The 57,671-nt window shown below is 40.0% G+C and carries 54 protein-coding genes and 4 pseudogenes (1 of these 58 only partly in view); 46 read left to right on the top strand and 12 right to left on the bottom strand.

The genetic code is table 11. From position 1 onward, the window contains the following. Positions 1–90: 90 nt before the first annotated feature. On the top strand, positions 91–1,797 hold the full coding sequence (gene dld, locus MKL38_RS14945; RefSeq protein WP_270903641.1) for a D-lactate dehydrogenase: 1,707 nt from the start codon (positions 91–93) through the stop codon (positions 1,795–1,797). Positions 1,798–1,847: 50 nt separating this feature from the next. Here dld and MKL38_RS14940 read toward each other — a convergent pair whose 3' ends face one another. After that, on the bottom strand, positions 1,848–3,062 hold the full coding sequence (locus MKL38_RS14940) for an amino acid aminotransferase (RefSeq protein ID WP_003655711.1): 1,215 nt from the start codon (positions 3,060–3,062) through the stop codon (positions 1,848–1,850). Between the two features lie 515 nt (positions 3,063–3,577). On the opposite strand from MKL38_RS14940, the gene MKL38_RS14935 reads away from it, so the two are divergent. The 7 genes from MKL38_RS14935 to MKL38_RS14905 all read left to right on the top strand — a co-directional run bounded on the left by MKL38_RS14935 (position 3,578) and on the right by MKL38_RS14905 (position 10,884). Continuing rightward, a complete protein-coding gene (locus tag MKL38_RS14935; protein ID WP_005037608.1) occupies positions 3,578–4,288 on the top strand; it encodes a GntR family transcriptional regulator in 711 nt (236 codons plus the stop codon). Next, positions 4,281–5,165 carry a methylisocitrate lyase gene (gene prpB, locus MKL38_RS14930; protein ID WP_003655707.1) on the top strand — a complete coding sequence of 295 codons (885 nt, stop codon included), beginning with the start codon at positions 4,281–4,283 and terminating at the stop codon, positions 5,163–5,165. The genes MKL38_RS14935 and prpB overlap by 8 nt, the downstream gene beginning before the upstream one ends. A gap of 66 nt (positions 5,166–5,231) precedes the next feature. Beyond that, positions 5,232–6,389 carry a bifunctional 2-methylcitrate synthase/citrate synthase gene (gene prpC, locus MKL38_RS14925; protein WP_003655705.1) on the top strand — a complete coding sequence of 386 codons (1,158 nt, stop codon included), beginning with the start codon at positions 5,232–5,234 and terminating at the stop codon, positions 6,387–6,389. Further along, positions 6,389–8,995, top strand: coding sequence for a Fe/S-dependent 2-methylisocitrate dehydratase AcnD (gene acnD, locus MKL38_RS14920; protein ID WP_270903640.1), 2,607 nt, complete (start codon positions 6,389–6,391; stop codon positions 8,993–8,995). Before prpC ends, acnD begins: the two co-directional genes overlap by 1 nt. Before the next feature lie 219 nt (positions 8,996–9,214). Beyond that, complete coding sequence (locus tag MKL38_RS14915) at positions 9,215–9,730, top strand: hypothetical protein (protein ID WP_270903639.1); 516 nt, start codon at positions 9,215–9,217, stop codon at positions 9,728–9,730. A 320-nt stretch (positions 9,731–10,050) separates the two neighbouring features. Beyond that, positions 10,051–10,185, top strand: a complete 135-nt coding sequence (locus MKL38_RS14910; protein WP_004640417.1) for a zinc ribbon-containing protein — start codon at positions 10,051–10,053, stop codon at positions 10,183–10,185. A gap of 120 nt (positions 10,186–10,305) precedes the next feature. Next, positions 10,306–10,884, top strand: a complete 579-nt coding sequence (locus MKL38_RS14905; protein WP_270903638.1) for a DUF4126 domain-containing protein — start codon at positions 10,306–10,308, stop codon at positions 10,882–10,884. A 65-nt stretch (positions 10,885–10,949) separates the two neighbouring features. Here MKL38_RS14905 and MKL38_RS14900 read toward each other — a convergent pair. Then, positions 10,950–11,054: pseudogene (locus MKL38_RS14900) on the bottom strand (Mpo1-like protein); the annotation flags it as partial. A gap of 4 nt (positions 11,055–11,058) precedes the next feature. On the opposite strand from MKL38_RS14900, the pseudogene MKL38_RS14895 reads away from it, so the two are divergent. From MKL38_RS14895 to MKL38_RS14880, 4 genes and pseudogenes are all read left to right on the top strand, one after another. Continuing rightward, positions 11,059–11,172 (top strand): annotated as a pseudogene (locus MKL38_RS14895) (AraC family transcriptional regulator); the annotation flags it as partial. Between the two features lie 82 nt (positions 11,173–11,254). Then, positions 11,255–12,220 carry a carbon-nitrogen hydrolase family protein gene (locus MKL38_RS14890; RefSeq protein ID WP_270903637.1) on the top strand — a complete coding sequence of 322 codons (966 nt, stop codon included), beginning with the start codon at positions 11,255–11,257 and terminating at the stop codon, positions 12,218–12,220. Between the two features lie 80 nt (positions 12,221–12,300). Beyond that, positions 12,301–12,600: pseudogene (locus tag MKL38_RS14885) on the top strand (GNAT family N-acetyltransferase); the annotation flags it as partial. A gap of 267 nt (positions 12,601–12,867) precedes the next feature. Beyond that, the gene (locus MKL38_RS14880; protein WP_270903636.1) at positions 12,868–13,368 is read left to right on the top strand and encodes an NUDIX hydrolase; all 501 of its coding nucleotides are present in this window, start codon (positions 12,868–12,870) and stop codon (positions 13,366–13,368) included. 251 nt (positions 13,369–13,619) lie between these two features. Here the strand turns inward: MKL38_RS14880 and MKL38_RS14875 are convergent, their stop codons facing one another. Further along, a complete protein-coding gene (locus tag MKL38_RS14875; protein ID WP_013199238.1) occupies positions 13,620–13,970 on the bottom strand; it encodes a hypothetical protein in 351 nt (116 codons plus the stop codon). A 221-nt stretch (positions 13,971–14,191) separates the two neighbouring features. Then, complete coding sequence (locus MKL38_RS14870; RefSeq protein ID WP_270903635.1) at positions 14,192–14,476, bottom strand: hypothetical protein; 285 nt, start codon at positions 14,474–14,476, stop codon at positions 14,192–14,194. A gap of 683 nt (positions 14,477–15,159) precedes the next feature. Between MKL38_RS14870 and MKL38_RS14865 the strand changes: the two genes are divergently transcribed. After that, positions 15,160–16,389, top strand: a complete 1,230-nt coding sequence (locus MKL38_RS14865) for a beta-ketoacyl synthase N-terminal-like domain-containing protein (RefSeq protein WP_270903634.1) — start codon at positions 15,160–15,162, stop codon at positions 16,387–16,389. 112 nt (positions 16,390–16,501) lie between these two features. Here MKL38_RS14865 and MKL38_RS14860 read toward each other — a convergent pair whose 3' ends face one another. Beyond that, a complete protein-coding gene (locus MKL38_RS14860; RefSeq protein ID WP_270903633.1) occupies positions 16,502–17,194 on the bottom strand; it encodes a tetratricopeptide repeat protein in 693 nt (230 codons plus the stop codon). Positions 17,195–17,455: 261 nt separating this feature from the next. On the opposite strand from MKL38_RS14860, the gene MKL38_RS14855 reads away from it, so the two are divergent. Genes MKL38_RS14855 through MKL38_RS14845 form a run of 3 tightly spaced genes read left to right on the top strand, consistent with a single transcriptional unit; the run spans position 17,456 to position 21,553 of the window. Then, positions 17,456–20,230 (top strand): type VI secretion system Vgr family protein, encoded by a 2,775-nt coding sequence (locus MKL38_RS14855; RefSeq protein WP_270903632.1) that lies wholly within the window; start codon positions 17,456–17,458, stop codon positions 20,228–20,230. Beyond that, a complete protein-coding gene (locus tag MKL38_RS14850) occupies positions 20,220–21,113 on the top strand; it encodes a hypothetical protein (protein ID WP_270903631.1) in 894 nt (297 codons plus the stop codon). Before MKL38_RS14855 ends, MKL38_RS14850 begins: the two co-directional genes overlap by 11 nt. Next, positions 21,110–21,553, top strand: coding sequence for a hypothetical protein (locus MKL38_RS14845; RefSeq protein WP_056484051.1), 444 nt, complete (start codon positions 21,110–21,112; stop codon positions 21,551–21,553). The genes MKL38_RS14850 and MKL38_RS14845 overlap by 4 nt, the downstream gene beginning before the upstream one ends. Before the next feature lie 88 nt (positions 21,554–21,641). Here MKL38_RS14845 and MKL38_RS14840 read toward each other — a convergent pair. After that, positions 21,642–21,763, bottom strand: a pseudogene (locus tag MKL38_RS14840) (4Fe-4S dicluster domain-containing protein); the annotation flags it as partial. Here MKL38_RS14840 and MKL38_RS14835 point away from each other — a divergent pair. The 7 genes from MKL38_RS14835 (at position 21,731) to MKL38_RS14805 (ending at position 25,044) form a co-directional block, all read left to right on the top strand. Then, positions 21,731–22,525, top strand: coding sequence for a hypothetical protein (locus MKL38_RS14835; protein WP_442866679.1), 795 nt, complete (start codon positions 21,731–21,733; stop codon positions 22,523–22,525). The pseudogene MKL38_RS14840 and the gene MKL38_RS14835 overlap by 33 nt on opposite strands. 38 nt (positions 22,526–22,563) lie before the next feature. Further along, on the top strand, positions 22,564–22,881 hold the full coding sequence (locus MKL38_RS14830) for a hypothetical protein (protein ID WP_423779019.1): 318 nt from the start codon (positions 22,564–22,566) through the stop codon (positions 22,879–22,881). Between the two features lie 6 nt (positions 22,882–22,887). Beyond that, positions 22,888–23,229, top strand: coding sequence for a hypothetical protein (locus tag MKL38_RS14825; RefSeq protein WP_270903628.1), 342 nt, complete (start codon positions 22,888–22,890; stop codon positions 23,227–23,229). 5 nt (positions 23,230–23,234) lie between these two features. Then, positions 23,235–23,723, top strand: a complete 489-nt coding sequence (locus MKL38_RS14820; protein WP_270903627.1) for a hypothetical protein — start codon at positions 23,235–23,237, stop codon at positions 23,721–23,723. Positions 23,724–23,732: 9 nt separating this feature from the next. After that, positions 23,733–23,933 (top strand): hypothetical protein, encoded by a 201-nt coding sequence (locus MKL38_RS14815; RefSeq protein WP_270903626.1) that lies wholly within the window; start codon positions 23,733–23,735, stop codon positions 23,931–23,933. A gap of 166 nt (positions 23,934–24,099) precedes the next feature. Then, positions 24,100–24,522 carry a hypothetical protein gene (locus tag MKL38_RS14810; protein WP_270903625.1) on the top strand — a complete coding sequence of 141 codons (423 nt, stop codon included), beginning with the start codon at positions 24,100–24,102 and terminating at the stop codon, positions 24,520–24,522. Positions 24,523–24,567: 45 nt separating this feature from the next. Continuing rightward, complete coding sequence (locus MKL38_RS14805) at positions 24,568–25,044, top strand: hypothetical protein (RefSeq protein WP_270903624.1); 477 nt, start codon at positions 24,568–24,570, stop codon at positions 25,042–25,044. A gap of 88 nt (positions 25,045–25,132) precedes the next feature. On the opposite strand, the gene MKL38_RS14800 is transcribed toward MKL38_RS14805, so the two are convergent. Beyond that, entirely contained in the window at positions 25,133–25,834 is a 702-nt protein-coding gene (locus MKL38_RS14800; protein ID WP_270903623.1) for an SDR family NAD(P)-dependent oxidoreductase, read from the bottom strand. 252 nt (positions 25,835–26,086) lie between these two features. Between MKL38_RS14800 and MKL38_RS14795 the strand changes: the two genes are divergently transcribed. From MKL38_RS14795 to MKL38_RS14765, 7 genes are all read left to right on the top strand, one after another. Further along, positions 26,087–26,671: a TetR/AcrR family transcriptional regulator gene (locus tag MKL38_RS14795; RefSeq protein WP_270903622.1), complete on the top strand. Its 585-nt coding sequence runs from the start codon at positions 26,087–26,089 to the stop codon at positions 26,669–26,671. A gap of 198 nt (positions 26,672–26,869) precedes the next feature. Continuing rightward, positions 26,870–28,069 carry an MFS transporter gene (locus MKL38_RS14790; protein ID WP_270903621.1) on the top strand — a complete coding sequence of 400 codons (1,200 nt, stop codon included), beginning with the start codon at positions 26,870–26,872 and terminating at the stop codon, positions 28,067–28,069. A gap of 489 nt (positions 28,070–28,558) precedes the next feature. After that, the gene (locus tag MKL38_RS14785) at positions 28,559–29,062 is read left to right on the top strand and encodes a DUF2867 domain-containing protein (RefSeq protein WP_016139629.1); all 504 of its coding nucleotides are present in this window, start codon (positions 28,559–28,561) and stop codon (positions 29,060–29,062) included. 78 nt (positions 29,063–29,140) lie between these two features. Next, entirely contained in the window at positions 29,141–29,842 is a 702-nt protein-coding gene (locus MKL38_RS14780; protein ID WP_003655668.1) for a DUF1003 domain-containing protein, read from the top strand. 111 nt (positions 29,843–29,953) lie between these two features. Beyond that, on the top strand, positions 29,954–30,619 hold the full coding sequence (locus MKL38_RS14775; RefSeq protein ID WP_270903675.1) for an RluA family pseudouridine synthase: 666 nt from the start codon (positions 29,954–29,956) through the stop codon (positions 30,617–30,619). Positions 30,620–30,748: 129 nt separating this feature from the next. Further along, positions 30,749–31,129, top strand: coding sequence for a ribonuclease E inhibitor RraB (locus tag MKL38_RS14770; protein ID WP_205470058.1), 381 nt, complete (start codon positions 30,749–30,751; stop codon positions 31,127–31,129). A gap of 28 nt (positions 31,130–31,157) precedes the next feature. Then, positions 31,158–31,535 (top strand): nuclear transport factor 2 family protein, encoded by a 378-nt coding sequence (locus tag MKL38_RS14765; protein ID WP_270903620.1) that lies wholly within the window; start codon positions 31,158–31,160, stop codon positions 31,533–31,535. Between the two features lie 44 nt (positions 31,536–31,579). On the opposite strand, the gene MKL38_RS14760 is transcribed toward MKL38_RS14765, so the two are convergent. Beyond that, the gene (locus tag MKL38_RS14760) at positions 31,580–33,670 is read right to left on the bottom strand and encodes a TonB-dependent siderophore receptor (RefSeq protein WP_270903619.1); all 2,091 of its coding nucleotides are present in this window, start codon (positions 33,668–33,670) and stop codon (positions 31,580–31,582) included. 74 nt (positions 33,671–33,744) lie between these two features. On the opposite strand from MKL38_RS14760, the gene MKL38_RS14755 reads away from it, so the two are divergent. After that, positions 33,745–34,890, top strand: coding sequence for a DUF1624 domain-containing protein (locus tag MKL38_RS14755; RefSeq protein ID WP_270903618.1), 1,146 nt, complete (start codon positions 33,745–33,747; stop codon positions 34,888–34,890). A 42-nt stretch (positions 34,891–34,932) separates the two neighbouring features. Here MKL38_RS14755 and MKL38_RS14750 read toward each other — a convergent pair whose 3' ends face one another. Further along, positions 34,933–35,400, bottom strand: coding sequence for an Lrp/AsnC ligand binding domain-containing protein (locus MKL38_RS14750; protein WP_003655656.1), 468 nt, complete (start codon positions 35,398–35,400; stop codon positions 34,933–34,935). Positions 35,401–35,536: 136 nt separating this feature from the next. Here MKL38_RS14750 and MKL38_RS14745 point away from each other — a divergent pair, with 136 nt between their 5' ends. The 5 genes from MKL38_RS14745 to MKL38_RS14725 all read left to right on the top strand — a co-directional run bounded on the left by MKL38_RS14745 (position 35,537) and on the right by MKL38_RS14725 (position 41,701). Continuing rightward, positions 35,537–36,802 carry a D-amino acid dehydrogenase gene (locus tag MKL38_RS14745; RefSeq protein ID WP_056484021.1) on the top strand — a complete coding sequence of 422 codons (1,266 nt, stop codon included), beginning with the start codon at positions 35,537–35,539 and terminating at the stop codon, positions 36,800–36,802. 20 nt (positions 36,803–36,822) lie between these two features. After that, a complete protein-coding gene (alr, locus tag MKL38_RS14740; protein ID WP_270903617.1) occupies positions 36,823–37,926 on the top strand; it encodes an alanine racemase in 1,104 nt (367 codons plus the stop codon). Between the two features lie 10 nt (positions 37,927–37,936). Further along, positions 37,937–38,296 (top strand): RidA family protein, encoded by a 360-nt coding sequence (locus tag MKL38_RS14735; RefSeq protein WP_270903616.1) that lies wholly within the window; start codon positions 37,937–37,939, stop codon positions 38,294–38,296. Between the two features lie 162 nt (positions 38,297–38,458). Next, on the top strand, positions 38,459–39,898 hold the full coding sequence (locus MKL38_RS14730; RefSeq protein ID WP_270903615.1) for an amino acid permease: 1,440 nt from the start codon (positions 38,459–38,461) through the stop codon (positions 39,896–39,898). Positions 39,899–40,267: 369 nt separating this feature from the next. Beyond that, positions 40,268–41,701, top strand: a complete 1,434-nt coding sequence (locus MKL38_RS14725; RefSeq protein ID WP_270903614.1) for an amino acid permease — start codon at positions 40,268–40,270, stop codon at positions 41,699–41,701. Between the two features lie 57 nt (positions 41,702–41,758). Here MKL38_RS14725 and MKL38_RS14720 read toward each other — a convergent pair whose 3' ends face one another. After that, a complete protein-coding gene (locus MKL38_RS14720) occupies positions 41,759–42,640 on the bottom strand; it encodes a LysR family transcriptional regulator (RefSeq protein ID WP_004640467.1) in 882 nt (293 codons plus the stop codon). Between the two features lie 166 nt (positions 42,641–42,806). Between MKL38_RS14720 and MKL38_RS14715 the strand changes: the two genes are divergently transcribed. The 7 genes from MKL38_RS14715 (at position 42,807) to MKL38_RS14685 (ending at position 51,409) form a co-directional block, all read left to right on the top strand. Continuing rightward, on the top strand, positions 42,807–44,324 hold the full coding sequence (locus MKL38_RS14715) for a CoA-acylating methylmalonate-semialdehyde dehydrogenase (protein ID WP_270903613.1): 1,518 nt from the start codon (positions 42,807–42,809) through the stop codon (positions 44,322–44,324). Between the two features lie 11 nt (positions 44,325–44,335). Further along, complete coding sequence (mmsB, locus tag MKL38_RS14710) at positions 44,336–45,226, top strand: 3-hydroxyisobutyrate dehydrogenase (protein ID WP_270903612.1); 891 nt, start codon at positions 44,336–44,338, stop codon at positions 45,224–45,226. A gap of 77 nt (positions 45,227–45,303) precedes the next feature. Then, the gene (locus MKL38_RS14705; RefSeq protein ID WP_270903611.1) at positions 45,304–46,953 is read left to right on the top strand and encodes an AMP-binding protein; all 1,650 of its coding nucleotides are present in this window, start codon (positions 45,304–45,306) and stop codon (positions 46,951–46,953) included. Between the two features lie 11 nt (positions 46,954–46,964). Next, positions 46,965–48,092 carry an acyl-CoA dehydrogenase family protein gene (locus MKL38_RS14700; RefSeq protein WP_198080200.1) on the top strand — a complete coding sequence of 376 codons (1,128 nt, stop codon included), beginning with the start codon at positions 46,965–46,967 and terminating at the stop codon, positions 48,090–48,092. Positions 48,093–48,113: 21 nt separating this feature from the next. Beyond that, the gene (locus MKL38_RS14695; RefSeq protein ID WP_270903674.1) at positions 48,114–48,887 is read left to right on the top strand and encodes an enoyl-CoA hydratase; all 774 of its coding nucleotides are present in this window, start codon (positions 48,114–48,116) and stop codon (positions 48,885–48,887) included. 12 nt (positions 48,888–48,899) lie between these two features. Then, entirely contained in the window at positions 48,900–49,925 is a 1,026-nt protein-coding gene (locus MKL38_RS14690) for an enoyl-CoA hydratase/isomerase family protein (RefSeq protein WP_270903610.1), read from the top strand. A gap of 122 nt (positions 49,926–50,047) precedes the next feature. Further along, positions 50,048–51,409, top strand: coding sequence for an MFS transporter (locus MKL38_RS14685; RefSeq protein WP_270903609.1), 1,362 nt, complete (start codon positions 50,048–50,050; stop codon positions 51,407–51,409). Between the two features lie 149 nt (positions 51,410–51,558). Here the strand turns inward: MKL38_RS14685 and abaI are convergent, their stop codons facing one another. Together abaI and MKL38_RS14675 are read right to left on the bottom strand one after the other, a co-directional pair. After that, positions 51,559–52,125: an acyl-homoserine-lactone synthase AbaI gene (abaI, locus tag MKL38_RS14680; protein ID WP_132072310.1), complete on the bottom strand. Its 567-nt coding sequence runs from the start codon at positions 52,123–52,125 to the stop codon at positions 51,559–51,561. A gap of 63 nt (positions 52,126–52,188) precedes the next feature. Beyond that, positions 52,189–52,605, bottom strand: a complete 417-nt coding sequence (locus tag MKL38_RS14675) for a DUF4902 domain-containing protein (RefSeq protein WP_270903608.1) — start codon at positions 52,603–52,605, stop codon at positions 52,189–52,191. Positions 52,606–53,241: 636 nt separating this feature from the next. On the opposite strand from MKL38_RS14675, the gene abaR reads away from it, so the two are divergent. From abaR to MKL38_RS14660, 3 genes are all read left to right on the top strand, one after another. Further along, positions 53,242–53,958: a LuxR family transcriptional regulator AbaR gene (gene abaR, locus MKL38_RS14670; protein WP_270903607.1), complete on the top strand. Its 717-nt coding sequence runs from the start codon at positions 53,242–53,244 to the stop codon at positions 53,956–53,958. A gap of 844 nt (positions 53,959–54,802) precedes the next feature. Then, positions 54,803–56,692 carry a fatty acyl-AMP ligase gene (locus MKL38_RS14665; RefSeq protein ID WP_270903606.1) on the top strand — a complete coding sequence of 630 codons (1,890 nt, stop codon included), beginning with the start codon at positions 54,803–54,805 and terminating at the stop codon, positions 56,690–56,692. A 50-nt stretch (positions 56,693–56,742) separates the two neighbouring features. Continuing rightward, positions 56,743–57,671, top strand: partial view of an acyl-CoA dehydrogenase gene (locus MKL38_RS14660; RefSeq protein ID WP_270903673.1) — the 5' portion only. It continues 847 nt past the right edge of the window; 929 of the gene's 1,776 nt are visible here — the first part of the coding sequence; the start codon lies at positions 56,743–56,745; the stop codon falls past the right edge of the window.

The following is a 57,671-nucleotide window of genomic DNA, read 5'->3' as shown; positions in this document are numbered from 1 at the left end:
AGAATGAGCTAATTAAATTATAAATTACAAACGGTGAGACTCCGTCGTATTGGTCTAATTTGATAAGTGGATGACCAAAAGGAAACCATCATGCAAACATTTTCTCCTCAAGCAGTGATTGAACGTTTACAGAGTATTGTAGGGCGTTCACATGTTTTGATCGACGATCAAAGTACACGGCAGTACCGCCAAGGTCGTCGTTTTGGTGAGGGGAAAGTTCTGGCTGTGGTGGTGCCGGGCACATTGCTAGAACAATGGCAGGTGCTACAAGCTGCAATTGATGCAGATTGTATTGTGATTATGCAGGCGGCAAATACAGGCCTTACTGGTGGTTCAACGCCATATGGTGATGATTATGACCGTCCTGTGTTGGTCATGAGTACGCGCCGTTTAAAGGGCATTCAGGTCATTCATGATGGTAAGCAAGTAATTTGTTTACCGGGTGCGACTTTAGACAATTTAGAGCAAATTTTAAAAGGTTATGACCGTGAACCGCATTCGGTGATTGGCTCATCATGTATTGGCGCATCAGTACTCGGCGGTGTGTGTAACAACTCTGGCGGTGCTTTGGTACGCCGTGGCCCTGCTTATACGGAACTGGCGTTATATGCTCAGGTTAATGCTGCTGGTCAATTAGAACTGGTGAATCATTTGGGTGTGAATTTAGGTTCGACACCCGAAGAAATTTTGACTCGTTTAGAGAAACAGCAATACCAAGCCGTAGATATTTTAGATGACAGTGAAAAGCAGGCCTCGGATCATCGCTATGCCCACGATGTGACGCAAGTCGATGAAGATTCACCAGCACGATTTAATGCTGACCCGTCACGTTTATTTGAAGCATCTGGTTCGGCAGGTAAAGTCTGTGTGTTTGCTGTACGCCTTGATACGTATGAAAAAGTAGAGAGCAATGTCTTTTATATTGGTACTAATGATGCCGATGACTTAACAGCAATTCGCCGTTACTTACTCACCTCTTTGCCAAGTCTACCGATTGCAGGTGAGTATATTCACCGAGATGCTTATTTAATTGGTGAAAAGTATGGAAAAGATACTTTTTTGTTTATTGAAAAGTTCGGTACAGCCAATGTTCCAAAAGCCTTTGCGATGAAAGATAAAGTCGATGGCTTTTTAGAAAGATTTAAAATAAAAGGCTTAACTGATCATATTCTACAGGCCATTACGTTCTTTTTACCGAGCCACTTGCCAAAGCGCATGACGGAATATCGAGATCGTTATGAGCACCATTTAGTTTTACGTGTTGAAAATAATTCAAAAGCTCAGACCGAGCAGTTTTTAAAAGAATATTTTGCAGTGCATCAGTCAGGCAGTTATTTCGTATGTAGCGAAGAGGAAGGCCGAAAAGCTTTCTTACACCGCTTTGCGATTGCAGGAGCTGCAATTCGTTATCGTGACACGCACCGTAGTGAAGTTGAAGATATTGTCGCGCTTGATATTGCTTTGCGTCGTAATGACCGAGAATGGGTAGAGCAACTGCCAGCTGAAATGGAAAAGAACATTATCCATAAACTTTATTATGGGCACTTCTTTTGTCATGTTTTTCATCAGGACTATATTCTTAAAAAGGGTAATGACCCTTTAGAAATGGAACATCAAATGTGGAAGTTGCTCGATGCACGCCGTGCTGAGTATCCAGCAGAGCATAATGTTGGGCATCTCTACATTGCTAAACCTGCCTTAGCCAATTTCTACCAAAAACTCGACCCAACAAATAGTTTTAATGTGGGGATTGGGCATACCTCAAAACTGAAGTATTGGGGCAAAACCAAATCTTAATATCGAGAAATAAAAAAAGGCGCCGAAGCGCCTTTTCTTTTAAAGCTGTTTTATGCTGCTTCTGTTGATTTAGCAAGCACTTCTGCAACTGCTTTAGCAACAGTGTAAACATTGTTCATGTTTAAACCTGCTACACAAATACGACCACTACGTACTAAGTAGATTGCATATTCTTCACGCAAAATATCAACTTGCTCAGCAGTTAGACCTGTGTAGCTGAACATACCTTTTTGGTTTACAAGGTAGCTAAAGTCACGGTCTGGTAATGCTTTAGTGAGTTCATCTTTCAAGATGCTACGCATTTTGATAATACGTTCACGCATCTCTTTTACTTCACCTTGCCATTGTTGGTTAAGTTCAGCGTCATTTAACACTTCATCAACTAACCAAGCACCTGTTGTAGGGGGGCTAGAGTAAATACGGCGTACAGTCGCTTTTAACTGACCGAATGTGCACTGAGCAGCTTCTGCATCGTCACATACGAAAGTTAAGCCGCCAACACGCTCGCCATATAAAGAGAAGATTTTAGAGAACGAGTTGCTCACAATGAAGTTTAGACCAGCTTGGTCTAAAGCACGGATTGCATACGCATCTTCTTCCATACCATCGCCAAAACCTTGGTAAGCGATGTCTAGGAAAGGAATAAGGTTACGATCTTTTAATACTGCAATCACTTGATCCCATTGCGCTGGGTTTAAGTCAGCACCCGTTGGGTTATGGCAGCATGGGTGTAACAACACAATGCTTTGCTCAGGCAAAGTTTTAAGCGTAGACAACATACCGTCAAAATCTACACCACGAGTTTCGTTATCGAAATATGGGTAGAAATGAGTCTTGATGCCAGCGCCATTGAAAATCGCAACGTGGTTATCCCAAGTTGGTTGGCTTACCCAAACATCTGAATTTGGGAAATAAGTTTTTAAGAAGTCAGCACCAACTTTCAATGCACCTGAACCACCAAGAGTTTGAATGGTTACAGCACGACCAGCTTTAACTGCTGGGCTGTTTGCACCAAATAAAAGTGCTTGAATTGCTTCACGGTAAGGTTTGAAGCCTTCCATTGGCAAATAAAGTTTAGTTTTACCGTTCTTCGGCTCAATACGCTTTTGCGCCTCAATAATCGTCTCTAACTGAGGAACAATACTGTCTTCGTTATAATAAAGACCAATACTCAAGTTTACTTTTTCAGAACGAGTATCAGCATTGAACTGTTCCATTAAAGAGAGAATTGGGTCGCCTGCGTATGGGGGGATATGTTGAAACATCAAAAAAGTCCTTTCATTCAACAATATGCATAGTGCTCGGTTTTTTCTGTCTCGAAAAATACGCCACAACTATGTCGATGCTCAATAATGTACCAATAAAGCTACTGTGAAGCACCAGATAATTTCACTAATATCGATATTTTCCAGAAGAAACGATAAAAAAGATTTAAAAGAAATTACGGTAAATAGATACTAATTTTTAACTCATGATTTCATTCCAACAGATTGTCTACAATCTTACTGTCATACATGGGTTGTAGACTAAAGTTTGAAACAAAAGTTTAGCGCCCAAAAAACACTTGAGAAAGAACCATAAAACTATAGATAAATTTATATTAAATCTTTGTTTTATAAATACTAATAGATAGGCGGCGTAATAGTCTAAATATAAGGTGAAATAAGAGGTCAATCTATAAAAATTGACCTGATGCGTTCTCTGAAGTGTCAACAATCACCTTGATTTTTTTCATTCATACCGCTATAAAAGCCATAATTGATTAAAAATTGTCGACAATATGCAAGATTTGACCTTCGCACCAGAGCCATTACAAAGTCAGGGAAGAACACTGACCGAGAATGTATTTAAACAAATACAGACGGCTATTGTTTTGGGTCAAATTCCGGCAGGTAGCAAAATTTCTGAACCTGAACTGGCGCGTACTTATGGCATTAGCCGTGGACCTTTGCGTGAAGCGATTCATCGTCTTGAGGGCCAAAAATTAGTTGAGCGCACTGCACATGTGGGCGCGCGCGTGGTTTCGTTATCGCTGCAACAGTTTAAAGAGCTTTACCAGATTCGTGCTTCTTTAGAGGGTTTGGCTTGCAAACTTGCTGCACAGCATATTGATAAAAAGCAAATCTTGGCGCTACGCGATGTATTGCGTATGCATGCTGAAGATGAAAACTTTAAAGCAGGTAAAGGATATTACTTGCAAGAAGGGCAGGACGATTTTCACTACTGCATTATTAAAAGTAGTGGCAATAAAACCCTAGAAAAAATGTTGTGTGATGAGCTTTATCACCTCATCCGCATGTACCGAATTCAGTTTTCAAACACACCCGATCGTCCGAGCAAAGCTTGGGACGAACATATCCGTATTTTAGATGCAATTGCAGAAGGCGATGGTGAACTTGCCGAGCTGCTCATGCATCGACATATCAATGCTTCTTACAAAATTATTGAGCAAACACTGCTACAAGCACAAGGAGAATATAACAATGGCTAAACAATCCGCAGGTCAGCTATTTCGCGATGCCGTAGCCCAAGAAAAGCCATTACAAGTGGTTGGAACCATCAACGCCAATCATGCACTTTTGGCAAAACGTGCAGGTTATAAAGCGATTTACTTATCAGGTGGTGGTGTAGCTGCTGGTTCTTTAGGCTTACCTGATTTGGGAATCAGTAACCTTGATGATGTGTTAACCGATGTACGCCGTATTACCGATGTATGTGATCTTCCATTATTGGTCGATGCTGACACAGGTTTTGGTGCTTCTGCATTTAACATTGCACGTACAACAAAAGCACTCATCAAGTTTGGTGCTGCGGCAATGCACATTGAAGACCAAGTGGGCGCAAAACGTTGTGGTCACCGTCCGAACAAAGCCATTGTGACTCAAGAAGAAATGGTTGACCGTATTAAAGCTGCGGTTGATGCGCGTGGTGATGACAGCTTCGTGATTATGGCACGTACTGATGCCTTGGCTGTAGACGGTTTGCAAGCTGCAATTGACCGTGCAGGTGCCTACATTGAAGCGGGTGCAGACATGTTGTTCCCTGAAGCGATTACTGAGCTTGATATGTACAAGCAATTTGCTCAAACAACTGGCGCACCAATTTTGGCAAACATTACCGAGTTTGGTTCTACACCACTGTTTACCACTGAAGAGTTAGCATCTGCTGATGTAAGCCTTGCGCTTTATCCGCTTTCTGCTTTCCGTGCCATGAACAAAGCTGCCGAAACTGTGTATGAAACCTTGCGTAAAGAAGGCACGCAAAAGAACGTGGTTGATATTATGCAAACGCGTAAAGAGTTATATGAACGCATTAACTACTATGCATTTGAAGACTACTTAGACAACGCATTTGCTAAAAAGAAATAAGAAGTAAAACACGGTACATATGCCGTGTTTCCCAAATAATTTAAATAGATAGGAAAGGACAATCTTATGAGCTCAAATGAAACAACAACAGGCTTCAAACCAAAAAAATCAGTTGCACTGAGCGGACAAGTTGCAGGCAACACAGCACTTTGTACCGTAGGACGTAGCGGTAACGACTTGCACTATCGTGGCTATGACATTCTTGACCTTGCAGTGGGTAGCCAGTTTGAAGAAGTTGCTCACTTGCTCGTACATGGCAAATTACCAAACAAAGCTGAACTCAAAGCGTATAAAGCAAAATTAAAAGCACTTCGTGGCTTACCAGCAGCACTTAAAACTGCACTTGAACAACTTCCTCCGTCTGCACACCCAATGGATGTGATGCGTACAGGTGTTTCAGTCCTTGGTTGTTTAACTCCAGAGCACGAAGACCACAACGAAGCTGGCGCAAAAGATATTGCTGATAAATTAATGGCAAGCCTAGGTTCAATGTTGCTCTATTGGTACCACTTCAGCAACAACGGTCGTCGCATTGAAGTTGAAACGGATGATGACTCAATTGCAGCGCATTTCTTACATTTACTTCATGGCGAAAAACCATCTGAAGAGTGGATTGAAGCAATGCATACATCACTCATTTTGTATGCTGAGCACGAATTCAACGCATCTACATTTACGTCACGTGTAGTTGCAGGTACAGGTTCTGACATGTACTCGGCAATTACAGGCGGTATTGGTGCGCTTCGTGGACCTAAACATGGTGGTGCAAACGAAGTTGCATTCGTAATTCAACAACGTTACGACAACGCAGACGAAGCAGAAGCAGACATCCGTAGCCGTGTTGAGAAGAAAGAAGTTGTGATCGGTTTTGGTCACCCTGTCTATACAATTTCTGATCCACGTAACGAAGTCATCAAAAAAGTGGCACATGACTTGGCACAAGCACAAGAGAACACCAAAATGTACTTAATCGCTGAACGCTTAGAAGCAGTGATGAAAGATGCGAAAAATATGTTCCCGAACCTCGACTGGTTCAGTGCTGTGAGCTATCACTTAATGGGCGTTCCAACTGCAATGTTCACACCATTGTTCGTGATTGCACGTACAGCAGGTTGGTCAGCACACGTGATTGAACAACGCCAAGACGGCAAGATCATTCGTCCAAGCGCGAACTACACAGGCCCTGAAAACCTCAAATTTAAACCATTGGCGGAGCGTGGTTAATGAACACAAAATACCGTAAACCGCTGGCAGGAACCCAGCTTGAATATTTCGACGTGCGTCAAGCCGTTGAAGATATTCAGCCAGGCGCATACGAAAAACTGCCATACACCTCAAAAGTACTTGCAGAGCAATTGGTACGCCGTGCCGATGCCGAGAACTTAACTGCCTATTTAACGCAGCTAATTGAACGCCGTCAGGACTTAGACTTTCCTTGGTATCCAGCGCGCGTCGTTTGTCATGACATTTTGGGTCAAACTGCTTTGGTTGACCTTGCAGGTTTGCGTGATGCAATTGCTGACAAAGGCGGCGACCCATCTAAAGTTAATCCAGTTGTACCAACTCAGCTCATTGTCGACCACTCTTTAGCAGTGGAATTCGGTGGTGCAGACCCAGACGCTTTTGAAAAAAACCGTGCTGTTGAAGACCGTCGTAACGAAGACCGTTTCCACTTTATTGAGTGGACTAAAACAGCATTTAAAAATGTCGATGTGATCCCTGCGGGGAACGGCATTATGCACCAGATTAACCTAGAGAAAATGTCTCCGGTGATTCAGGCGCGTGATGGTGTGGCATATCCAGATACTTGCGTGGGTACAGATTCACACACTCCACACACAGACGCTTTGGGTGTAATTTCTGTGGGCGTTGGTGGTTTGGAAGCTGAAAACGTGATGTTGGGCCGTGCATCTTGGATGCGTCTGCCAGACATTATTGGTGTTGAGTTTGTTGGTCAGCGTCAGGCAGGTATTACTGCAACAGATATCGTACTTGCTTTAACTGAGTTCTTGCGTAAAGAACGTGTGGTTGGTGCATACCTTGAGTTCTTTGGTGAAGGCGCTGACAGCATGTCTGTGGGTGACCGTGCAACCATTTCGAACATGACACCAGAATATGGTGCTACGGCTGCAATGTTCTACATCGACCAAAACACGATTGACTACTTACGCCTAACAGGTCGTGAAGATACTCAAGTGGCGTTGGTTGAACAGTACGCAAAAGAAATTGGCCTTTGGGCAACTGACATGACCAAAGCAGAGTACCCACGTGTACTACGTTTTGACCTATCAAAAGTAACACGTAACATTGCTGGGCCATCAAACCCACATGCACGTGTTTCAACTGCGGACCTAAAAGAAAAAGGTATTGCGGGTATTGTTGAAAACCGTTCTGACGGCTTAATGCCTGATGGCGCAATCATTATTGCCGCAATTACTTCATGTACTAACACTTCTAACCCGCGTAACACCGTGGCGGCAGGTTTGTTGGCACGTAAGGCGAATGAGTTAGGTTTAGTTCGTAAACCTTGGGTGAAATCATCATTTGCACCGGGTTCAAAAGCGGCTGCACTTTACCTCGAAGAAGCGGGTGTTCTAAAAGACTTAGAGCAACTTGGTTTTGGTATTGTGGCTTATGCTTGTACGACTTGTAACGGCATGTCTGGTGCATTAGATCCAGTCATTCAACAAGAAATTATTGACCGTGACTTGTACGCAACAGCAGTACTGTCTGGTAACCGTAACTTCGATGGCCGTATCCATCCATATGCAAAACAAGCATTCCTAGCATCTCCACCGCTTGTCGTGGCGTATGCAATTGCGGGTACGATTCGTTTTGACATCGAAAAAGATGCTTTGGGTCACGATAAAGACGGTAACCCGATTTACCTGAAAGACATTTGGCCATCTGACGCTGAAATTGATGCGTTAGTTAAAGAAGCTGTGAAGCCTGAACAGTTCCGTAAAGTCTACATTCCAATGTTTGATTTGGGCGTAACCGTAGAGGCCGAAAGTCCGCTTTATGACTGGCGTCCACAAAGTACTTACATCCGCCGTCCACCATATTGGGAAGGGGCGTTGGCTGCACCACGTACTTTAGCGAACATGCGTCCGCTTGCCATTTTAGGTGACAACATCACCACTGACCATTTGTCGCCTTCAAACGCGATTTTGATGGACTCGGCTGCGGGTGAATATCTTCATAAAATGGGTCTACCAGAAGAAGACTTCAACTCATATGCAACGCACCGTGGTGACCATTTGACTGCACAACGTGCAACATTTGCTAACCCGAAACTGTATAACGAAATGGTAGTTCGTTCAGACGGTACCATTAAGCAAGGTTCAAAAGCGCGTGTAGAGCCAGAAGGCGAAGTAATGCGTATGTGGGAAGCGATTGAAACCTACATGAACCGTAAGCAGCCATTAATTATTGTTGCGGGTGCTGACTACGGTCAGGGTTCAAGCCGTGACTGGGCTGCAAAAGGTGTACGCCTTGCAGGTGTTGAAGCAATTGTGGCAGAAGGTTTTGAGCGTATTCACCGTACGAACTTGGTGGGTATGGGCGTGTTACCGCTTGAGTTTAAAGCAGGTGTAAACCGCAAGACTTTAAAACTAGATGGTACTGAGCTTTATAGCGTAATTGGTAATATCGCGCCACGTTCTGATTTAACGTTGGTGATTGAGCGCTCAACTGCCGATGGTAAAAATGAAATTGTGGAAGTGCCTGTGACTTGCCGTTTAGATACAGAAGAAGAAGTTTCTGTATATGAAGCGGGTGGTGTATTACAACGTTTTGCACAAGACTTTTTAGAAGGCCAAGTGGCTTGATACTTTAGTTAAAAATAATTGATATAGTTTTAAAAGCCCCACTTTAGAGTGGGGTTTTTATTTATTTACACGTAGCTCATTAATTATAAAAAATGACTGCATATATTATATTTTTTTAAAATTATTTTGTTTTTGTCATCAAATTCTCTTTAACTTACATTAAGATACGCGGCGCTTACACTTAAATATAAATCACAATAGATTTCTTGGAAAATATCAATGCGTAACTTATTCATTATTTCAATTTGCTCACTTATATTAACTGCTTGTGGGACGATGCCTTATGTCAGTACAGAATATCCTCTGCGTGCAGGTTTAATTCAACCTGTGAAGGTCGTTGGCAAGGCTGGTGTGACCAATGCTCAAACTTCAGATGAACGAGTGATTGTATATTCTTATATGGGCACAAAACTGGACTCTAGCATTAAGTCTATTACAGAAACGATGGTACAACAGACTCAAAAGGAACTATTGAAAAATGGTCAACCTGTTGATGGTAATGGATCGAAATCGATTGCGATTAAAGTAAATTCATTACGTAGTACCTACACCAATCTGCTTTTCTGGCGCAGTAAAATTAAATTCGAAGTAACTTTAGGAAATGGACAAACTATTCCATTTACTGTTCCTCATACGAGTGGTGTGTTAGTACAAGATTTAAATGGATGTATTGCAGAAGGGGTAATGACTTTACTTAATGATGCACGTGTAAGAAGCTATTTAGCAGAAAAATAAGAATATAAAAAAGCCCGACATCCTGTCGGGCTTTTTCGTATTTGGTTGCTAGATATGACTCCTGTCGTATCTCACGTCCTGATGCATGAACCTATTATTGTTGTTTTATGTTCCGGAACATCCTGTTCCTGTATGAACTTATGATAGGAAAAAAGTGGGAAGTCGCCAATCCGCAAAATCCCTAAAAGTTTGTAAGATAAATCGTACAAATAACATTTTTTGCATTTATGCCATCATCATCGGGCGAAATGGACAATTGACAATCACTCTAACTGGGTTATATTCCTGTTTAATATCTATACGATTATAGGAACACAATCATGGTAACAGCTGGCGAAAAACCCGGAACAGGCTTCTATTTCTGCGCTCAATGTGGCCAGAGAGTGTTTTTAGAAATTAATACAGATCGTTTACCGCCGTGCACTAAATGCTATTGCACTGAATTTAAACGTTAAGAATAAAATAATATTTGCGTTCGCATTTAACAAAAAGCCCTGTCACCCGATGGGGCTTTTTGTTAGTTTAAAATAAGACTTACATAACAAGACCCGTGATGGGCATGAAAAGGAAACCTTATGGAAACAATATTGGGTTTATGTATTGGCGTGGGTTTGAGCGCTGCCTGCGGTTTTCGCGTGTTTGTGCCGCTATTGGTGATGAGCATTGCAACCATGATGGGATGGTTTGAGCCATCAAAAGGTTTTGAGTGGTTAGCTATGCCATCGGTTTGCTTGGCTTTAGCTGTGGCAACGATGTGCGAAGTTGCAGCTTATTATATTCCGTGGGTCGATAACGCCTTAGACACTGTTGCGACCCCTGCGGCTATGATTGCGGGTACGTTAGCGACGATGGCTGTGAGTAGTGGTGAAATGTCTCAGTTCGCCAGTTGGGCAGCAGCCATTATTGTGGGTGGTGGTACGGCTGGTGTGGTGCAAATGAGTACAGTCGCTGCACGCGGTGTTTCAACTGCAACCACTGGCGGCTTAGGAAATTTTGTTGTCGCTACAGGGGAGTGGATTGGGGCAATCTTACTTTCTGTTTCAGCTTTGCTAGTTCCCGCGCTTGTCGCAGTTGTGGTGGTTATTGCTGTTATTTTGGCAATACTTTGGATACGCCATAAAAAGCAAGAAAAGATCAGTCATTCAACATCGTGAATTTTTAAATTTGGTTGAATAAGAGAACTTAGACGTAATTTTATAATCTAAGTTTTCCATGTATATCACCACTTCACACGTTTTAATAAAATATCTTTATACATAGTAAAATCGCAGGCGAGGCCAAAGAACAGCTGTTTAAAGGTCGCAGGTTTATTATGCTTATAAAAGATAGGCTTTTCAGTTCAAGTCCATTTCACCCGAACTTTACGCCGTATGGTGGATTTTGCGCCGTCGATGTTTAGAGCTAATACTAGTTTTATCAGCGGTCGCTCTACAGAAAAATAAACCAAGCATTGAGGCAGTACGGTCAAAGTATTTCTAAGATTCGATGCTAAGCTTTTTATGAGTACTCAAAAGAATTACATATATGAAAATCGTTGCCATTCAGCCTGCATTACAGTTAGGAAAGGTTGAAGCAAATTTAAAAAAACTTGAACAATTGATTTTAGCTGCACATCAAGAGCATACGCCTGATGTGATCGTACTTCCTGAGTCGATGACTTCTCCAAACGTCTATTCACCACAGGCGTTGTTTACACCACAACCTTTGGAGGGCAAGCCCTTACAGCTTTTAATCCGCTTAGCGAAGCAATTAAATGTGGTGATCACAGGTGGATTTGTAGCGATACGTGATGGGCATACTTATGGCAGTTATGTCATGGTGGAGCGTAATGGCGATTATCATCTGCATGACAAAGATATTCCAACTGCATGGGAGCAAAACTTTTATCGTGGTGGTTCGGACGATGGGCAGGTGGATTCGACAAGCTTAAACTGTAAAGTTGCTTTGCTGTCGGGCTGGGAGTGGGCAAGATTTCGCACAGCCAAACGTGTGCGAGAACAGCAAGCACAGTTGATTTTAGGCGGAATGTGTTGGTACTCCATGCCGATTAATTGGTATGGGCTATTGGGTACATGGATGCGTCGTGAACATGAAATATATAAACATCAAAGTGAAGCACTGCCTGCACAAATGGCACGTTTAACAGGTATTCCAGTGGTACATGCTGCCCATGTCGGAGAAATCCTGAGTGATATGCCGATGTTACCTTACGTCAAATGGTTAACGGAAATGGTGGGTGAAACACAAATCTGTGATGCTACTGGAAATGTGTTGGCACGTATGAGTTTAGCGGATGGTGAAGGCTATATCGCCGCAGAGATTGAATTGGCTGAACCTAAACCTGTTGTACCTTTACAATCTCGTTATTGGATTCCTGACATGACCCTGACTTCAAAATTAGCATGGCATGTCGGCAACCTGCATGGCGGATTGATGTATCGCGTGAGACATCGACTGAAAAAGTTTCCTTGGCAAAATGAGTTGAAGTAAAAATAGATTCCAATTAAACAAATAGCGATTAACAGGTCGTGAAGATGCTCACGTGGTATTGATTGAACACTACGCTTTAGGGTAATGAAATTATTGGTGTATCTAACTTACGACCTAAGCTTAATGAACAGATTCAATATTGTGGCGGGCATATTGGTCTAGGTATTCGCCCTTCTAAACGTAGAAATGATTTTGGTTCAAAATTATTAGAGCTTACGATTCAGGAGGCATGGAAGTTAGGCCTAACGGAATTACATATACATTGTTATAAAACTAATTTAGCGTCCGCAAAAGTAATTCAAGCAAACAATGGTTGTCTTCATTCTGAAATTACTCAAGATCAAGTAGTTCAACGGTATGTTGTGAATAAAACACTATAAGAATTTTCTTTCAGATTATTTTTAAACAGCAATAAAAAAGCCCGACATCCTGTCGAGCTTTTTCGTATTTGGTTGCTAGATATGACTCCTGTCGTATCTCACGCTCCTAGTGCATGAACCTATTATTGTAGTTTTATGTTCTGGAACATCCTGTTCCTGTATGAACTCATCATAGGAAAAAAACGGGAAGTCGCCAATCCGCAAAATCCCTAAAAGCTTGTAGGTTAAAACGTACATTGAGAAATAATTTAACTTTTCAAAGCGAATATGAATAATAGCCACCTTGTTACTTCAAGAAAAAATCAAATGCGTATTAGAAAATCTTCAAGACTATTAGTGATTAATGAAAAACATCAAATTTTATTATTTCAATTTACTCATACAAATGATGCTTTGGCTGGTCAATCACATTGGGCAACTGTCGGTGGAGGGCTTGAAGAAGGGGAAACCTTCGAGCAAGCAGCTTGCCGAGAGCTTTATGAAGAGTTAGGTGTAGTAAGACAGAATGTAGGTAATCATGTTGCAACACGCAATTTTGAAATGATGCTACCGAGTGCGGAAGTTGTGATTTCTGAAGAAAGACTCTTTATTGTTTTTATTAAAAATGAAGAAGTGAATACAGTAAACTGGTCAGAACATGAAAAGCTTGTGATTAGTAAAAGTCGTTGGTGGACATTTGATGAATTAAGTCAAACAGACGAGATTGTTTATCCAAATAACATTCCTCATATTCTTGCAGATAGCTTGCCTGAGATTTTTAAACTCTAAAATTTTATCAATATTCAGATATAAAAAAAGCTCGACATCCTGTCGAGCTTTTTCGTATTTGGTTGCTAGATATGACTCCTGTCGTATCTCACGCTCCTAGTGCATGAACCTATTATTGTTGTTTTGTGTTCCGGAACATCCTGTTCCTGTATGAACTCATCATAGGAAAAAAGCAGGGTATCGCCAATCCGCAAAATCCCTAAAAGTTTGTAGGTTAAAACGTACAAAACAATATGAACGTATGATTATTCTTATATAAAAGGATTTTCAGTTTCCCAAGGCTTGCTGCTAAAAATAATCTGCCCATTTTCAACACAAAGAATCCATGTATAAAAATACTCTTCTCCTAACCCTCGACATTCAAAATTTGCATGTGGAAATAGGGCGGTAATTTTTTCTATTATTATTTCGCAATAAATAGGGTCAATATTAAGGTCAGCCTGTCCATTAGCAAAGGCACTCACTAAGTCATTATAGAGATCCTCATGAGTTGCACCTTCAGCTAACATAGTTAATATTTCTAGAATTTTTTGCTTTTCAGTAGATAAATCAATCGTATCAAAATCTGTATAACGGACTTGTAGTTCTGTATAAAAACTCATTTTTATTAGCTCTATGATATTAATGATAAAAAATACTACTTATTAAACATGACTTTATCGTTAAAAACGAGCTAAGTATAGAAATATCTAAACTATAAGAGTTCAAATTCCTTAAAAATATTCTTCTTTAGGCCTCTGTGCCACAACAGGCTTTAATCTTTTGCGCTGATTTAAAGTAAGAAACCATTGCAACACAGAGATAAAGGAGCTAAGCCAAATGCTTAGCCCATACTACTTTTGTCACACCGTTGCATGACGCTGAAAAAAGTAGGGGCAAAGTCCTGTGGGAGAACAGGACTTTGCAAACTGACATGTTCTAGGCGCTGCATCAGCTTAGGTGAGTAAGCTTGTTCAAGTCGCTGGTAAATACAGTCGCAACTGGCTTGGGTGTGCCCACCCGACAGGCAAATTTTTTCAAACTCCTGCTGGGTGTGTAAGTTACAACCCGAAATACCCAAGCTGCCTAGAATGAAACTTAAAGCCAAAATAGGTTTATAAATTGTCATATTATTCTCATAATGATTTATATCTATGAGTAGAATAAAAATATAATTGGTTTTAAGGATTAAAATAATTTTTAGGTAATAATTAATCCTCCCATAAATATAGGAAAATAAAATAATTTAAGTTTTAAAATAAAAATACTTTATAAATTTAAAAAATTAGGCAATAGAAAACCCAAATTTTAAATAAATAAAATGATTAAATTGGAGAGGGAATAAGTTTGAAAAGTGTCATGGTCAACTCCTTAAAAGTATGGAGCTCTACCACCAGATCACCGCGAATTAATTTATGGTGGTAGAACGAAAGGGGGTTGACAGACTGGGATCCATGGAACCAGCACGCACGGGGCGTCCCCCATCCGTCCTACCGCAAAGAAAAGGGGACGCAAGGGTCTAACGACTTATAGATTGTACTATAACCCGCCGTGGATCAACGGTCTGTCAAAACCGACTGGCAATGTAGGCCAGCAACGAGATAATAATCGGTGATTTTAATTACGTCAATTTAATATTTAAAATATTTTTGATTTAATAATAAATCTAAATATATTTTAAAATAAAAATATTATTATTAACTTTTTATTTATATTTGATTAGAAAAAATAATAAATATAGAAATATTTTGCCAGTTCCAAAAAAGAACTTGATTGTTAAGATCTATTTTTATTATTTTTACAGAGATAAAAATGGAACGTGTTGTAATAACAGGTATGGGAATCAATTCTTGTATTGGAAATACTTTAGAGAAAGTAACCGAGTCCTTAAAAGTAGGTCGCTCGGGCATTCGCTATAACGATGTCTATGCACAATTGAATTTTCGGAGTCACGTCAGCGGCACAGCCAAAATGGATTTTGAAAATATTGATCCAGAATTAAAAAAACACATGGGCGTTTGTGCCATGTATGCATACAACTCGGCGGTCGATGCGCTACAACATGCTGAGCTTGATGTGAGTGATATTGCGAACAACTCAAAATATGGCGTGATTGGAGGAACAGGTGGCAGCTCGACAGCTTCAATCATTGATATGCTGAATACTTTAAAAGAAAAAGGCGCAAGCGAAGTATCACCTTATTTAGCATCACGCTATCTTACAAATACGGTTAGTTCTAACCTATCAAATGCTTTCAACCTAAAAGGTGTATCTCAATCAATCGCGAGTGCCTGTGCCACTTCAGCCGATGCAATTGGCTATGCATTTCACCTAATCGCTTCTGGTAAACAAGACTTAATGCTGGCTGGTGGCGGCGAAGAAGATCATTGGTCTCAAACGGCAATATTCGATGCGATGGGAGCATTATGCTCTAAATATAACGATGCGCCTGAAACGGCTTCCCGCCCATATTCAAAAGATAACGATGGCTTTGTGATCGCTGGTGGCGGTGGCATGGTGATTTTGGAGTCTTTAAGTCATGCCCAAAAGCGGGGAGCAAAAATTTTGGCAGAAGTGGTTGGATATGCTGCCAATAGTGATGGCGTTGATATGGTAGCCCCAAGTGGTGAAGGTGCGACTCGCTGTATTAAGTTGGCACTAGCAGAAGCTAAGCAAAACGGTTCTGAAACCATTGATTATATAAATACGCATGGTACTTCAACGCCAGCAGGAGACATTCCAGAACTATTAGCCATAGAAAGAGCTTTTGGTAGTGAAAAAGTACCGCCACTTAGTTCGACCAAGTCGATGACTGGACATAGTTTGGGGGCAGCAGGCGTACACGAAGCTATTTATTCTATTTTAATGCTGCAAAATAACTTTATCGCGCCGAGTATTAATATTACCGAACTGCGCGAAGAAGCTAAAAGTTTTGATATTGTTCAAACGAGCAGAGAAACCGAACTAAAAACAGTCATGAGTAATAGCTTTGGTTTTGGTGGCGTAAATACCTGTCTCGTTTTTAGAAAATGGGAAGAGTAATTTAAAATCGAAATCAATGTGGCCTTATAAAAACAATAAAATAGGTCATACATACTGTCTTATAAGTAATAGAAATTCATTGATTTATAAAATATTAGAGGTAAGACAGTCTTTATTCTAAACTTTTAAGCATTTCTTTCGCATCTACATCGCCTGTATTGGCAGCTTGTTGGAACCATTTCTTTGCCAGTTGTGGGTTTTTCGGCGTGCCTTCACCATTTAAATACATTTGGGCCAAGTTGTACTGGGCATCACTTTCGCCATGCTCAGCCGCTTTGGTGTACCACTTAAGCGCTTGCTCATCACTTTTTGAGACACCGTGACCTTTATTATATAGCTGAGCTAAATTATATTCTGCAGGTGGATAGCCTTGCTCGGCAGCACGACTAAACCATTCAAACGCTTTTCCATAATTTTGCGCAGTTCCTTCACCCTTGTCGTATAACACCCCTAAGTTATATTGCGCTTTAGCATGACCCTTAGCCGCAGCCTTAGTAAAATAATCAAAAGCGCGCTTGGCATCTTTTTCTACCCCTGTGCCTGTGTAATACATCATGCCTAAACTATATTTTGCGCCCACACTTCCATTTTGGTCAGCCGCAGTTAGCCATTTAAAAGCTTGCTCATAATTTTTAACAACGCCTTGTTCGCCGCTTAAAAGCATCATGCCCAAATGATATTGAGCCACGGGTTGCCCTTGTTCTGCACGATATTGAATATCGGCGACACTCGGCTCAGCAAATGCTGAAGAATGAAGTGAGAAAATCACCATAAATATATAAAAAGCAGACTTTTTTATTTTCATATCTCATCCTGAATTTTATTAATTTGAAAAATTATTTTCTTTAATATCTATTTGAATATAAAAGAAAAATATTAAATATATGTAGGCACTTTATAGCGCTTTAAAATGATCTAATTTTACTTTGTAAATACCTATTTAATAAGAAGCTAACCTAAAACAGTATATTTAGACCAGTTACATTTTGAAAATGAGTATAGATAGACAGGTTAGTCTTTTTTTAATTAAAATGCGGCCTAAATATAAGTTTGATTGATAATAAAAATGCAGATGAGTGTGTCGAGTATATTGGAACGTTTAGGCCTTGTTTCACAAAATCGTGCTGTTCATATCCAATTCTCAAATCAGTCTTTAAATCAGCAAGTCTTCTTACAGCGCATTGAAGGCGAACATACGCTCAACCAAGGTAGCGTTGCTGAATTACTGTGTCTGTCGACAAACGCACATATTGCATTAAAACAATTTATTGGCTGTCAGGTTGCCGTAGATCAGGTCACTGATACAGGCCAGTTTTTTAGAACTACAGGCATTATTACCGAAGCGAGCCAAGGGCAAAGCGACGGCTCACTCACTATTTATAACCTCACCTTAAAAGATCCAACTGCACTTTGGCATAAACGCCGTAATAGCCGCGTGTTTATGAATAAAAGCGTGCGCGATATTAGCGAAATTCTGTTTAAAGAATGGCAGGGTAAAAGCCCGTTATTTGCCGCAAGCCTAACGCTCGACACGGCAGGCTTAACTAAAGACTACGATGTGCGTCCATTTGTGATGCAGTCAAATGAAAGCGACTATGACTTTTTAACCCGTTTGTGGCGTAGCGAAGGCATAAACTGGCTGGTTGATGAATCGCAGCTTTTGGTCGCTGACCCTAGTGCTTCTATTCAGCCACAAGTATTGCGTTTAATTGACGATAATCAAAATTATCAGGCGCTTGAACGCCGTAGTCTACGCTACCAACGCAGTAGTGCCACAGAGCAGTTCGATACCCTTACCCAAGTCAAAGCTGAGCGCCGTTTACAGCCAACTTCGGTTCATGTGCAACGTTGGCAAGCCGATGCGCTGCAACAAGAAGAAGGTAGTGGCAGCGTACAGGGCACGCAGCAGCACAGTGAACATTATGACAATGCCAGCCTAAACCTTGAAGATGCATGGCACGTTAGCCCCGCTTGGATGCAGGACTTAAACGGTGAAGATCAAGCCACAGCTTCGGGTAATAGCCAGATTGAACAGCTTAACCAGCACATCAATGCTTACCATCACCTGAGTTCTAAACAGTTTACGGTTTCAGGCAACGTTCGTGATGCACAAGTGGGTTACTGGTTTGAGCTGAATGACCACCCTGAACTTGAGCGCCATGACAGTGCTGATAAAGAATTTTTAATCTTAAGCAAGCACTACTATAACCAGAATAATTTACCGAAAGAATTACAACAGCAACTTGAGCGCCTATTACCAAAAGACAAGCTCAAAGCAGCTCAACTCGACACGCAAAACCCTGAGCAACGCCACTTTGCTGAGCTGAATGTTGTTCGACGCAACATTAAAGCTGTGCCCGAATATAGTCCGCTAGAACACCGACCAGCAGCTTACCCGCAGCGAGCTAGAGTGGTGGGGTTGGAAGGCGAAAGCATCCATGTTGATCAGTGGGGACGCATTAAAGTCCGTTTCCTGTTTACCCGAGCTGACGACCATAGTCATGACGGAGGAGTGGGAAGTAACGACAATGACACCGACTCGGCTTGGGTCGATGTACTCACCCCGTGGGCAGGCGCAGGTTATGGTGCACGCTTCTTGCCTCGCGTGGGTGAGATCGTTGTGATCGACTTCTTTGACGGCAATATTGACCGCCCATTTGTGGTAGGCCGCATTCACGAAGCCGAACGTCACCCAACCCAGTTTGACCAGAAAGGCCAGCTACCTGACACCAAAAAACTGAGCGGCATTCGCTCAGAAGAAGTTGATGGTAAGGGCTTTAACCAACTACGTTTTGATGACACCACAGGGCAAATCAGTGCCCAACTACAAAGCAGTCATGCGGCAAGCCAACTAAACTTGGGTAACTTAAGCCATCCAAAAGACAATGCCGAAAGTGACGGTCGTGGTGAAGGTTTTGAGCTACGAACAGACCAATGGGGTGCGGTAAGAGCTGGGAGTGGCTTACTCCTTAGTACCCACAAACAGGACCAAGCTCAAGGCGTACACCTCGATGCAATTGAGGCCAAGCAACAAATAGACGGTGGCCTTAACAATGCCAAGGCACTCAGTGAAGTTGCCAAAAATCAGCAAACTGACCCGTTAGAAAATTTAGAAAACTTAAAATCCTTTATTGAAAAACTTGAGCAGCAAGACAACGCAAAAGCCAAAACATTTAAAGAGGCGATTATGTTGTTGGCGAGCCCAAATAGCGTCGCGCTGAGCAGTAACGAAGATATTCACTTAAGCGCAGATGGGCAGCTAAACCAAACTGCTGGGGACAGCATTAACTTGTCTACACAAAAGAACTTGATTGCACATGCCCAAAATAAAATTAGCCTTTTTGCCGCGCAAGAAGGGGCAAGACTATATGCCGGTAAAGGTAAAGTCGAGATACAAGCGCAAGGTGACGGAGCAGATTTAATTGCCCGTAAAGCGGTTCAGATTATTTCAGCAGAAGACAAAATTGAAGCGACAGCAGCCAAAGAAATTGTGCTCACCGCAGGCGGCTCTCAAGTCAAAATTACTGGGTCGGGTATTTTTATGACCACAAGTGGCAAATTTGAAGCGAAGGCTGGACAGCATTTGTTTATGGGAGGCGGGAATGTAAATAGTTCATTACCGTATCTACCCGAACAAGGAAAACAAAAATATGGTTTATGGTTTGATGTAATGGATAAACAAGGAAATAAACTAAAACCTGGCACGGAATATATTATTTTTGACGAAAATGATAAAGAAATTGAGCGCGGTAAGTTAGATCGAACTGGCTTAGTTAAGTTAGAAACAGAAGAGCCGAATAAGCAATATAAAATACATGTGGTGATAAACGATGGGCACTGAAGTACAAGCTTATGCTAATTTGGTTAAGACAACAATGGGAACGGTTAATCCTGTGCCAGCGGTTGTACCAGTTAAACTTAAAGTTTATACCCAAAGTTTTACAGCCTTTGTTGGCGGGGCTGCTGATAAATACCCTTTTATATATGGAGATGTAAAACTACCAGGTGTGGGAGATTCTTTAGGGCCTACAGAAATTGTTGGTAATTATGCAAAAAATTTTAATACGGGGAATACAAAAAATTTAAAACAATATTATGGCTATGAGGAGGCTTATAATAATAGAAAAGTAACTATTCCTGTAGCTTCAGGTAAAAGAAATGCTTTTAAAGATATTCTTGAGGTTTATGCGAAAAATCCACAAACTCAAATTAATATTATAGGTCATAGTTTGGGTGGCTGGAATTCATCTGGTTTAGTTACAGAACTGAACAAAGCAGGGGTACCAGTGAATTTATTAATTACTATTGACCCTGTTGGAGTTTTATTATCAAAAAACAGTCCTCCCAATATATTAACTACTCCAGCAGTAAGAGCCCAAATTTATTTACTAGCACCACAACCTGTTGCAAATAATTGGATAAATGTTTTTTGTAAACCAAATAATAATGTTGTCACCGATATAAAGAATACGGTGGAATGGGAAGGCTATAAACCAAAATGGAAAGGGTATCATCCTAGCCCTACTAGTTATACAACAGATGATGCAATTGCTGATGCTGGAGGGCAATGGGATAGTTATCCAAAAGAACACAGCAATACATTTCATGAAACTAAATTTAGTCACGCTTGGTTTAGCAAAATGATGCGTGAAACAATACCTAGTATATCTAAATCACCAGAGCAAATATTGCAAGCCGAATTAAAAAAGGTTCAAGTAAAATGAAATTTTTATCATGTATATGGATATTTTTATTATTTGGTTGTACTTCTAAAAACATAGATTCTCAATCTACCGATATTAATTTTGGAAAATTTAAATATTTCCAATCTATGTATAGTGGAGAAAAAACATACCAAGGTTTTGTTACAAGTTCTTCTTCTTTAAAAGAAATTTCTGAAAAAAATGCATTTCCTATTTCTAAGCTAAATTGTTTGGAAAATCAGTTTATGGTAAGAGGTGGAGTAGACTTAGATTCAGAAGAAATTAATAATCAATTATATAAATATATGGCACATGTCGAAATATGTAAAAATGATGATTGTTCAGTCGATATTAAAAAAGCAAAAATTGATACTGAATGCAGAATTGAATTAAGAAAAAATTATTCAAATGATGCTTATCAATCAAATAAAGCAAAGTTGACGAATGCTAATTTTGAATAAAATCAAGTTGTTGGTGCTAAAGTTGATCTGTAATTTATTAAGTTGAGAACTAGAAATGTAATAAACCCGCCAAAGCGGGTTTATTTATTTACATGTTCGGGTAGTTTGGACCACCGCCGCCTTCAGGTGTTACCCATGTTATGTTTTGAGATGGGTCTTTAATATCCAGGTCTTACAGTGAACACAGTTCGCTGCGTTAATCTGGAAGCGAAAGACCCATTTTCAAAAATACAAATTGAAGCTGGTTTACAAGCTCGTTTGAACGAACCTCTACCAAATCAGGACTTGGCTTCGTTATGTGGTCCGGCAGTCTACTTCTTTTGTCTTATTAATCTCAGTCCTAATAATTATAAGCTTGCAGTTAAACAATTGTGGGAAACAGGAGTGACTAGAATAGGTGAATTAGAAATAAAGCCTGCTAAAGATGGATGTGTGCGTGTAAAAAATTTCTATATCAAAGATTCTCCTAAAATCCCTCCAATTGATTGGATCACATTAGCTAGTTTAAGAGAGTCAGAAAATATTGCATTACATTTAAAAGACCCTAGCCAAGAAGTTCCGGGTATAACTTTATGGACAGAGGTAACTAATTGGTTTAAGAAAAGCGGTTTTAAAGGAGTGGAAACATTTTCCTTCTCTATAACTGGATTTTCTCCTAGTTTAGTTGATCAGCTTAATAAATATATAGAGTCTGGGTTTTATGTAGTTACTTTAATATCTGCAAGCATATTGAGTAATGGTTTTAGTTCGGGAACACGGAACTTACCTGATCATTGGGTAGTTTGGACAGACAAGCTAAGAGAAGCTAATGGGAATCCTATTACAAAGGAATTAGACCCTGACCAAACTTTAGTATCATTGAAACTGTTTTCATGGGGAGAAAATAGGCAAAGATTAGGGAAGAATATTTCTTACACTAATTTCTGCAAGAATATTTTTTTTGCAATAGTTGTTAAAAGAGAGAGTTTTTAATGAAGCTTTATAAATTTTCAATAATTCTAAGTTTTTTTATGTTAACTGGATGTGGTCATAAGTATGATATTTCTCCCAATAAGTTACCTGATGCCCATGTTGGAAAGTCATATACACAGTTTATTGAAATTACAGGAGGTAAAGTTTCTGAACAACATTTTGAATTAACTTCTAATATCCCAGAGAATCAGGAGATTAAAATTACTCCCGTAGATGATATAGATGGATACAATCATATAAAAATTGATGGAATTCCAAAATATAAAGGGAAATATGAAATTGTAATTAATGCATATTTCTATGGGCGAGGCGATGACAAGCTAAATAAAACCTATGAATTTGTAGTTAAAGAATAAAAAGACATGTTTCGATATATTTTATTGGCAATGATTCTTAATGGTTGTAGCAACTATGATGTACAACCAAAGGAACTCGCTGTAGCTCATGTCAATGAAGTATATTCCCAGAATATAAAAATTACTGGCGGAAAAGTAGTGGATAAGTACTTTGAAATAGAAACTAATATGCCTGATGATTTAGGATTGAAAATTCAACCGAACAATGATACTAGCGGTTTTAATGATTTCTCAATTAAGGGTATTCCCAAATATAAAGGTGAATATACAATAAATATTTCAACAGGTTTTTATGGCGGTGGTAGTGATGAACTGAATAAAAAATATAAATTAATTATTGTAGAATAAAATGGATGTGTAAATATTTTTTAATAATTTTATCGATTTTATTTTCAGGTTGTAATCCTCTAGCCAAAAATGAGAAAGAAAATTTTAAGGATATGACCCTTAAAAATTTAACTTATTCTCATATGGCTGGTATGAGTGGTGATATTTTTAAATTTAATTTGGTAACAAATTTGGGATTAAATAAAATTTATCATGAAAATAAGTATAAATATTCTCATTTTAAATGTGATAATCTTGAGAAATACATTATTACAGGTGAAATTTTAATTGATGAAGAGAAATTAGATAATGGAAAATATACTTCACCTGGGTACTTTAAAGTCTGTGAAGATGAATCAATGAATATATGTATCAATAAGAGCCAGTTAGAAAAAATATTATTTAATAATATGTCTTGTAGGGTAATTTTTGGTGGCTTTTTAAAAGATGCTAAAGTCATAGCAGATGATATTTTAATATCAAAAGAGACTATAAGAAAATCTTACTTTAAATGAAATGTTTAGATGGATAAATTTCTTTGTTTGTTAGGATTAATTTTATTAACTGGTTGTAGTGAAAGTTTTTCAAATTTCACAATAGATGATATTGTAAAAAGTAATAAAAAATTAAATTTTTCTATCAAGATTGAAGATAAGGACGTTTTAAATAAAATAAAAGAATCATCATCAAAAAAGTTTATTTGTAAAAATATAATTGATCATTAGCAAATATTAGATACTTATATAAATAAGATTGAAAATAATAAAATTGATGTATCTGTAGAATTTTGCTCAAATCATGATAATAATAGAAGCTGCCAGCCTATAGATATAAGTTCAGTTAAAAAAATCAATTTAGAATGCCAAGCAATTCTCTCTACAATGATTGGTAATGTCTCTAAATCGGAAAAATTTCCAATTGTATGGGAAGGAAAATAATTTGATTAAAAATTTGAAATTTAATTTCATAACTTTAGGTGTTCTATTGTTACTTATGACAGGGTGTGGTCACGAATATACAATTGATCCGGAAAGGCTTCCAGTAGCCTATGTAGGAGAGACGTATAATCAACAATTGAACATCACAGGTGGTAGAGTAATACCACAATCTTTTGAGGTTGAAACTAATTTTCCAATTGATATGAATATCTCTATTAGCTCAATAGATGAAAATGAAGCAGATGCTTATAATAATTTAAAAATTACTGGAGTTCCAAAATATAAAGGAACTTTTACGATTCATATATATGCGGGTTTTTATGCTAGTGGGGATGGGAAGTTAGATAAGACCTATGAATTTATTGTAAATGAATAAGATATTTAACCATATGATTTTATTTGGTTTAAATAAGAGGTAAGTATGAAAAAGAATTTATTAATTACCATACTAATTTTACTTTTCATCGTTCAGTCTTTATTAAACTATTACTTCTGGAAACTTACAAAAACACCAGAAATTCATGTTCTAGAGAAACCTTTAAAGATATATTCGTTTGAAGGTAAATATTCGAAAAATAGTACTTTGCCAGAATATTATATTTTGCCAGAAGGTACTGTTTTATATGATGATAGTGACTCTTTAAACAGAAGAGTTATGGTTTATTTCAACTTGCAAGGTGTTGATTTTAAGTTTGAAGAGCAAGATCCTGAAATATCTAAACAACCAAGTGAAGTACGCTCTATTAGAAGTACAGAGCTAAGTGATATTTTAAAAGCTATTCCTTTAACTAAGAAAGATATTTATTTAATTATTAAATATGATGACAGCATAAATGATTCTGTACGCTCTATTTTATTTAAAAAATACAAAATTGATCCTTCAGAATATGAAAAATAATAAAATAATTCATATACATACAAGCTTAAAATTAAAGAAGTTCAGAGAAGCGTAATTGATTACGCTTCTTCAGTCATAAGAAATAATTTTAAGCAGCTTGAATTGCTTCTCCACAAAGAGAAACTGTTTCTTGTTTACGTTGATGTAAGTACCAGAACTGCTCTGCAATGGTTTCGGGATGTACTGTGTAGGTCTTATCTTGTGCACCAGATGTCCCATCAACGAAACCATTCACAACCACTTGGCTCACGTAAACACTTGAGTCAGCTAGACTATGAGCAAGTAAGTTGGTGGTTTTATATTGGGCGGCAGCAGTAATTGCTAATGATGAATATTCTTTGGCAACTAAATCTATTCCCACTGCATCGAACGCGAAAATTCCATTTGTCGATAAAATGCTGCCATGATTTTTTTCTAAATCACGTAGGCAAGCTTGTACCGTAGCAATATAGCTCGAAACGCGAATATGAAAGCTTTTGGTGAGCTCCAGTGGAGGGGTTTCTAATATGTTGCCTTCAATATCATGGGAAGCATTCCAATGAATATTTTTAATCTCTCCTAATTGATCTTTAATGCGTTGAATAAGATTTGGTATGTTTCCAAGAACGGCTAAATCACATGTAAAAGCGTAAGCTTCAATACCATGTGTTTTAAGTTCTAAAATGGCCTTTTCGAGTTTTTCGGCATTTCGTGCCACTAACCCGATTTTATAGCCTTCTTTACCAAATTTATGTGCTACGGCTTTAGAAATACCTGTTCCATAACCAAAGATTATAATATTGTTGTTCATTATAAAGTTCCAAAAACCAATTATTTGGTTAGAAATAGTTTATAATATGTTTTTATAATGTATTCAAGCGAAAAAGTTATCTATAAAAAATAATACTGAAAAGAGCAAAACAAAAAATCTTAAAAGCAGTAATGAGTAAGTTTGGTTTAAATGATCCAGATGGGACAATGATTGATAAAATAACTTTTAATTTGACTTATTTATCTTCATATCATAAATTAATTGGAACGATCGTTCCTGTTAAGGCTGCTTATGAGAACAAAGGAATTTGAAATTGATGAAATTGCTGATGCAGCCATGCATGTTTTTTGGTGTCATGGATATGCAGCGACTTCAGTTCAAGACTTAGTTGAAGGTACGGGATTATCTAGAAGTAGCCTTTACAGTACGTTTCAGAGTAAACAGGGGCTTTATCAAAAAGCATTACAACGCTATGAACTTTTAACTACACTTAATAATGTGAAGTTGTTGTCTGGTTCAGGCTCACCCAAAGAACTGATTCGGCAATTACTGATTAATGTGGTTGAAGATGAGCTAAATGATGCAGAACACAAAGGCTGTCTGGTCGCAAATGCTTGTTTAGAGTTGTCTGGCCATGATGAAGATGTCACTCAATTTGTTGTAAGTAACCTACAGAAACTACAGCATGCTTTAGAGAGTTTGTTAATTAGGGCTCAACAATCTGGTGAAATTGCTTCTACTCAAAATCCGTGTGCGTTAGCAAGTTTCTTTCTAAATACTATGCAAGGTTTGCGTGTTTTAGGCAAAGGCAGCCCGCTTGAACAAAGAAAGCAATGCTTAATGGATGTGGTCGAGGTTGCTTTAAACGTTTTATAAAACTCATTTAAACCTTAACTATTGTTGAGCTGGATAGTTAAGGTTTTTATTTAACTTAAATTGGAATGATCATTCCATAATGATGATTTTTAATTCACATGGAGAATAAATGTCTTCCTATCCTAACGTTGTAAAACAAGCATATAGCTATGCAGAGCATGGTAAGTACGTTAAAAAAGAATTTGAGAGTAAAGCTTTATGAATATTAAGAGTGATGAAACATCTCACCATTTAAATGATGAGTTCTCTGCTCAATTACCGATTTGGAAACTGTTGGCTTTTACTGTTGCAGGTTTTCTAACCATTATGACAGAAACCATGCCAGCAGGGCTTTTGCCCCAAATCAGTCAAGGGCTAAATATTTCAGAGGCATACGCAGGGCAGCTTATTGCAGTGTATGCCTTAGGTTCGGTTTTAGCAGCAATACCTCTCATTAGTCTTACCCGTAGTTGGAATCGGAGACCCTTGTTACTCAGTGCGATTGCAGGTTTACTTTTATTTAATGCGATTACTGCCTTATCAAATGATTATATTTTGACTTTGATTGCTCGTTTCATTGCAGGTATGGCGGCGGGCGTTATATGGGGGCTTTTAGCGGGTTATGTAAGACGCATGGTCTCTGCATCTTATCAAGGTCGAGCTTTAGCAATTGCTGGGGTTGGACAGCCAATTGCTTTGTCTATTGGTGTTCCTTTAGGTGCGTGGTTGGGAACGCTGTTTGAGTGGCGTGGCGTATTTTGGATAATGTCTTTACTGGCATTGATTTTATTTGTCTGGATTCGTTTTAGTATTCCTGATTTTGCGGGACAGTCAGCACAAAAAAGGTTGCCGATTTTAAAAGTTCTTTTAATGCCTGGCATTAGAGCTGTTTTAGCAGTCGTATTTCTTTGGATATTAGCCCATAGCATTCTTTATACTTATATTTCGCCTTTCTTGGCTTCGACAGGGCAGGCATACAAAGTCGAGACGATACTTTTTCTATTTGGTATTTCTTCAATTGTAGGCATTCTCATTACAGGTATGTTTATCGATCGATCATTAAGAAAAATAACGCTTTTAAGCTTATTTGTATTTGCTATTGCAACAACACTGTTAGGTGCTTACAGTTCTTCGAGTTTTGTAGTGATAACTGGGGTTGTGCTGTGGGGAGTAACTTTTGGTGGTGCTCCAACATTATTACAAACAGCCTTAGCAAATACAGCGGGTCATGAGGCAGATGTCGCACAGTCCATGTTGGTCACTATGTTTAACCTTGCTATCGCATTCGGTGGAATGGTTGGCGGCGGGCTACTTGAAAGCTTTGGCGCAGTGTCTTTTCCATGGATTATGCTGGCTTTTGCTCTCATCGCGTTATGCACTGTTTACAGTGCTCGTAAGCATGGTTTTATATCTTCATAAAAGATTTTTGCCCTTCATGACTGAAAGAAGTGAAGGGTAATTTAATTTTTATATTTTGATGCAATGCTATAAAAAATAGTTAATGACTTGGTAAAATAAACCGTAAAATACAAATAAAGTGGAATTTAAATTTAACTAATTATAGTGAAATGGGAATAAATTCTTTTTAATTTATTTAATTACGTAAAAATTCCCAAAAATATTTAAAATTAGCTGTTCTTAGAAAAACAATCCCGCAGGGTGCTGGCTAAACTATATCTCAAGGGTGTGATAGGGATCGAAAAGAGTAGCATGCACCAAAACGTATAACGTTAGTGTGTACTCACCCAAAAGGTCTCGATTCGGCTTAGGACGCTATAGATCAAAAGTTTATAGGCATAAGGTTCTAACTTACAAAGTTATAATTGTTGAAGTAAACCATAGATGTTTTCCCTTGACACCCTAAAAAATTCTCTATAATAAAAACGATACTTTACAAGAATATAATCCATGAATAAGCCTTATCTTTCTGCCTTGCCACATGACAGCCAAATCTCATCTCAATTGAACAATGCTTACTTCCACGATTCGTGGAGTATTGTGCTTGGCCAACCAGACCTGAATGTATTTCAGCAACTTATTAAACTGTTCCATCACACGCCTCAATGGATAGAATGGAGTATGAATTTACGTAATAAAATTACTTCAAAGATTGGGCTTAAAGATTTAGGAAGTTTTAAGCAAATTGATGCGCATAAAAAAGAAAATGAATATGTAGCTGGTGATCGGATTGGAATTTTTACCTTGTTACAGCGTACCGAAAATGAGTTAGTGGTTGGCGATGACGATAAACATTTAAATGTGACTTTATCTATTTATAAAAATGAAAAGACTCAAGTACTGACCATAACCACAGTGGTTCATATTAAAAATTTACTTGGGCGGCTGTACATGTTGCCTGTGATTCCTGCCCACCGAAAAATAGTACCAGCCACTTTACAGATATTGGGTTAGAGTACTATTTTTATTTACGATGTTATCCATTGAAATCGTTTATATAATATACGCATTATCAATTGCGAGCTGAATAAAATGGACAATAAAAACCAGTGTCGCCAATGCGCCGTTTGTGGAAAGAGTTTTCCCTTAAAAGATCTGGTCTCTGGTGAAGTCATTCGAGATGTCATTGGAGAAGAAATCTTGAAAGATTATCCGGATTGGTCTTTTTCAACCTTTATTTGTCGTGCTGATTTGGCAGACTACCGTATTAAATATGTGCAATCACTCTTACGTTCAGAAAAAGGCGAGTTAACAACTTTAGAAAATGAAGTGATTGGCAGTATGCAACGGCATGAGCTGATTAGTCGAAATACAGAGACAGAGTTCGATCAGAATTGGACTTTGGGTGAAAAACTAGCAGATAAAATAGCCTCTTTTGGCGGAAGTTGGGTCTTTTTAACTTGTTTTGGACTATTTTTAGTGGCTTGGATCATTTTAAATACCGTAGTGATGGTTGTACATCCTGTTGATCCTTATCCATTTATTTTACTTAATCTGGTATTGTCCTGTTTAGCTGCAATTCAGGCACCTGTCATTATGATGAGTCAAAATCGGCAGGAGGTAAAAGATCGGTTACGCGCTCAACATGACTATCAAATTAATTTAAAAGCTGAGCTTGAGATTAGACATTTACATGAAAAAATGGATCATCTTTTATCGCATCAATGGGAAAGACTTGCACATATTCAAGAAATTCAGCTCGATCTTTTATCTGAAATGAATAAAAAACGGTAAAAACTCAATCTGAGTTTCACGTGGAACATGGTGAGTTTTATAGAATATTTTGCGGTAAATTGGAAATTTCTTTATGATCTGCCGCCATGCTCACTTGCTGCTTCTACGACAATGCCTTTAAACGACAACTTTGTTTATGCTCCGCCACAAGATCCTCTTTCAATTTTATTTGAAGATGACGATTTGGTCGTGGTTGATAAACCTGCGGGTCTATTGTCGGTTATGGGGAGGTTGCCTGAACATCATGATAGTGCTTATTTACGGGTGCTTGAAAAGTTCCCTTTAGCCAAAGTGACTCATCGTCTAGATATGGCGACTTCGGGTTTGCTTATGTTTGCTAAACACCGTGATGCAGAAGTTGCGGTGAGTAAAATGTTTCAGGCTAGAACAGTCAAAAAACACTATATTGCCGTGGTACAAGGACGAGTAAATCAAGAGGGGAGCGTTGAGGTTCCGCTCATTACTGATTGGGAAAATCGACCGAGACAAATTGTGCATTTTGAGTTGGGCAAACATGCCAAAACCTTATTTCAGCCTCTAGTTTATGATGCCAAAACTGATCAAACTCGTGTTTTACTGGAACCAGTAACAGGGCGTTCGCACCAGCTACGTGTACACATGATGCATATTGGACATCCGATTATGGGTGACAAGTTATATCACCCCGAACCTAAGCAATTTCACTTAAACCGTATGGCGTTACATGCCGCATATTTGGCTTTCCAGCATCCATTAAATGGAACGCATGTGGTGATTGAATCGCAGGTGCCTTTTTAAAATTTATATAATTAAAAAAAATTAATTTGATGCAATTGGGAACGGAATATATACCCAAACTGCAATAAAACTCGGGTATTCTTAATGCCGAATAATATTAATACGGCAACAACAACAAGGGATCATATTATGACTCGTGATTACGAACAATTTCCAGATGACGATAACGGCAATGTACTTTGGCAAATGGCTGAAGACGGGGATGATTTAACCGATCTACATGAAATTGAATTTTCTATTGCTTTTCAAGATCAGAAAAATGCAGAGCAATGTGCACTCTATTTACTGTACCAAGAACAAAAGGTTTCACTCTTTCAAGATGATTCTGTTGAGCCAAATGAATGGGTGATTACGGTCTTTGTCAATATGGAACCAGAGTACTCAGATATTGTTGATTTGGAACAATGGTTTACCAGCATCGCTGAAAAATTTCAGGGTGAATATGATGGATGGGGCTGTATGGCTTATGTCTTCGAGGAAGGCGACGAAGAAGATGACCTGTTACAGTAAGGTCTAAAATAAAGAGTTGGAGATAATCATGAACTTATCTCAAAAACAAATTGTCGTACGGTTTTTAGAGCTTGCCGCAGCAGGCGAAGTCGATGAAGCCTACAGCAATTATACTGCTCCGAATTTCAAGCATCACAACCCTTATTATTCGGGTGATGCGACCTCTTTGAAGGAAGGAATGCGTGAAAGCGCGGCTGAAACACCAAATAAAGTCTTTGAAGTTCAACATGTCATTGAAGATGGTGATTTGGTCGCTGTGCATTCTAAAATTGAAATGCAAATGAACGGGCTAACAACCTTGGCAGTAGTTCACATTTGTCGTTTCGAAAATGGAAAAATTGCCGAATTTTGGGACATTGGGCAAATACAGCCCGACCCACTCGTCAATGAAAATGGTATGTTTTAATGAAAAGCCCGAAAGTTTTCGGGCTTTTTTATTTTATAGATGAATTAAAATTTCCACTGTGCCGAAATTGAAGCGTTCAGTGGTTCACCCGGTTGAACCCATAAATCGCTATAGCTTGAGACATAGTAAGTTTTATCAAACAAGTTATTTACATTCAGCTGATAACGTAAGCGGTCAGATGGGGCATAGTAGCCATTTAAATTGACCAGCGTATAACTCGGTAAGTTAAATCCATTATCAATGTTATGACCACTGCGCTCACCGACATAGGTGAGGTTGGCACCTACACCGGCTTTTCTTGTGCCGTCTTGTAGAAATTCATAATTGGTACTCACTGAGCCTTGGTGTCTTGGCACATTGCTCAGACGTGCACCTTTTGCTAGGTCTTGGTCTTTTTCAATTTGAGCATCGGTATAACTATAGTTGGCATTGATGAGCCAGCGGTCATTGATCTGGCTATTGAAGTCAAATTCAATCCCTTTACTGCTAACTTCACCAGCGGCTGTTTGGAATGCATTGTCGATTGGATCTGTGGTTAGTACATTCTGTTTTTTCATTTTAAACAGAGCAAGACTAAGTACACTATGGTCGTTTATTTTATATTTTGTACCAACCTCATAGCTTTCACCTTTTTCAGGAGCAAAGGTTTGTCCATTTCGGTTCATACCGCTATTCATCGCAAATGAACGACCATAGTTTGTATAAAATGCCCATTGGTCAGAGGCTTTAAAATTTACTCCGAAACGTGGGCTATTTTGATGAAGGGTCTGGTTACTTTCGGTCTGAGTCAGGTGATTTTTAAAGTCTTGTTCGACCTGATCAAAACGGTTGCCGAAAAGCACACTCCATTGATCATTAAAAAAGATTTGATCTTGTACATTAAGGGCAAAGTAACGTTGCTGTTCTTTGGTGTTGGTGAACGGTGCTAAATCTGGTAAATATTTTCCATATTCAGGTTGGTAAATATCAATTGTGTTTGGCATGCCTGAGCTGTGGTTACGACGCAGCTGATATTGTTGATAATCGAGTTGACCAAGCTCAGTTGAAAGTAAAATTTCATGTCGAGCCCATGAAGTATCAAGCTTACCAAGCAATTCTGTCTGAGCCAGCACATCTTCACTTTGATAATCACGATAGCGGCGTTGACGTTCTAAAGTACGGCCATCGGCTTGTAGGCGTCGTGGTTCGGTCGAAAAGCCGACCATTTGAGCATCTTTATAACTAACGGCACTATTCAGTTTCCAGTCAGGGTTAAATTCATGACTAAGACGTAACTGGTAAAAGTAATCTTTCACTTTCATATCACCATCGTCAGGCTCGCCTGTAAAGGTTTTCGGGTCCATCACAAACTGGTGATTAACGGTGCTTACCCCCCGGTCAAAGGTTCCTTTGTGCTGAGTAAATTCACTATCAAAGTCGAGTTGAGTCTGGTCTGAAATTTTCCATGTGAGCTGCGGCGAAAAGAACCAGCGTTCACTGCTAACATGATCACGGAAGCTTTGATTATCTTCGTGAGCCACAGCTAAACGATAGGCCAGTTCATCGTTAATCGGTCCGGTGTGTTCCAGACTCATTCGATATTGTTCTTGGCTATTGGCACGTAAGTTAATTTCACTTTCACGTTCCCACTGTGGCTTTTTGCTATTGAGATTGAGCAAACCACCTGTTTCTCCACGTCCGTAGAGGGCAGCCATTGGTCCTTTTAAAAACTCTAAAGAGTCAATATTTACGATATCTTTGGGAGCACTAACACCTCTGTTTACACTTAAACCATTACGGATCATGGTAGCCCCTAAATTTGGATCGCCACTAAAACCACGGAAAGAGTAATTATCCCAAAAACCACCACCATAATTATTCTGATGAAAAACCCCACTGACTAAGGTTAATGCATCATCAATGCGCTGAACGTCTTGTTGTTCCATCACCTGTTTAGAAACAAAAGCACGATTAAAAGGTACATCTAAAACATCGTGGGAAAATTTAGTCGCCGAGCTATTTTGACTTACATCTTCTTGGGTAGTTTCAGCCTGAACGCGTATGGTTGCCAGTACTGTTGACGTTTCTTCTCCCCAACTCAGTGTCGAGATAAAAGATAGACCTAAGGAAGACAACAAACCTAATTTGTGTTGCATAAATGAGCAGCCATGAAAGACAAAAGGGATTAAATGTAATAATATAACGTTACATTATTTTATTGATTATCGCTATGTCTTTAGAAAAAAATATTGAGCGTTTACAGTCGATTGATGCCTTACGTGGTTTGGTCATATTGATTATGTTGCTCGACCATGTAAGAGAAACTTTCTATTTGCATAAGCAGGTCATAGATCCAATGGATGTAACAGTGACTGAACCTGCATTATTTGGTAGTCGGTTATTGGCACATATTTGTGCTCCGGTTTTTGTTCTTTTAACAGGTATTTCGGCTTTTTTATTTCATTCAAAAAAACAGGATTTACAGCAAACCCGTGCGTTTTTATTGAAGCGTGGTTTATTTTTAATTGTCTTAGAGCTGACATTAGTGAACTTTGCTTGGACAGCGACTTTTCCACCAGAAGTCATTTATTTACAAGTGATTTGGGCGATTGGTATCAGCATGGTAGTGTTGGCAGGTTGTGTGAGTTTACCGTTGCCTGTTCTTACTGGCGCAGCTTTGGTTATTATTTTTGGGCATAACTTATTAGATTCTGTGCATTTTACAAATGGTTTTTTACAGAATGTATGGTTCGTTTTACATGAGCGTGGCTGGATTGAGTTTGCAGACATCAAGCTTCGCACAAGTTATCCGGTTTTGCCTTGGATTGGTGTTATTTTGCTGGGTTATGTTTTAGGCCAATTCTTTAGTTCAAAATATACTGCAAAACAAAGAAGCCGCTATTTATTGAGTATCGGTCTGGCAAGTATTGGATTATTCGTTTTACTGCGTTTTATTAATGTTTATGGTGACCAGCCGTGGCAGCATTTTGAGTCATTACAACTCACTTTAATGAGCTTTTTTAACCTCACCAAGTATCCACCATCTTTACTGTTTATTTTGCTGAATGTTGGAATCGGTTTGATTGTACTGGTTGCTTTTGAACGTATGCAGCAATATTCATTTTTAAAACCATTGGTGGTGTTTGGCTCTGTGCCTATGTTCTTTTATTTACTGCATTTATATGTGTTGAAACTGATGTATGTATTTGCAATAAGTATATGGGGAGTCAACCATGGCAATTATTTGTCGGTTAACCATGTGTGGATGCTGTGGTTAATCACGATTGTGTTGTCTTTTGCGCTTTATCCTGCTGTTAAATGGTTCTCGAAATTCAAACATCAAAATAAACATATTTCGATTTTAAAATATTTCTAATGTTCAAAATGTGGGTAAAGCGAGTTCAATAGTGGCCTCGCTTTACTTGCTCACATCTAGATATAAAGTTTCTTTAACTTCTTCCATGACCACATAACTATGTGAAGATGCCGAAGCGGGGAGTTTCTTTAACAGATCTCCTAACAAGCGGCGGTAGGCACTCATTTCTTTTAAGCGCGCTTTTACAAGATAGTCAAACTCACCTGAAATGAGGTGACATTCGAGTACTTCCGGAATCTCGACTAAGTCTCTGGCCACCTGATCAAATACATCGCCAGATTTGGCAGATAACTTAATTTCTAAAAAGACGAGCAAGTTGCGGTCAACGTAGGCTGGGTTTAGTCGTGCGAAGTAACCCATGATGATGCCATCGCGTTCAAGTCGTTTGACACGCTCTGAACAGGGGGTGGTCGACAGGTTGACTCTCGATGCCAATTCACTGATCGCAATTCGTCCTTCACGCTGCAAAATATCCAGAATCATGCGATCTATACGATCTAGGGGGCGCATAGATATTTCCTCTTTTTTAAAAATTCTTGTGATAAAAACATAAATTTACCTAGATTATAGCCAGAAAAACAGTGAAATAAACTATTGAGGCGGAAATATACTAGTTAAATAAACTGGTGTGCGTGAGGGAATGGAAATGCGCGTAATTGTATTAGGCAGCGGCGTTATCGGAGTGGCAAGTGCCTATTATCTAGCTCAACAAGGAGCTGAGGTCACTGTTCTTGACCGTCAGTCAGGTCCTGCTGAAGAAACAAGTTTTGGTAACGCAGGGCAAATTTCGCCTGGGTATTCGACCCCTTGGGCAGCACCAGGAATTCCTTTTAAAGCTGTGAAGTGGATGTTCCAACACCACGCACCGCTTGCTATTAATTTAGATGGCAGCATGTGGCAGTTACAGTGGATGGCGCAGATGCTTAAAAACTGTAATCCACAAAGTTATGCTGTGAACAAAGAACGTATGATGCGTGTGGCTGAATACAGCCGTGACTGCTTACGTGAATTAAGAAAAGATACAGGTATTAATTACGAAAACCGTGCGAAAGGCACTTTGCAGTTATTCCGTAAAGAAGCACAAATGGAAGCAGTTCAACGCGACATTAGTGTTCTACAAGAGTGTGGCGTAAGTTACGAATTATTAAATGGTAATGAACTTGGCCGTGTAGAGCCTGCTTTGGCAAATACGCAAGATAAACTGGTTGGCGGTTTGCATTTACCAAATGACGAGACAGGCGACTGTTATTTATTTACCAATGCTTTAGCTCAAATTGCTAAAGAGTTAGGTGTTAATTTTCAGTTCAACCAGAACGTAGAAAAATTGATTGTTGAAGGCGATGAAATTAAGGGCGTTCAGGTCAATGGTAAAGTCTTAACCGCAGATCGTTATGTTTTAGCGTTTGGTAGTTATTCACGTGATTTCTTGAAACCACTCGATCTACAGTTGCCTGTATATCCTGTGAAAGGTTACTCGTTGACGATTCCTATTGTTGACCCTGCTTTTGCTCCGCAATCTACCGTGCTTGATGAAACCTACAAAATCGCGATTACTCGTTTTGACCAACGTATTCGCGTAGGTGGAATGGCTGAGTTAAGTGGCTTTAACTTAGGTTTGAACGAAGACCGCCGTGCAACCTTGCAAATGGTGACTCAGGACTTGTTCCCGGGCGGTGATATGGCACAGGCGTCTTTCTGGACGGGTCTACGTCCAATGACACCAGACAGCACTCCAATTATTGGAGCGACTCGCTTTAAAAATCTGTTCTTGAATACAGGTCATGGCACTTTAGGTTGGACCATGGCGTGTGGTTCAGGAAAATTAATCAGTGACATCGTCTTGAATCATAAGACTGAAATCAGTACAGATGGTCTTTCAATTCAGCGCTATTCTCATGCGCATGCTGCATAACGGACGTTAGGAAATTAATCATGCCTCGTCCTATTACCGCAGTCATCCACCGTCAAGCCTTACAAAACAACTTGGCGGCGGTACGCAAGGCTATGCCAAACAGTAAAGTTTTTGCCGTTGTAAAAGCCAATGCTTATGGACATGGAATTGAACGTGTTTATGAAGCGTTTAAAGCAGCAGATGGCTTTGCCTTACTTGATCTTGATGAAGCAAAAAAAGTTCGTGCTTTAGGCTGGACGGGTCCGATTTTATTGCTCGAAGGGATCTTTTCTCCTCAAGACTTATTTGATTGTGTGCAGTATCAACTCAGTTTCACCATTCACAGTGAAGAGCAAATTGAGTGGGTTCACAAGCATCCCTATCCAGCTCAATTTGATATTTGCCTAAAAATGAACAGTGGCATGAACCGTCTTGGTTTTAAACCACAGCACTATGTTCAGGCATGGGAACGTTTAAGTAATTTAGCAAACGTCTCCAAGATTACGCACATGATGCATTTTTCAGATGCAGATGGCGATCGTTTCGGTCAGCAGGGTATTGATTATCAAATCAGTGCATTTGAAGAAATTATTAAAGATTTACCAGGTGAAAGGTCGGTAAGTAATAGCGCGGCAATTCTGCGCTATCAAGACCAGCTCAAATCAGATTATGCACGTAGCGGCATCATGCTTTATGGCAGCTCACCAGACTACCCGACGCATAATATTGTCGATTGGGGTTTACAACCCACCATGAGTTTACGCAGTGAAATTATTTCCGTTCAGCATTTAGATGCGAATGAAAGCGTAGGTTATGGCTCAAACTTTGTCGCAGAGCAAGCAATGACGATTGGGATTGTAGCGTGTGGCTATGCCGATGGTTATCAGCGTATTTCACCAACAGGTACGCCTGTTTTAGTGGACTCTGTCCGCACTCGTACAGTTGGCCGCGTCAGCATGGATATGTTGGCCGTCGATTTAACGGGTATTGAAAATGCCAAAGTCGGCAGCGAAGTGGTGCTCTGGGGACAATCAAGTACAGGCGTTATTTTGCCTATTGATGATGTCGCAGTTTCATCCGGTACGGTGGGTTATGAACTGATGTGTGCCGTTACCGCCCGTGTTCAATTTATTAATCAGGTATAAGGAAATCCGAATGTCTAATTCAGATATACAAAAGATCAATAGCAATGAAGTCATGAGCGCCGTGACTGTTTTTAACAAAGTAGTTTATCTGTCAGGTCAGGTACCTAAAAATACCGAGCAAGACGTGGCAGGCCAAACTCGTGAAATTCTTGCAACAATTGATGAACTTTTGGCGCTTGCCGATACTGATAAATCTCGCTTGCTTTCTGTGCAGCTCTATTTAAAAAATCTTTCTGACTTTTCAACTGTAAATGCAATTTGGGTTGACTGGTTAAAAGGGTGTGTTGCTCCATCGCGTGCCACAATTCAGGCCGATCTGGTCAATCCAGACTGGCTCATTGAAATTGCCGTGACGGCAGCACAAAAGTAATTCGTTTTTACTCCAAAAATGATGATGTATCTAACAGAAGGAAGATAGATACGGTTTAACCAGTCATTTTTTGGTGAACAGATTCAGTGACCTATGGCATACGGTTCGATTTTCGCCATAGGTTGCTGATCTTAACAAAGGAATTCAAAAAGGAATTTTAATATGACAACGGCTCGTCATTCAGATACAGAAAATTCTCCTGATCATCTGCAACGAAAACTGTCTAACCGTCATTTACAACTGATTGCAATTGGCGGTGCAATTGGAACTGGCCTATTTATGGGCTCAGGTAAAACCATCTCCCTCGCAGGTCCTTCAATCCTTTTGATCTATATGATCATTGGAGGAATGTTCTTTTTCTTGATGCGTGCAATGGGCGAGTTGCTCCTTGCAAATCTGCATTACAAATCTTTTGTTGATATGGCTCATGACCTGATTGGTCCATGGGCTGGTTATTATTTGGGCTGGACCTATTGGTTAGGTTGGGTGCTGGTGGGTATTGCGGACCTTTCAGCGGTCATTAACTATTTAGGTTTCTGGCTGCCCGATGGCGCGAGCTTTTCTCCAACACAACAAGCCATGATTAGTGCAGGCTGTGTGTTGTTTGTGATGGGTCTTAACCTACTGACAGTACGTTTGTTTGGTGAAATTGAATTTTGGTTTGCACTCATTAAGATCTTGGCGATTATTGGCCTGATCGGAGTGGGTGGTTACATGATTTTCAGCCATTTCCAAGCTCCTCAAGGTGCTGTAGCAAGCATCAGTAACGTTTGGTCGCATGGTGGTTTATTCCCGAAAGGTACTGAAGGCTTCTTGGCTGGTTTCCAGATTGCCGTGTTTGCTTTTGTCGGGGTTGAACTTGTAGGTACAACGGCTGCTGAAACGAAAGATCCAGAGAAGAATTTACCGAAGGCAATTAACGCGATTCCGATACGTATTATTTTGTTCTATGTATTGGCACTGTTTATTGTGATGTCAGTAACACCATGGGATCACATTCGCGCAGATAAAAGCCCGTTTGTTGAGTTATTCTTAAATGCGGGTATTCCGGTTTCTGCGATCATCATGAACTTGGTGGTGCTGTCTTCGGTGATGTCTTCGATGAACAGCGGTGTGTTTTCAACCAGTCGTATGCTATTCGGTTTATCAAAAGATGGTCAGGCACCGGGTGCATTTGGTCGTTTATCAAAACGTGCCGTGCCATCAAATGGTTTGATTTTCTCTTGTATTTTCATTATGGGCGGAGCGGTACTTCAGTACTTTGTTCCAAACACAATGGAAGCATTTACCTTGGCAAGTTCACTCTGTGTGATTCTATTCATTAGTGTGTGGAGTCTCATCATGGTGTGCTATTTACGCTATCGTAAATTACGTCCAGAGTTACATGAAAAATCAACTTTTAAAATGCCGGGCGGTGTTTGGATGAGCTATATAGTTCTGGCATTTATGCTTTTCACTTTGGTGATCTTGGCATTAGAACCAGATACTTTGAAAGCACTATATGTCAGTCCAGTATGGTTGATTATTTTAGGCGTCACTTATCATATGCTCTATAAACCACGCATGAAAAAACTAGGACGTGAACTCGTCAATGATCATTAAGTTTTAATAAAAAGCCAATCAATCATGATTGGCTTTTTTTATTTTCTTTCGATTTTTTATCGGAATAATATTGTTTATTTTTGAGTCAATGGTGCGATTTTGAGGGTATTGGAAAAGTACATATAGCATTATCGCATGCTACACTCCGGCTAATCTGGAGAATCCAGATATGTTAATTAAAATTGCCGTGAAGGCATTACATAAATAATGTGACTTAAAAAAACAGGACAAACGATTTATCAATTAAGGAAAAATATACTTGAACATCTTGTCCTGAGGTATAGACTCAGCAACCCACGATATACGGTTCGTTTTTCTCCCTATAGGTTGCTGATTTAAGTTAAGCAAAATATAAAAAGGACTTCTAATATGACAATGGTTCATCATTCAGATGAGGCAAGCTCCCCTGATCATTTACAACGGAAATTAAATAATCGCCATCTACAAATGATTGCAATTGGCGGTGCAATTGGAACCGGCTTATTTATGGGCTCGGGCAAAACCATCTCCCTCGCAGGTCCTTCAATTCTCGTGATTTACATGTTAATTGGCGGCATGTTCTTTTTTCTGATGCGTGCATTGGGTGAACTACTGCTTGCCAACTTACATTACAAATCATTTGTCGATATGGCTTATGACTTGATCGGACCATGGGCTGGCTATTATATAGGCTGGACCTATTGGTTAGGCTGGGTGTTAGTGGGTATAGCCGATCTTTCTGCCGTCATTAACTATTTAAGTTTCTGGCTGCCCGAAGGCGCCAGTTTCTCACCAATGCAACAGGCCATGATTAGTGCAGGCTGTGTACTATTCATTTTAGGGCTTAACCTTCTTACGGTGAAGTTGTTTGGTGAAGTTGAATTCTGGTTCGCTCTCATTAAGATTTTGGCCATTATTGGCCTGGTTGGAGTCGGTGGTTACATGATCCTCACTCATTTTCAAGCTCCACATGGAGAGGTTGTGAGTGTAAGTAATGTGTGGTCGCATGGCGGCATATTTCCAAAAGGCGTAAGCGGATTTTTGGCAGGTTTCCAGATTGCCGTGTTTGCCTTTATTGGCGTTGAACTGATAGGTACAACAGCGGCTGAAACGAAAGATCCAGAGAAAAATCTACCGAAAGCGATTAACGCGATTCCAATTCGTATTATTTTATTCTATGTGTTAGCACTCTTTGTGGTGATGTCAGTGACACCATGGGATCACATTCGCGCAGATAAAAGCCCGTTTGTTGAGTTGTTTTTAAATGCAGGTATTCCAGTTTCTGCCATCATTATGAACTTAGTTGTGCTGTCTTCGGTCATGTCCTCTATGAACAGCGGTGTGTTTTCAACCAGTCGTATGCTGTTCGGTTTATCGAAAGATGGTCAGGCGCCAAGTGCATTGGGGCGTTTATCAAAACGTGCCGTACCTTCAAATGGTTTAATCTTCTCATGTATTTTCATTATGGGTGGGGCAGTGTTGCAGTACTTTGTTCCAAACACGATGGAAGCATTTACTTTGGCAAGTTCACTTTGTGTGATTCTCTTTATTAGCGTATGGCTTCTGATCATGGCGTGCTATTTACGTTACCGTAAGTTGAGTCCAGAGTTACATGTTAAATCGACCTTTAAAATGCCGGGCGGGGTGTTGATGGCGTATGTTGTCATTGCATTTTTCTTGTTCACTTTAGTGATTTTGGCATTAGAGCCAGATACATTAAAAGCGGTATATGTTAGTCCATTATGGCTAGTTGTTTTAGGCGTTAGCTATCATGTGTTTTATAAACCGCGCATGAAAAAACTAGGCCAAGAAACTTTTGATTAATTATTAATAATTTCAAAAAAGCCAATCAATCATGATTGGCTTTTTTATTTAGACTATTTAATCAACCAATAAATGTTGATATTTATCGGCTTGCTTACGTAGATAATCCCAAACTAATTTGATGCGCGGTTCATGTTGTAAATCAACAAAGGTCAACATCCAGAACGTATGGGTAAAGCGAACTTGTTGCTCTAAAACGACGTCAAGTTCCGGTTTATCATCTGCCAAAAACTTGGGCAAAATTGCAAGCCCTGCACCAGCACTCACCGCAATTTGTTGAGCCAAAATACTGCTACTCCGGAAATTTGCATTGAGCTTTAAGGGCAATCGTTCTAAACAGTACAGCTCGGGGCTATAGACCAGATCATCAATATAGTTCACAAAGCGGTGTTGGGTTAAATCTTCTAAACCACGAATGGGTGGGTTTTGCGCCAGATAGTTTTGGCTGCCATAAATTTTTAAGCAGTAGTCTGATAACCGCGTAATGATATATGGCCCAGAAGTTGGGCGATCAATCGACACCACAATGTCAGCCTCACGGTGCGAGAGCTTAATCATTTTCGGCACTGGAATCAGGTCGATGGTAAGCAGTGGATACTGGATGGAGAACTCAGCCAGTAAGCGGGCTAAAAACGCAGTTCCAAAGCCTTCAGGTGTGCCAATTCGCACACGACCTTGCAAAGGTTGATGTGGTTTTTCAATTTGTAAGAAAGCTTGTTCCATTTGCTCAACTCGAGGAACAAGTGCCATCCCTTCAAGTGTCAGTTCATAACCAGTTGCTTCACGCTTAAAGAGCGTTGTACCTAAAGCAAGTTCTAGGGCCTGAATCCGTCTTGCAACCGTACTATGCTCTACCCCAATAATACGCGCAGCATTGGTTAGAGTTTTAGTGCGAGCTAAAACCAGAAAAAAATGTAGATGATCCCAATCCACTTTCATTTTTATTGTAATCCCTGTGCATATTTGCACATCAATCGTGCATGAATTTCCGTTGGTGGTCAAAGATTTCTTTGTTAGTCTCAATTGAAACTGAAATAAAGAAAATACGATCAAAAAGTATTTTCTAATAATTGAACACAATAAAAATATGGCCTACGGAGAGGTTATGAACACAATCCAAAAAATCGAATTGGAAACCGCTAAATTACTCATTAACGGACAATTTATCGAGTCTGAAACACAGGAATGGCAAGACATTATTAACCCTGCAACTCAGGAAGTGATTGGTCGTGTACCATTTGCAACGGTTCAAGAAGTCGATGCTGCTATTCAAGCTGCACAAGATGCTTTCGCTTCTTGGCGTCAAACTCCAATTCAGGCACGTATGCGCATCATGCTTAAACTGCAAGATTTGATTCGTGCCAACATGAAGGAAATTGCGCAAGTCCTAACGGCTGAACAAGGCAAAACCTTGGCAGATGCTGAAGGTGATATTCAACGTGGTTTAGAAGTGGTTGAACATGCTTGTTCAATCGGCACCTTACAAATGGGTGAATATGTCGAGGGTGTGGCACGTGGTGTAGACACGTATACCTTGCAGCAACCTTTGGGTGTGTGTGCCGGCATTACGCCGTTTAATTTTCCAGCCATGATTCCCCTGTGGATGTTCCCAATGGCAATCGTTTGTGGCAATACGTTTGTTTTAAAACCATCAGAACAAGACCCGTTATCGACCATGATGCTCGTTGAACTTGCGATTCAAGCAGGTGTTCCAGCAGGTGTGCTCAACGTTGTGCATGGTGGTAAAGAAGTGGTTGATCGTCTATGTACGCATAAAGACATTAAAGCCATTTCATTTGTTGGCTCAACTGCGGTTGGAACGCATGTTTATAACCTTGCAGGGCAACATGGCAAACGTGTGCAGTCGATGATGGGTGCAAAAAACCATGTGGCTGTCATGCCAGATGCCAATAAAGAACAAACCTTAAATGCCTTGGTGGGCGCAGCGTTTGGTGCAGCAGGGCAGCGCTGTATGGCATTGTCGGTTGCAGTCATGGTGGGTGAAAGCAAACAGTGGATTCAAGAGTTAGTCGAAAAAGCGAAAACTTTAAAAGTGAATGCAGGCCATGAGCCGAATACCGATATTGGCCCTGTCATTTCAAAACGTGCCAAAGCGCGTGTGCTTGATTTAATTAATAGTGGAGTTGAGCAAGGTGCGGAGTTGCTGCTCGATGGTCGCGATGTTCAAGTTCAAGGCTATGAGTCGGGCAACTTTGTCGGCGCAACGATTTTTAGTGGCGTAAATACCGACATGCGTATTTATAAAGAAGAAGTCTTTGGACCTGTACTTTCAATTATTTGCGTAGACACACTTGAGGAAGCAATTGCTCTAATCAATGCCAATCCATTTGGTAACGGTGTGGGCTTATTTACGCAAAGTGGTGCGATTGCGCGTACTTTCCAAAACCTCATTGATATTGGTCAAGTGGGTATCAATATTCCAATTCCTGTGCCAGTGCCTTTCTTTAGTTTTACGGGTTCAAGAGGCTCAAAACTTGGTGATTTGGGGCCATACGGCAAACAAGCTGTACAGTTCTATACTCAAACCAAAACCATTACTAGTCGCTGGTTTGAAGACAGCCATGAAGTTGGTGCAGTAAACACAACCATTAGTTTACGTTAAGGGGATCACGGATGAATATCGCCTTTATCGGTCTAGGAAATATGGGCGGCAGAATGGCCCATAACCTACTTAAAGCCGGAATCAAAGTTTATGGTTATGACCTCAGTGAAGTTGCTATTCAGCACTTCGCCGAGGCGGGTGGCGTGGTATGTGACAGCCCACAGGCAGCCGCGAAACAAGCAGATGTGGTCATTAGCATGTTACCTGCTGCAAAGCACGTTAAAGAAGTTTACTTAGGTGAAAATGGTGTCTTGGAAGTGCTAAAAGCGGGTAGCTTATGCATTGATAGCAGTACCATCGACCCGCAAACTATTAAAGATATTGCTGCTGTTGCACATAGCAAAAATATTAAAATCTGTGATGCGCCAGTCTCTGGTGGGACCATTGGTGCTCAAGCGGGAACTTTAACCTTTATGGTGGGTGCCGATGAGCAAACCTTTAATGAAGTGAAACCTGTGCTCAGCCACATGGGCAAAAATATTGTTCATTGTGGTGAGGTCGGTGCAGGGCAAATTGCCAAAATCTGCAATAACCTGATTTTGGGTATTTCAATGACTGCCGTTGCCGAAGGTATGGCACTTGGTGTGAAGCTAGGCATTGACCCACAAGCATTAGCAGGCGTTATTAATAGCTCAAGCGGTCGTTGCTGGAGTTCGGATGTGTGTAACCCATGGCCACATATTAATGAAAATGCGCCAGCATCTAGAGGCTATCAAGACGGCTTTGCAACTCAGCTGATGTTGAAAGATTTAGGTCTCGCTGTCGAAGCCGCAGGTCAAGTTAAACAGCCAATTTTATTAGGTGGCATGGTACAGCAGCTTTATCAGCAAATGTGCATGCGCGGGAATGCCAATCTCGATTTTTCGAGCATTATTCAGCAGTACCTGCCACAAGAGGCATAACGGTAAAGCCAAAGGATGGCTTTAAACACATTAAACCCTGTCGTGAATAACAACAAATCCGGACTGAGGGAAAAGATATGATGGATTATCAAAATGCTGCACAGGCTTTCGATTTGGAAAGTACTGCAAAACAGATGTTATCAGGTTCACTTGATGCCTTAAATGCTTGTTATGAATGCTGTGATCGACATGCAGATGGCGACAAAATTGCGCTGTATTGGCAAGGAAAAGACGGTCGAAAAGAGCAATACACCTTTCATGAATTAAAAGAATGGTCGAGTCAGTTTGCCAACTTTTTAAAATCACAAGGTGTGAAAGCAGGTGACCGTATTTCAGGTCTATTACCAAGAACACCTGAATTGATCGTGACTATTTTTGCAGCTTGGCGAATTGGTGCTGTTTACCAGCCACTATTTACTGCGTTTGGCCCAAAGGCGATTGAGCACCGTATTCAGCTTGCACAAAGCAAGCTGGTGGTGACCGATGTAGGTAACCGCAGTAAGCTTGATGAAATTGAGAATTGCCCTCCAATTGTGACGGTTGCCGATATACAAGGTACTCCGCTCAAAGCAGATGATTTTAATTTCTGGAATGAAGTTAAGCAGCAGTCCGATCAATGCGATTTGGTCATGCGTAGCATCCAAGATCCATTTTTATTGATGTTTACTTCAGGCACTACTGGGCCAGCGAAACCCTTGGAAGTGCCTTTAAAAGCACTGATTGCCTTTGGTCGATATATGCAAGATGCCATTGGTTTAACCGAAGAAGACTCGTTTTGGAATATTGCAGATCCGGGTTGGGCTTATGGTCTGTATTACGCGATTACGGGACCATTATTTTTGGGCCACGCTACTTTGTTTTATGAAGGTGGTTTCAGCACAGATAGCCTATGTCAAATTGTGAAAGATTATAAAATTAACAACTTGGCAGGTGCACCGACGGCCTACCGCATGATGATGGCGGCTGATCCGGCACAAATGGCGCCGTTAAAAGGATTATTCCGTGTCGTTAGCAGTGCAGGTGAGCCGCTTAACCCAGAAGTGATTCGCTGGTTTAAACAAGTCTTAGATGCGCCGATTTATGACCACTACGGACAAACCGAAGTGGGCATGGTGGTGTGTAATCATCATGGTTTAAAACATGAAATCCATGCCGGTTCAGCAGGTTTCCCAAGTCCGGGCTACCGTGTTGCGATTGTCAATGAACAAGGTGAAGAGCTTCCAGCGGACACCCCAGGAATTTTAGCGGTCGACATTAGCCAGTCTCCAATGATGTGGTTCGGTGGCTATAAAGAAAGCCGAAAATCGCCTTTCATTGGTCATTACTATTTAACTGGCGACACTGCCGAGTTACATGCCGATGGCAGCATGAGCTTTGTAGGGCGCAGTGATGATGTGATCACCACCTCGGGTTATCGCATTGGACCTTTTGATGTAGAAAGCGCTTTGCTTGAACATGATGCAGTGATTGAGGCCGCAGTGATTGGTGTGCCTGACCCAGATCGTACCGAAGTCGTTAAAGCATTCGTGATTTTAGCTGCCGATGCTCAACCTTCAGATGCACTTGCTGAACAACTCAGCCAATTTGTTAAAAGACGACTTTCTGCACATGCTTACCCACGTTTAGTTGAATTTGTGAGTGAATTACCTAAAACTCCAAGTGGCAAAATTCAGCGCTTTTTATTGCGTAATCAAGAAATTGCTAAACAACAAGCTAAAGCAGGGTAAAGGAAATAACAATGCAATTTACCGAAGAACAATTACTCATTCGTGATATGGCGAAAAGTTTCGCCCAAGAACAAATCAAGCCCAATGCCAGTGATTGGGATCGAGATGGGACATTCCCAAAGGAAACCTTGGCTCAAATGGGGCAACTTGGTTTTATGGGCATGCTTGTTTCAGAACAATGGGGAGGTTCAGACACAGGCAATTTAGCCTATGTATTGGCACTCGAAGAAGTCGCCGCAGCAGATGGTGCAACCTCAACCATCATGAGTGTACATAACTCGGTTGGCTGTGTGCCTATTTTAAAATTTGGTACCGATGAGCAAAAAGAGCGCTTTTTAAAACCTTTAGCGCAAGGTGAAATGATCGGTGCTTTTGCGTTAACTGAACCACATACAGGCTCAGATGCAGCAGCACTTAAAACTCGTGCGGTTAAAGATGGCGATGATTACATTTTAAATGGCGCCAAACAGTTTATTACCTCTGGTGATAATGCCGGTGTCATTATTGTGTTTGCAGTAACCGACCCAAGTGCAGGTAAAAAAGGGATTAGTGCCTTTTTAGTCCCACGCGATACACCGGGTTACGAAGTGATTCGTGTTGAAGAAAAACTAGGCCTGCATGCGTCAGATACCTGCCAGATTGCACTGACAGATGTACGCATCCATAAAAGCCTCATGCTGGGTAAAGAAGGCGAAGGTTTAAAAATTGCACTTGCCAATTTAGAAGGTGGTCGTATCGGTATTGCTGCACAGGCAGTAGGTTTGGCACGTGCAGCGCTCGAAGAAGCAACTCGCTATGCCAAAGAACGTATTACTTTTGGCAAACCGATTTTTGAGCATCAAGCTATCGCTTTTCGCCTTGCTAGTATGGCAACCGAAATTGAAGCTGCCAGACAACTGGTTCACTACGCTGCACGTTTAAAAGAAGCAGGGCAACCGTGTCTAAATGAAGCCTCAATGGCTAAGTTATTTGCTTCAGAAATGACGGAGCGTGTGTGTTCGAGCGCCTTACAAGTGTTTGGTGGTTATGGCTATCTCAAAGACTTCCCGATTGAGCGTATCTATCGTGATGCCCGTATTTGCCAAATTTACGAAGGCACGAGCGATATTCAACGTTTAGTCATCGCACGTAGTCTATAAAACCAGAACAAGGAATGAATGATGCAGTGGCAAAGTATTTTATTAGAAAAGCGTAATGGGGTTGGACTGATTACATTAAATCGCCCTCAAGCGCTCAATGCTTTAAATAGCGAATTAATTAGTGAAATTAATCAGGCATTAGATCAGCTCGAAAAAGATCGTGAAATTGGCTGCATGGTATTAGCAGGCTCAGAAAAAGCTTTTGCCGCTGGTGCAGACATTAAAGAAATGGCCGATCTAGCTTTTCCTGATATTTATTTTGATGATTTTTTTCATCTGGCAGACCGTATTGCCCAGCGCCGTAAACCTTTAATTGCAGCAGTCAGTGGCTATGCGTTGGGTGGTGGTTGTGAATTGGCACTCATGTGTGACTTTATCTATTGTGCCGATAACGCCAAGTTTGGCTTACCCGAAGTTACTTTAGGCGTAATTCCAGGTATTGGTGGTACACAGCGCTTAACTCATGCCATTGGTAAAGCCAAAGCAATGGAAATGTGTTTTACCGCTCGTCAAATGGGCGCTGTAGAAGCAGAACAAAGTGGTTTAGTCGCACGTGTGTTTAACAAAGAAGAATTACTTGAACAAACCTTGCAAGCAGCTGAAAAAATTGCGGCACGATCTTTAACAGCAAACATGATGCTTAAAGAAACCATCAACCGAGCTTATGAAGTGAATCTAACCGAAGGTTTACGCTTTGAGCGACGTATGTTCCATTCAATTTTTGCGACATCTGACCAAAAAGAAGGCATGCAGGCTTTCGTTGAAAAACGCCAGCCAAATTTTAAGAATCAATAAGAGATCAATAAAATGAATACAGAAAATCACTTAATGATTGAGCAACAGGGTAAGTTGGGCGTTATTACTTTAGACCGTGTGACTCATCTCAATGCATTGTCACTAGATATGATTGAAGGCATTGATGCCCAATTGGAACTGTGGCGAAATGATGATGCTGTTCAGGCAGTGTTAATTAAGTCAAATAGCCCGAAAGCCTTCTGTGCAGGTGGAGATATCCGCTATCTTTACGACAGTTATAAAAATGGCACGGCCGACTACAAAGGCTACTTTAGTGCCGAATATAAAATGCTGACCACGCTGCGTGAATATGAAAAGCCAGTCATCGTTGTGCTTGATGGCTATGTGTTAGGTGGTGGTTTTGGTTTGGCTCAGGCTTGTCATATTGTCGTGAGCAGTGAAAAGTCTAGATTTGCCATGCCTGAAACAGCCATTGGTTTTTTCCCAGACGTTGGCGCAACGCATTTCTTGTCTCGACTTGATGATATCGGCGTTTATATGGCAATTACGGGTGAGCAGATCAGCAGTAGCGATGCACTCTATCTCGATTTAATTGACTACCATGTGCCAAGCGAGCAGTTACAAACATTGCAAGAAGCACTTGTTGATACGCCAAGTTTAAGTAAAGAAGGAATTGAGCAGATCATTACTCGATTTATTACTCGTCCTGCCGAAAGTGAATTAAAGCAACTAGCCGAAGGCATCCGTAAACATTTCGGTTTTCAGCATTTAGATGAAATTGAACAAAGTCTTGAAAATGAACAAGATGAAAGCTTAAAGACTTGGACTAGCAAGATGCTCAGCATTTTGCAGCAACGTTCATTTATTGCCAAACAAACGAGTTTGAAGCTGCAACATTTAGGCCGTGGGCTTTCTTTGCCGCAATGTATGCAACTTGAGCGTGATTTACAGGACATTTGGTTTGAGCATGGTGACTTTATTGAAGGTGTTCGTGCGCTCATTGTCGATAAAGATAAACAACCACAGTGGCAAGAACGTAATGCGGAGCTAGAGCAAATTTTAGAAAAGCTAAGCTAAGCCCGCATTACAACAATATAAAAAGCTTAAGGAGATAAAGCGAGACCTGAAAATGCTTATGGTCAGGGCTGGTCATAAGCATAAAAAAGACAAAACAAGAAAATCCAAGAAAGGAAATTGCGATGCAAACAATACAAGGAAACGGTTCAAATACTAAAAAGTCGTCACATCGATTAGCAGGCATCTCTAGCATGGTCGGCACCACTATTGAGTGGTATGACTTTTTTATTTACGGTGCGGCAGCAGCGCTCATTTTTAATAAGCTATTTTTCCCAAATCTGGATGCACTTACCGGCGTGCTTGCTGCATTTGCAACCTATGCCGTTGGCTTTATTGGGCGGCCATTAGGTGGTTTAGTCTTTGGTCATTTTGGTGACAAGATTGGCCGTAAGTCGATGTTGTTGCTAACGTTAATGTTAATGGGGATTCCGACGGTTCTCATTGGCTTATTACCGACTTACGAGTCAATTGGTTACTGGGCTGCAATAGGTTTGGTTGTCTTGCGATTTATTCAAGGTATGGCAATGGGCGGTGAATGGGGCGGTGCTGTACTCATGGCCGTTGAACATGCACCCGAAGGCGGTAAAGGGTTTTGGGGAAGCTTGCCTCAAGCCAGTACGGGCGGTGGCTTAATGCTGGCTTCAATTGCTCTAGGTCTTGTTTCTTTACTGCCAGAGCAGGCTCTATTTAGCTGGGGCTGGCGTTTACCATTTCTTGCCAGCATTATTTTACTGGCAGTAGGTTGGTACATTCGAGTGAAAGTACCAGAGTCACCAGACTTTGAAAAAGTAAAACAGCAGTCCGAAGAAGTTAAAGTTCCAGCCTTACAAGTTTTTAAAAATCATCCGAAGCAGCTCATCACGATTATTTTGGCACGTGCTGCCGAGAACGCATGGTTCTATATTGCTTCAACCTTTACGTTGGCCTATACCACTGCACAACTTGGAATTCCACGCCAAGATATTTTATTTGCCACCATTTGCGGTGCTGTGGTCATTCTATTTATGACGCCGTTATGTGGACATTTGTCAGATAAAGTAGGTCAACGCAATATGTTTATGTTTGGGTTATGCGTATTGGCACTTTATTGCTATCCATTCTTTACCATGCTCAACACTAAAGATCCGGTATTGGTCTGGACGGCAATTGTTTTAGCGATTGGCGTGGTTTTCCCGATTATGTATGCACCACAGGCTCAGCTTTTTTCACGTCAATTTCCGGCAGAAATCCGTTATAGCGGAATCTCAATTTCGGTACAGCTAGCTGGAGTGCTCGGTGGTGGTTTAGCACCGCTAATTGCGACGAAACTTTTAAGTATCGGGCAGGGTAATCCTTACTTAATTATGATTTATATTGGTTCTATGGCTATCGTTGCGATTATATCGACTTCATTTATGCCACGTGATTGGCAGACTAAAACTGACGAGGCTTATCATAAGAAATCAGAATTAAATTTGAAAACCAAAATTACTGAGCAGTCTTAATATTAAGTTTGATGCTTTAAATAGAAAAAAGCCCTAATCGTTTGATTAGGGCTTTTAAATTTTAGCGAGGGAAACGAGACTCGAACTCATGACCCTCATCTTTATAATTTTACAATGTCATCAATATTTCTAGACTTTGATTTAACAAACTACACTTCAATTAAGCATGCAAACATAGCATATCCGTCGATAACCATTGGTGGGCCTGCACGATGAGCGCGAAAACCCGCGGCACGTAATAACCGCTCTACCCCAAGAGGTGAGGTCGTAATGAGTTGTTTTGCGCCTTGTTCTCTTGCAAAGTTGATCGCTTCTTGCAAAATTGCAATAGAGACTGGGGATGATACTGCTTGATTAGCAGAGGTCGGCGGATTCGAGAAATCTACGGCTGAAAATCTTGATAATTCCCAAATTTCTGGTGAGCAAGGAATAGGCATTCCATTCATTAATTGAGGAAATATTTCACCCAGTAAATAGGGTTGAGTTGTGGGTAGTAGTCTGGCACAGCCAATAATATTGGATTCTCTATCTTGGGCGACGACATAAGCTGTATCGATTTTATCAAATTGATCTAGTTCTTCATTATTTGGACAGTTCAACTCCCAACCCAAATGTTCAACAAATACCTTGTAGCGGTAACTTTTAAATTTGGTATATAGGACTTCTGAAAAATTGTTTTGGAATCCAGCAATAACATTCATTACAAGTGCTTCCACTTATTTTTCAGGCGACTTTACTCGACAGCTGAAAAGGTGGTAACTGTAAGAATTTACAGGTTTCTACGAGAAATTTGGACTTAATTTAGTCTTTGTTTGCGTTGTATTGATTTGAGCATAAATGAACTGTTCCCAAAACAAAGAATCTATTTTTTTTTCGATTAATGTTTCAGTAACATCAAATCCAATATCTGTACCAGAAACATCAACAATCATGATATTGCTTCGAGGTAGTCCGATTCGCTTTAAGCTAGCAATTCCATTGTTCTCAATAAATTCCCAGTCCCATCCGGTACTTAAAGCTGGGGTCAGTGATGTTGCCCATTCAGTAAACCCACAATATAGAATTTGGGAGTCTTCAATTTGTGTAGTTTCAACAATAGATAGGAGGTGTTGTAGGGGGTAATTCATAAGCTGGATTTCATTCATCCGAATAAAACCATCTGTTGAGATTGAGAAATCAGGGGGGATTGTGACCATGCTACCTATTCAAGTGACTTGAATTACAGTTCTATAGATAAATAACATAAATTATTGCCAACAAAATACTGTTAAGTTTTACAGGTTAGCCGTAATCTGCTGATACACAACGTTAAGCTGTTCTTTAGAAAGTACTTCGGGCAGGGAGTTTTACTTACGCGGAAATTGAGCCATCTATAGCTTGAATATGAGAGTTGCTTGTTTCAAGGCTATCAATAGTTTAAGTTTTTCATATGTATTGTAGATAATATCTATCCTATTATTAAAATAATATTTTCGAAATCATTATCATTATTATGCATTTCATCAAATAATAAATAAAAAACTTATACTGCTAGTATCACTGGTAGACGTTATTCTTTAGTTAAATTAATAGAAATATACAAGTAAGGAGAAATAATAGGCTTCTTCTAAAAATAAAAAATACTCATTTTTGGAATAAAATGCATCCTGTAAATTTGAGGCTTTCAAGCATAATTCGCATGTGCAATATAACAACCTTAAAAAGCTTTCTGAAACCAGTTTATCCGGAAAATTTACCACCCTCTCAGGCTCAAAAATGTTGTTAATTGGATTATGAATTCACTATATGCAACTAAATAAAAATGATTTATGCATGAGGTTTAATAAGAGTAAATGGAAAATTGGCAAGAAGATCTACTATCAGCATCTCTGATGGTAAAAAATGAATATCAGCTATTTGAGGTCGTCAAATCTACAGCTTTAAAGCTCGGATTTGATTATTGTGCTTATGGTATGCAATCGCCATTATCTATTGCTGAACCAAAAACGATTATGTTGAATAATTATCCCGAAGCATGGCAGAAGCGTTATGTTAAACAGCAATATGTGAGGGTAGATCCAACTGTACAGCATTGTATGCTGTCACTTCAACCTCTTGTCTGGTCGAGTCAATCTGCGAACACACAATCTCAAAAAGATTTTTGGGAGGAGGCGCGTTCTTATGGTTTAAATGTTGGTTGGGCACAGTCAAGCCGTGACTTTATTGGTACAAGGGGGATGTTAACACTAGCAAGATCTGCTGACCAATTATCAGAAAAAGAGCAGAAAGCTCAATATACAAATATGTATTGGTTGTCTCAGACAGTGCATTCCAGCATTGCTAAAATTGTGAATGATGCAGAATTTGCTCAGTTTAATCTTTATTTAACGAACCGGGAAAAAGAGGTTCTACGTTGGACTGCGGAAGGAAAAACGTCAGCAGAGATAGCCCAGATTCTCGGGGTAACTGAAAGAACCATAAATTTTCATCTCTGTAACTCAATGCAGAAGTTAAATGTGAATAATAAAATTTCAGCAGCTATTCGGGCTGTGATGTTGGGGGTTTTATAAAGGTGGATATATAAAAGATAGAGAATTTTAATATTGAATTTTAAGAAAATAAAATATTATTAGATGTGTTTTTAAAATAAAATTAATTATTTGAAAAGTATTTTTTGATTTAATTAAAATGAATTTTTTAGAAAAACTTATTTGCTGTGGAGTCTGTATTTTTTAAAATTTAACTAATAATGTTTTTTTAATTTTTCTATTATTTTAATATTAATAATAAATATTTTTTTGATTAATATCCTTGGTGAAAATAAATATTCGTATTTTGGGGGTATTATCTATGGGTGAAATATATCGATTCTAAGTTTATATATTAGTCACGGTGCTGTACATGATTTCGAGCTATTCAAATACAATTTAAAGCAGATTACTTTATGAGCTTTATCCTTGTAAATAAAGGCTATTAGAGGATTTTACCTGAATCTTTTATTGCTCTTAAAAAGAGAAAGCACACAGTAAATTAGATCTTGAATACAAGATCTACAATCAAGAGAGCAACAAAATAAGAATACGAACTGGGTGTAAGTTGGCAGGCTAAAAACCTTGTTAAATATTATCGAAATAGATGCAAAAGATTGAATTTGAGTTTTAATTTCCAGATTCCACAAAATTGACTGAATAAAAATAATTTATGAAAGAGATCTAGTCTCTTAATTTTTAATAAATACAGGTCAACCTGTAAACCCTTACAGGTGTAATAAAAAACACTCGCACATAAAATATAATGTGAATTTATATTTTAAACAAAAAAAGTATATTCATTTTTTATTAAAAGCCCCAGCTAGACATGTAATTTCTGAATTAGCGAGTTTTAAGGGTGAATTATAAATAATTGGAGTAAGTTATGGCTGTAATGGGTACGGATAATATCATTGCAACTTTGGAATCCCACGCAAATTTAAATGGAGGCAGGATTGCTTTTGAATATTTGGGACGCCAATCTGGTGGTATTCAATCTCTGACGTATGCAGATCTGAACGAGCGGGTTCAATATCAAGCTCAAATATTAATGAACCTTGTAGACAGTGGCGATCGTGCCGTATTGCTGTTCGAGCCTGGACTGGACTTTATCGTATCGTTCTTTGCTTGTCTGAAAGCTAAAATTATCGCAGTACCTGTCAGCTTGCCTTTTAATCGCAACGGTTTTTCTAATATTTTGAATATTATGAATGACTGTGAGCCAAAGATCGTACTCACAACTCAGAAGATTCTTGAGCTATCAGGACTGATCACATTAAAAGCTCAAAATGAAAATCTAATATTGCATGCCGTTGATGCCGAATTGCAACGTGATTTGGTGGAAAAAGATTTTCCTCTGATTTCTGAAGAAGATATTTGCTTCCTACAATACACTTCAGGATCAACAGGTTGGCCTAAAGGTGTGATCGTCACCCATAAAAATATCATGGCAAATGAAGTCATGATTGCTGAAGCTTTTGGCACACAAGCCGATGATATCGGTCTTACATGGCTACCTGTTTATCACGATATGGGATTGATCGGCTCGGTTTTACAGACCGTGTATGTAGGTCTGACTTGCTATGTGATGTCACCGCTGGATTTTATCCGTAAACCTCTTAAATGGCTGCAATTCATTAGCGAGAAAGGGGTCACGATTAGTGGTGGGCCAAACTTTGCCTATGAATTATGCCTACACCGCATCTCGGATGATGAGGCTGCATCGCTTGATCTGAGCCGTGTGCGTGTGCTGTTTAACGGTGCCGAGCCGATCAAGGCCAACGTCATGCAGCGTTTCATGGAGAAGTTCAATACTCAGTCGAAATTGAGACTAGATACTTTCTTGCCGTGCTATGGCTTGGCAGAAGTTACGCTCTTAGTCAGTGGTGTAACTGGTCCTCTCAATGCTATCTCGATAGACCGTGAAAAGTTGAATGCCAACTTGGTGCAGACCAGCCAAGATCAGACAGCTGTGCAAGTGGTGAGCTGTGGCAAGATCTCAGCACACATTGATTGCCGTATTGTCAATCCGCATACCCGCAAAGAGGTGGGGGCTGATGAAGTCGGTGAAATCTGGCTAGCAGGCGAGAGTGTCACTGCGGGTTACTGGCAGAAGCCGGAGGTCAATCAGGAAACCTTTGCTGCAACCATCCTCGATAAAGCAGGTAAGCCTAGTCAAGTGCATTACTTAAGAACTGGTGATATGGGTTTTGTCAAAGATGGAGACCTATATGTGACTGGTCGCCTTAAGGATGTGATTATCATCCGTGGCAAAAACTATTACCCGCAAGATATCGAGTGCTCCGTCGAAGTAGCTCATCCTGCTGTCCGTAAGGGTTGTGTCGCAGCAGTGAATTTCGGTAATTCTGACGGTGTTACGGTTGTACTTGAGATCAAGAAGAAGTCGATAGACAAGACCCTTAATTTTGAAACCATCAGAACTCAGGTTAAAGAGCAAGTGGCGGCTGATATCGGCTTGCCTGTAGAAGGTGTCTATTTACTGCATCAAGGTCGGATAAACAAGACCACCAGCGGCAAAATTAGAAGAAGAAAAATTAAAGAGCAGATCGAGCGCGGTCAACTGATCTGTTTAACCCATCCAAACCGTAGAACGGTGATGGCCCGAAACTATGTCAAGAACGGCTTAGAAGTCATGCGTGATCGTGAGCAGCGGGGGCAACTCATTCGTTATAGCTCCAATCTACTCAATTCAATGATCAAGGAACGAGAAGTGCGCGCGCTCATTTTTAATCGACTGAAAAGTGCTTTGTTTTAATCCTTACCCTTTAATCATTTGAGCAAAAACTCATGTCACTTACGTCCAATTTGCGGCAGTTTCAATCTGCTGCTCGTCTGGAGCAAATTTTAGGCTCCGTACATGATACTAATAATGATTTTTCTTGGTCCGCGGCCATCGAGCGTGATGAGAAGGAGCAGTACCCTCAGCGTGCTGTTGACTTTCTGAATGCTGTGGGCATGAACCGTTTTTATGTACCTTCAGAGCTTGGAGGTCGCATGGAAATTGGTGAAGAGTTGCTATATCTGCATCGCGTGCTGGCACGACGTGATCTAACAATCAATTCGACCTATAGCACGAATGCTTGGTCTGTGATCGTATGGATCGGCGGTAATCCTAATCAATGCGAAAACATCGCTAGTCGGATTTTGAGTGGTGCTGCACCAGCGCTTGCTTATAGCGAGAAAGCGCATGGAGCCGATCTGTTATCCAGTGAAGTAACTGCACAAGCTTCCGAGAGTAAGTACGTCTTAAATGGCGAAAAATGGTCAATCAATCGTGCGACTCTAGGTGACTCTTTAAGTCTGATTGCTAAAACATCAGATGATCGTGGACCGCGTAGTCTGAGTGCATTTTGGCTTGATAAGCGTCACATGGCTTCTAAAGGAACCTATAGCCTGAACCGCTTGCCGACGGTGGGTATGCGTGGGCTAGATATTAGCGGTATTGGCTTTAATAATGCTGAAATTCACAAAGATGCCCTGATCGGTGAAGAAGGTCAGGGATTGGAGCTTGGACTCAAGACGCTACAGGTGACGCGTGCATATTGCAGCAGCTTCTCTCTAGGTGCGGGTGATACGATGCTGCGCATCGCAACCGAGTTTGCTATCGAACGCGAGTTGTATAACAAAAAAGTAATAAGCATTCCGTTGGTGCGTGAGCAACTTGCTACAGCTTATGCCTATCTATTAGCAGCTGAGGTGTTATCACTCGTTGGTGCGCGCGGGTTACATGTCTG

The sequence above is a fragment of the Acinetobacter sp. AOR14_HL genome, from assembly GCF_027855175.1.
Classification (GTDB): Bacteria; Pseudomonadota; Gammaproteobacteria; order Pseudomonadales; family Moraxellaceae; genus Acinetobacter; species Acinetobacter calcoaceticus.
Note: the sequence above shows the minus strand (reverse complement) of the source record. Positions and strands in the feature narration are given on the sequence as shown.

Bases quoted from the DNA above. Each gene is read 5' to 3' on its own strand.
- dld (WP_270903641.1), top strand. From the start codon at position 91: ATGCAAACATTTTCTCCTCAAGCAGTGATTGAACGTTTACAGAGTATT.
- MKL38_RS14940 (WP_003655711.1), bottom strand. From the start codon at position 3,062: ATGTTTCAACATATCCCCCCATACGCAGGCGACCCAATTCTCTCTTTA.
- MKL38_RS14935 (WP_005037608.1), top strand. From the start codon at position 3,578: ATGCAAGATTTGACCTTCGCACCAGAGCCATTACAAAGTCAGGGAAGA.
- prpB (WP_003655707.1), top strand. From the start codon at position 4,281: ATGGCTAAACAATCCGCAGGTCAGCTATTTCGCGATGCCGTAGCCCAA.
- prpC (WP_003655705.1), top strand. From the start codon at position 5,232: ATGAGCTCAAATGAAACAACAACAGGCTTCAAACCAAAAAAATCAGTT.
- acnD (WP_270903640.1), top strand. From the start codon at position 6,389: ATGAACACAAAATACCGTAAACCGCTGGCAGGAACCCAGCTTGAATAT.
- MKL38_RS14915 (WP_270903639.1), top strand. From the start codon at position 9,215: ATGCGTAACTTATTCATTATTTCAATTTGCTCACTTATATTAACTGCT.
- MKL38_RS14910 (WP_004640417.1), top strand. From the start codon at position 10,051: ATGGTAACAGCTGGCGAAAAACCCGGAACAGGCTTCTATTTCTGCGCT.
- MKL38_RS14905 (WP_270903638.1), top strand. From the start codon at position 10,306: ATGGAAACAATATTGGGTTTATGTATTGGCGTGGGTTTGAGCGCTGCC.
- MKL38_RS14890 (WP_270903637.1), top strand. From the start codon at position 11,255: ATGAAAATCGTTGCCATTCAGCCTGCATTACAGTTAGGAAAGGTTGAA.
- MKL38_RS14880 (WP_270903636.1), top strand. From the start codon at position 12,868: ATGAATAATAGCCACCTTGTTACTTCAAGAAAAAATCAAATGCGTATT.
- MKL38_RS14875 (WP_013199238.1), bottom strand. From the start codon at position 13,970: ATGAGTTTTTATACAGAACTACAAGTCCGTTATACAGATTTTGATACG.
- MKL38_RS14870 (WP_270903635.1), bottom strand. From the start codon at position 14,476: ATGACAATTTATAAACCTATTTTGGCTTTAAGTTTCATTCTAGGCAGC.
- MKL38_RS14865 (WP_270903634.1), top strand. From the start codon at position 15,160: ATGGAACGTGTTGTAATAACAGGTATGGGAATCAATTCTTGTATTGGA.
- MKL38_RS14860 (WP_270903633.1), bottom strand. From the start codon at position 17,194: ATGAAAATAAAAAAGTCTGCTTTTTATATATTTATGGTGATTTTCTCA.
- MKL38_RS14855 (WP_270903632.1), top strand. From the start codon at position 17,456: ATGCAGATGAGTGTGTCGAGTATATTGGAACGTTTAGGCCTTGTTTCA.
- MKL38_RS14850 (WP_270903631.1), top strand. From the start codon at position 20,220: ATGGGCACTGAAGTACAAGCTTATGCTAATTTGGTTAAGACAACAATG.
- MKL38_RS14845 (WP_056484051.1), top strand. From the start codon at position 21,110: ATGAAATTTTTATCATGTATATGGATATTTTTATTATTTGGTTGTACT.
- MKL38_RS14830 (WP_423779019.1), top strand. From the start codon at position 22,564: ATGTTAACTGGATGTGGTCATAAGTATGATATTTCTCCCAATAAGTTA.
- MKL38_RS14825 (WP_270903628.1), top strand. From the start codon at position 22,888: ATGTTTCGATATATTTTATTGGCAATGATTCTTAATGGTTGTAGCAAC.
- MKL38_RS14820 (WP_270903627.1), top strand. From the start codon at position 23,235: ATGTGTAAATATTTTTTAATAATTTTATCGATTTTATTTTCAGGTTGT.
- MKL38_RS14815 (WP_270903626.1), top strand. From the start codon at position 23,733: ATGGATAAATTTCTTTGTTTGTTAGGATTAATTTTATTAACTGGTTGT.
- MKL38_RS14810 (WP_270903625.1), top strand. From the start codon at position 24,100: ATGTCTCTAAATCGGAAAAATTTCCAATTGTATGGGAAGGAAAATAAT.
- MKL38_RS14805 (WP_270903624.1), top strand. From the start codon at position 24,568: ATGAAAAAGAATTTATTAATTACCATACTAATTTTACTTTTCATCGTT.
- MKL38_RS14800 (WP_270903623.1), bottom strand. From the start codon at position 25,834: ATGAACAACAATATTATAATCTTTGGTTATGGAACAGGTATTTCTAAA.
- MKL38_RS14795 (WP_270903622.1), top strand. From the start codon at position 26,087: ATGAGAACAAAGGAATTTGAAATTGATGAAATTGCTGATGCAGCCATG.
- MKL38_RS14790 (WP_270903621.1), top strand. From the start codon at position 26,870: ATGAATATTAAGAGTGATGAAACATCTCACCATTTAAATGATGAGTTC.
- MKL38_RS14785 (WP_016139629.1), top strand. From the start codon at position 28,559: ATGAATAAGCCTTATCTTTCTGCCTTGCCACATGACAGCCAAATCTCA.
- MKL38_RS14780 (WP_003655668.1), top strand. From the start codon at position 29,141: ATGGACAATAAAAACCAGTGTCGCCAATGCGCCGTTTGTGGAAAGAGT.
- MKL38_RS14775 (WP_270903675.1), top strand. From the start codon at position 29,954: ATGCCTTTAAACGACAACTTTGTTTATGCTCCGCCACAAGATCCTCTT.
- MKL38_RS14770 (WP_205470058.1), top strand. From the start codon at position 30,749: ATGACTCGTGATTACGAACAATTTCCAGATGACGATAACGGCAATGTA.
- MKL38_RS14765 (WP_270903620.1), top strand. From the start codon at position 31,158: ATGAACTTATCTCAAAAACAAATTGTCGTACGGTTTTTAGAGCTTGCC.
- MKL38_RS14760 (WP_270903619.1), bottom strand. From the start codon at position 33,670: ATGCAACACAAATTAGGTTTGTTGTCTTCCTTAGGTCTATCTTTTATC.
- MKL38_RS14755 (WP_270903618.1), top strand. From the start codon at position 33,745: ATGTCTTTAGAAAAAAATATTGAGCGTTTACAGTCGATTGATGCCTTA.
- MKL38_RS14750 (WP_003655656.1), bottom strand. From the start codon at position 35,400: ATGCGCCCCCTAGATCGTATAGATCGCATGATTCTGGATATTTTGCAG.
- MKL38_RS14745 (WP_056484021.1), top strand. From the start codon at position 35,537: ATGCGCGTAATTGTATTAGGCAGCGGCGTTATCGGAGTGGCAAGTGCC.
- alr (WP_270903617.1), top strand. From the start codon at position 36,823: ATGCCTCGTCCTATTACCGCAGTCATCCACCGTCAAGCCTTACAAAAC.
- MKL38_RS14735 (WP_270903616.1), top strand. From the start codon at position 37,937: ATGTCTAATTCAGATATACAAAAGATCAATAGCAATGAAGTCATGAGC.
- MKL38_RS14730 (WP_270903615.1), top strand. From the start codon at position 38,459: ATGACAACGGCTCGTCATTCAGATACAGAAAATTCTCCTGATCATCTG.
- MKL38_RS14725 (WP_270903614.1), top strand. From the start codon at position 40,268: ATGACAATGGTTCATCATTCAGATGAGGCAAGCTCCCCTGATCATTTA.
- MKL38_RS14720 (WP_004640467.1), bottom strand. From the start codon at position 42,640: ATGAAAGTGGATTGGGATCATCTACATTTTTTTCTGGTTTTAGCTCGC.
- MKL38_RS14715 (WP_270903613.1), top strand. From the start codon at position 42,807: ATGAACACAATCCAAAAAATCGAATTGGAAACCGCTAAATTACTCATT.
- mmsB (WP_270903612.1), top strand. From the start codon at position 44,336: ATGAATATCGCCTTTATCGGTCTAGGAAATATGGGCGGCAGAATGGCC.
- MKL38_RS14705 (WP_270903611.1), top strand. From the start codon at position 45,304: ATGATGGATTATCAAAATGCTGCACAGGCTTTCGATTTGGAAAGTACT.
- MKL38_RS14700 (WP_198080200.1), top strand. From the start codon at position 46,965: ATGCAATTTACCGAAGAACAATTACTCATTCGTGATATGGCGAAAAGT.
- MKL38_RS14695 (WP_270903674.1), top strand. From the start codon at position 48,114: ATGCAGTGGCAAAGTATTTTATTAGAAAAGCGTAATGGGGTTGGACTG.
- MKL38_RS14690 (WP_270903610.1), top strand. From the start codon at position 48,900: ATGAATACAGAAAATCACTTAATGATTGAGCAACAGGGTAAGTTGGGC.
- MKL38_RS14685 (WP_270903609.1), top strand. From the start codon at position 50,048: ATGCAAACAATACAAGGAAACGGTTCAAATACTAAAAAGTCGTCACAT.
- MKL38_RS14675 (WP_270903608.1), bottom strand. From the start codon at position 52,605: ATGGTCACAATCCCCCCTGATTTCTCAATCTCAACAGATGGTTTTATT.
- abaR (WP_270903607.1), top strand. From the start codon at position 53,242: ATGGAAAATTGGCAAGAAGATCTACTATCAGCATCTCTGATGGTAAAA.
- MKL38_RS14665 (WP_270903606.1), top strand. From the start codon at position 54,803: ATGGCTGTAATGGGTACGGATAATATCATTGCAACTTTGGAATCCCAC.